55 protein-coding genes, 1 other RNA gene, 1 riboswitch and 2 other annotated features (1 of these 59 running past the window's edge) are annotated in these 57,671 nt (G+C 42.8%); of the genes, 43 read left to right on the plus strand and 13 right to left on the minus strand.

What is annotated here, in order from left to right; all coding sequences use genetic code 11:
- Positions 1-469: 469 nt before the first annotated feature.
- The 13 genes from mobA (at position 470) to EKM80_RS05180 (ending at position 16,553) form a co-directional block, all read left to right on the plus strand.
- The gene (gene mobA / locus EKM80_RS05120; protein ID WP_164509507.1) at positions 470-1,060 is read left to right on the plus strand and encodes a molybdenum cofactor guanylyltransferase; all 591 of its coding nucleotides are present in this window, start codon (positions 470-472) and stop codon (positions 1,058-1,060) included.
- 5 nt (positions 1,061-1,065) lie between these two features.
- A complete protein-coding gene (locus EKM80_RS05125) occupies positions 1,066-1,896 on the plus strand; it encodes a formate/nitrite transporter family protein (protein WP_125552039.1) in 831 nt (276 codons plus the stop codon).
- Positions 1,893-2,471, plus strand: coding sequence for a hypothetical protein (locus EKM80_RS05130; protein ID WP_125552040.1), 579 nt, complete (start codon positions 1,893-1,895; stop codon positions 2,469-2,471). Before EKM80_RS05125 ends, EKM80_RS05130 begins: the two co-directional genes overlap by 4 nt.
- A 22-nt stretch (positions 2,472-2,493) precedes the next feature.
- Complete coding sequence (locus tag EKM80_RS05135; RefSeq protein WP_125552041.1) at positions 2,494-2,982, plus strand: NADH-quinone oxidoreductase subunit NuoE family protein; 489 nt, start codon at positions 2,494-2,496, stop codon at positions 2,980-2,982.
- Positions 2,983-2,994: 12 nt separating this feature from the next.
- Positions 2,995-4,293 carry a complex I 51 kDa subunit family protein gene (locus tag EKM80_RS05140; RefSeq protein ID WP_125552042.1) on the plus strand — a complete coding sequence of 433 codons (1,299 nt, stop codon included), beginning with the start codon at positions 2,995-2,997 and terminating at the stop codon, positions 4,291-4,293.
- A 2-nt stretch (positions 4,294-4,295) separates the two neighbouring features.
- Positions 4,296-7,010 (plus strand): formate dehydrogenase subunit alpha, encoded by a 2,715-nt coding sequence (fdhF, locus tag EKM80_RS05145; protein WP_125552102.1) that lies wholly within the window; start codon positions 4,296-4,298, stop codon positions 7,008-7,010.
- Positions 7,011-7,034: 24 nt separating this feature from the next.
- Positions 7,035-8,237 (plus strand): molybdopterin molybdotransferase MoeA, encoded by a 1,203-nt coding sequence (locus tag EKM80_RS05150; protein ID WP_125552043.1) that lies wholly within the window; start codon positions 7,035-7,037, stop codon positions 8,235-8,237.
- A gap of 773 nt (positions 8,238-9,010) precedes the next feature.
- Positions 9,011-11,044, plus strand: coding sequence for a transketolase (gene tkt, locus EKM80_RS05155; protein WP_125552044.1), 2,034 nt, complete (start codon positions 9,011-9,013; stop codon positions 11,042-11,044).
- Positions 11,044-11,910: a shikimate dehydrogenase gene (gene aroE, locus EKM80_RS05160; protein WP_125552045.1), complete on the plus strand. Its 867-nt coding sequence runs from the start codon at positions 11,044-11,046 to the stop codon at positions 11,908-11,910. Before tkt ends, aroE begins: the two co-directional genes overlap by 1 nt.
- 27 nt (positions 11,911-11,937) lie before the next feature.
- On the plus strand, positions 11,938-12,939 hold the full coding sequence (gene aroF / locus EKM80_RS05165; RefSeq protein WP_125552046.1) for a 3-deoxy-7-phosphoheptulonate synthase: 1,002 nt from the start codon (positions 11,938-11,940) through the stop codon (positions 12,937-12,939).
- Between the two features lie 193 nt (positions 12,940-13,132).
- A complete protein-coding gene (aroB, locus tag EKM80_RS05170; RefSeq protein WP_125552047.1) occupies positions 13,133-14,221 on the plus strand; it encodes a 3-dehydroquinate synthase in 1,089 nt (362 codons plus the stop codon).
- Positions 14,221-15,060 carry a prephenate dehydratase gene (locus EKM80_RS05175; RefSeq protein WP_125552048.1) on the plus strand — a complete coding sequence of 280 codons (840 nt, stop codon included), beginning with the start codon at positions 14,221-14,223 and terminating at the stop codon, positions 15,058-15,060. Before aroB ends, EKM80_RS05175 begins: the two co-directional genes overlap by 1 nt.
- 77 nt (positions 15,061-15,137) lie before the next feature.
- Entirely contained in the window at positions 15,138-16,553 is a 1,416-nt protein-coding gene (locus EKM80_RS05180; protein ID WP_125552049.1) for an MATE family efflux transporter, read from the plus strand.
- A gap of 46 nt (positions 16,554-16,599) precedes the next feature.
- Here EKM80_RS05180 and EKM80_RS05185 read toward each other — a convergent pair whose 3' ends face one another.
- Positions 16,600-17,106, minus strand: a complete 507-nt coding sequence (locus EKM80_RS05185) for a YbhB/YbcL family Raf kinase inhibitor-like protein (protein WP_125552050.1) — start codon at positions 17,104-17,106, stop codon at positions 16,600-16,602.
- Between the two features lie 154 nt (positions 17,107-17,260).
- On the opposite strand from EKM80_RS05185, the gene proB reads away from it, so the two are divergent.
- Together proB and EKM80_RS05195 are read left to right on the plus strand one after the other, a co-directional pair.
- Positions 17,261-18,109, plus strand: coding sequence for a glutamate 5-kinase (gene proB / locus EKM80_RS05190; protein WP_125552051.1), 849 nt, complete (start codon positions 17,261-17,263; stop codon positions 18,107-18,109).
- An 11-nt stretch (positions 18,110-18,120) separates the two neighbouring features.
- On the plus strand, positions 18,121-19,383 hold the full coding sequence (locus tag EKM80_RS05195; protein ID WP_225418817.1) for a glutamate-5-semialdehyde dehydrogenase: 1,263 nt from the start codon (positions 18,121-18,123) through the stop codon (positions 19,381-19,383).
- 51 nt (positions 19,384-19,434) lie between these two features.
- On the opposite strand, the gene EKM80_RS05200 is transcribed toward EKM80_RS05195, so the two are convergent.
- On the minus strand, positions 19,435-19,947 hold the full coding sequence (locus EKM80_RS05200) for an aminoacyl-tRNA deacylase (protein WP_125552053.1): 513 nt from the start codon (positions 19,945-19,947) through the stop codon (positions 19,435-19,437).
- Between the two features lie 130 nt (positions 19,948-20,077).
- Here EKM80_RS05200 and EKM80_RS05205 point away from each other — a divergent pair, with 130 nt between their 5' ends.
- The 3 genes from EKM80_RS05205 (at position 20,078) to EKM80_RS05215 (ending at position 23,128) form a co-directional block, all read left to right on the plus strand.
- Complete coding sequence (locus EKM80_RS05205) at positions 20,078-21,049, plus strand: DUF2785 domain-containing protein (RefSeq protein WP_125552054.1); 972 nt, start codon at positions 20,078-20,080, stop codon at positions 21,047-21,049.
- 21 nt (positions 21,050-21,070) lie between these two features.
- Positions 21,071-22,444, plus strand: a complete 1,374-nt coding sequence (locus EKM80_RS05210) for a glycerophosphodiester phosphodiesterase family protein (RefSeq protein WP_125552055.1) — start codon at positions 21,071-21,073, stop codon at positions 22,442-22,444.
- Positions 22,445-22,531: 87 nt separating this feature from the next.
- On the plus strand, positions 22,532-23,128 hold the full coding sequence (locus EKM80_RS05215) for a DNA-3-methyladenine glycosylase I (protein WP_125552056.1): 597 nt from the start codon (positions 22,532-22,534) through the stop codon (positions 23,126-23,128).
- On the opposite strand, the gene EKM80_RS05220 is transcribed toward EKM80_RS05215, so the two are convergent.
- The 5 genes from EKM80_RS05220 to EKM80_RS05240 all read right to left on the minus strand — a co-directional run bounded on the left by EKM80_RS05220 (position 23,105) and on the right by EKM80_RS05240 (position 26,484).
- On the minus strand, positions 23,105-23,989 hold the full coding sequence (locus tag EKM80_RS05220) for a PPK2 family polyphosphate kinase (RefSeq protein WP_125552057.1): 885 nt from the start codon (positions 23,987-23,989) through the stop codon (positions 23,105-23,107). The genes EKM80_RS05215 and EKM80_RS05220 overlap by 24 nt on opposite strands.
- An 83-nt stretch (positions 23,990-24,072) precedes the next feature.
- Positions 24,073-24,573, minus strand: coding sequence for a universal stress protein (locus EKM80_RS05225; protein ID WP_125552058.1), 501 nt, complete (start codon positions 24,571-24,573; stop codon positions 24,073-24,075).
- Positions 24,574-24,650: 77 nt separating this feature from the next.
- Entirely contained in the window at positions 24,651-24,923 is a 273-nt protein-coding gene (locus tag EKM80_RS05230; protein WP_125552059.1) for a hypothetical protein, read from the minus strand.
- A gap of 55 nt (positions 24,924-24,978) precedes the next feature.
- Positions 24,979-25,168, minus strand: a non-coding RNA gene (gene ssrS / locus EKM80_RS05235) — 6S RNA.
- Positions 25,169-25,215: 47 nt separating this feature from the next.
- Positions 25,216-26,484 carry a replication-associated recombination protein A gene (locus EKM80_RS05240; protein ID WP_125552060.1) on the minus strand — a complete coding sequence of 423 codons (1,269 nt, stop codon included), beginning with the start codon at positions 26,482-26,484 and terminating at the stop codon, positions 25,216-25,218.
- 160 nt (positions 26,485-26,644) lie between these two features.
- On the opposite strand from EKM80_RS05240, the gene gshAB reads away from it, so the two are divergent.
- On the plus strand, positions 26,645-28,894 hold the full coding sequence (gene gshAB / locus EKM80_RS05245) for a bifunctional glutamate--cysteine ligase GshA/glutathione synthetase GshB (RefSeq protein WP_125552061.1): 2,250 nt from the start codon (positions 26,645-26,647) through the stop codon (positions 28,892-28,894).
- Between the two features lie 56 nt (positions 28,895-28,950).
- Here the strand turns inward: gshAB and EKM80_RS05250 are convergent, their stop codons facing one another.
- On the minus strand, positions 28,951-29,403 hold the full coding sequence (locus EKM80_RS05250) for a YueI family protein (RefSeq protein ID WP_225418818.1): 453 nt from the start codon (positions 29,401-29,403) through the stop codon (positions 28,951-28,953).
- An 81-nt stretch (positions 29,404-29,484) separates the two neighbouring features.
- Here EKM80_RS05250 and EKM80_RS05255 point away from each other — a divergent pair, with 81 nt between their 5' ends.
- Positions 29,485-30,105, plus strand: coding sequence for a DUF1054 family protein (locus EKM80_RS05255; protein WP_125552063.1), 621 nt, complete (start codon positions 29,485-29,487; stop codon positions 30,103-30,105).
- 47 nt (positions 30,106-30,152) lie between these two features.
- Here EKM80_RS05255 and rpsD read toward each other — a convergent pair whose 3' ends face one another.
- Together rpsD and EKM80_RS05265 are read right to left on the minus strand one after the other, a co-directional pair.
- On the minus strand, positions 30,153-30,764 hold the full coding sequence (gene rpsD, locus EKM80_RS05260; protein ID WP_125552064.1) for a 30S ribosomal protein S4: 612 nt from the start codon (positions 30,762-30,764) through the stop codon (positions 30,153-30,155).
- Between the two features lie 213 nt (positions 30,765-30,977).
- Positions 30,978-31,430: a GAF domain-containing protein gene (locus EKM80_RS05265; protein WP_125552065.1), complete on the minus strand. Its 453-nt coding sequence runs from the start codon at positions 31,428-31,430 to the stop codon at positions 30,978-30,980.
- Positions 31,431-31,578: 148 nt separating this feature from the next.
- Between EKM80_RS05265 and ezrA the strand changes: the two genes are divergently transcribed.
- The 16 genes from ezrA to EKM80_RS05345 all read left to right on the plus strand — a co-directional run bounded on the left by ezrA (position 31,579) and on the right by EKM80_RS05345 (position 49,053).
- Entirely contained in the window at positions 31,579-33,294 is a 1,716-nt protein-coding gene (gene ezrA / locus EKM80_RS05270; RefSeq protein ID WP_125552066.1) for a septation ring formation regulator EzrA, read from the plus strand.
- Positions 33,295-33,489: 195 nt separating this feature from the next.
- Positions 33,490-34,644 (plus strand): cysteine desulfurase family protein, encoded by a 1,155-nt coding sequence (locus EKM80_RS05275; RefSeq protein ID WP_125552067.1) that lies wholly within the window; start codon positions 33,490-33,492, stop codon positions 34,642-34,644.
- Positions 34,645-34,656: 12 nt separating this feature from the next.
- Positions 34,657-35,874, plus strand: coding sequence for a tRNA uracil 4-sulfurtransferase ThiI (thiI, locus tag EKM80_RS05280; RefSeq protein WP_125552068.1), 1,218 nt, complete (start codon positions 34,657-34,659; stop codon positions 35,872-35,874).
- A 39-nt stretch (positions 35,875-35,913) separates the two neighbouring features.
- Positions 35,914-36,128: a binding site (T-box leader), on the plus strand.
- Positions 36,129-36,191: 63 nt separating this feature from the next.
- Positions 36,192-38,855, plus strand: a complete 2,664-nt coding sequence (locus EKM80_RS05285) for a valine--tRNA ligase (RefSeq protein ID WP_125552069.1) — start codon at positions 36,192-36,194, stop codon at positions 38,853-38,855.
- 91 nt (positions 38,856-38,946) lie between these two features.
- On the plus strand, positions 38,947-40,251 hold the full coding sequence (locus EKM80_RS05290; RefSeq protein ID WP_125552070.1) for a bifunctional folylpolyglutamate synthase/dihydrofolate synthase: 1,305 nt from the start codon (positions 38,947-38,949) through the stop codon (positions 40,249-40,251).
- Positions 40,252-40,260: 9 nt separating this feature from the next.
- On the plus strand, positions 40,261-40,917 hold the full coding sequence (locus EKM80_RS05295; protein WP_125552071.1) for an HAD family hydrolase: 657 nt from the start codon (positions 40,261-40,263) through the stop codon (positions 40,915-40,917).
- A gap of 69 nt (positions 40,918-40,986) precedes the next feature.
- Positions 40,987-41,664: a RadC family protein gene (gene radC, locus EKM80_RS05300; RefSeq protein ID WP_125552072.1), complete on the plus strand. Its 678-nt coding sequence runs from the start codon at positions 40,987-40,989 to the stop codon at positions 41,662-41,664.
- Positions 41,665-41,819: 155 nt separating this feature from the next.
- Positions 41,820-42,020, plus strand: a complete 201-nt coding sequence (locus tag EKM80_RS05305) for a cold-shock protein (protein WP_125552073.1) — start codon at positions 41,820-41,822, stop codon at positions 42,018-42,020.
- A 307-nt stretch (positions 42,021-42,327) separates the two neighbouring features.
- On the plus strand, positions 42,328-43,332 hold the full coding sequence (locus EKM80_RS05310) for a rod shape-determining protein (protein ID WP_125552074.1): 1,005 nt from the start codon (positions 42,328-42,330) through the stop codon (positions 43,330-43,332).
- Positions 43,333-43,455: 123 nt separating this feature from the next.
- A complete protein-coding gene (gene mreC, locus EKM80_RS05315) occupies positions 43,456-44,313 on the plus strand; it encodes a rod shape-determining protein MreC (RefSeq protein WP_125552075.1) in 858 nt (285 codons plus the stop codon).
- On the plus strand, positions 44,314-44,835 hold the full coding sequence (mreD, locus tag EKM80_RS05320) for a rod shape-determining protein MreD (protein ID WP_125552076.1): 522 nt from the start codon (positions 44,314-44,316) through the stop codon (positions 44,833-44,835).
- A 102-nt stretch (positions 44,836-44,937) separates the two neighbouring features.
- On the plus strand, positions 44,938-45,612 hold the full coding sequence (locus EKM80_RS05325; RefSeq protein ID WP_125552077.1) for a septum site-determining protein MinC: 675 nt from the start codon (positions 44,938-44,940) through the stop codon (positions 45,610-45,612).
- 3 nt (positions 45,613-45,615) lie between these two features.
- Entirely contained in the window at positions 45,616-46,413 is a 798-nt protein-coding gene (minD, locus tag EKM80_RS05330; protein WP_125552078.1) for a septum site-determining protein MinD, read from the plus strand.
- Positions 46,414-46,472: 59 nt separating this feature from the next.
- Positions 46,473-46,701, plus strand: a binding site (T-box leader).
- A 164-nt stretch (positions 46,702-46,865) separates the two neighbouring features.
- Positions 46,866-47,528 (plus strand): amino acid ABC transporter permease, encoded by a 663-nt coding sequence (locus EKM80_RS05335; RefSeq protein WP_125552079.1) that lies wholly within the window; start codon positions 46,866-46,868, stop codon positions 47,526-47,528.
- Positions 47,529-47,540: 12 nt separating this feature from the next.
- The gene (locus EKM80_RS05340; RefSeq protein WP_125552080.1) at positions 47,541-48,185 is read left to right on the plus strand and encodes an amino acid ABC transporter ATP-binding protein; all 645 of its coding nucleotides are present in this window, start codon (positions 47,541-47,543) and stop codon (positions 48,183-48,185) included.
- Between the two features lie 37 nt (positions 48,186-48,222).
- On the plus strand, positions 48,223-49,053 hold the full coding sequence (locus EKM80_RS05345) for an amino acid ABC transporter substrate-binding protein (protein WP_125552081.1): 831 nt from the start codon (positions 48,223-48,225) through the stop codon (positions 49,051-49,053).
- Positions 49,054-49,109: 56 nt separating this feature from the next.
- Here EKM80_RS05345 and EKM80_RS05350 read toward each other — a convergent pair whose 3' ends face one another.
- The gene (locus EKM80_RS05350; protein ID WP_125552082.1) at positions 49,110-50,486 is read right to left on the minus strand and encodes an aspartate kinase; all 1,377 of its coding nucleotides are present in this window, start codon (positions 50,484-50,486) and stop codon (positions 49,110-49,112) included.
- Between the two features lie 164 nt (positions 50,487-50,650).
- Positions 50,651-50,751: riboswitch (TPP riboswitch) on the plus strand.
- A gap of 51 nt (positions 50,752-50,802) precedes the next feature.
- Between EKM80_RS05350 and thiT the strand changes: the two genes are divergently transcribed.
- Entirely contained in the window at positions 50,803-51,384 is a 582-nt protein-coding gene (gene thiT, locus EKM80_RS05355) for an energy-coupled thiamine transporter ThiT (protein ID WP_125552083.1), read from the plus strand.
- A gap of 51 nt (positions 51,385-51,435) precedes the next feature.
- Here the strand turns inward: thiT and EKM80_RS05360 are convergent, their stop codons facing one another.
- Positions 51,436-51,549, minus strand: coding sequence for a DUF4044 domain-containing protein (locus EKM80_RS05360; protein WP_125552084.1), 114 nt, complete (start codon positions 51,547-51,549; stop codon positions 51,436-51,438).
- Positions 51,550-51,625: 76 nt separating this feature from the next.
- Positions 51,626-52,573 carry a magnesium transporter CorA family protein gene (locus EKM80_RS05365; protein ID WP_125552085.1) on the minus strand — a complete coding sequence of 316 codons (948 nt, stop codon included), beginning with the start codon at positions 52,571-52,573 and terminating at the stop codon, positions 51,626-51,628.
- A 132-nt stretch (positions 52,574-52,705) separates the two neighbouring features.
- Between EKM80_RS05365 and EKM80_RS05370 the strand changes: the two genes are divergently transcribed.
- The 6 genes from EKM80_RS05370 to mraY all read left to right on the plus strand — a co-directional run.
- Positions 52,706-53,038, plus strand: coding sequence for a DUF3397 family protein (locus EKM80_RS05370; protein WP_125552086.1), 333 nt, complete (start codon positions 52,706-52,708; stop codon positions 53,036-53,038).
- Positions 53,039-53,249: 211 nt separating this feature from the next.
- Positions 53,250-53,681 (plus strand): division/cell wall cluster transcriptional repressor MraZ, encoded by a 432-nt coding sequence (gene mraZ / locus EKM80_RS05375; protein WP_125552087.1) that lies wholly within the window; start codon positions 53,250-53,252, stop codon positions 53,679-53,681.
- A 20-nt stretch (positions 53,682-53,701) separates the two neighbouring features.
- Positions 53,702-54,652, plus strand: coding sequence for a 16S rRNA (cytosine(1402)-N(4))-methyltransferase RsmH (gene rsmH, locus EKM80_RS05380; protein WP_191985930.1), 951 nt, complete (start codon positions 53,702-53,704; stop codon positions 54,650-54,652).
- Between the two features lie 14 nt (positions 54,653-54,666).
- Complete coding sequence (locus tag EKM80_RS05385; protein ID WP_125552088.1) at positions 54,667-55,077, plus strand: protein required for the initiation of cell division; 411 nt, start codon at positions 54,667-54,669, stop codon at positions 55,075-55,077.
- The gene (locus tag EKM80_RS05390; protein ID WP_125552089.1) at positions 55,074-57,248 is read left to right on the plus strand and encodes a penicillin-binding protein; all 2,175 of its coding nucleotides are present in this window, start codon (positions 55,074-55,076) and stop codon (positions 57,246-57,248) included. The genes EKM80_RS05385 and EKM80_RS05390 overlap by 4 nt, the downstream gene beginning before the upstream one ends.
- A gap of 29 nt (positions 57,249-57,277) precedes the next feature.
- Positions 57,278-57,671, plus strand: partial view of a phospho-N-acetylmuramoyl-pentapeptide-transferase gene (gene mraY / locus EKM80_RS05395; protein WP_125552090.1) — the 5' portion only. Its footprint extends 572 nt past the window's final position; only the first 394 of its 966 coding nucleotides appear in the window; its start codon is at positions 57,278-57,280; its stop codon lies beyond the right edge, outside the window.

A 57,671-nucleotide genomic window follows, 5' to 3' on the forward strand; every position in this document is an offset into this window, starting at 1 on the left:
CGCTAATAGATTACCACTTTGAGCAATCTATCAACAGGATAAAGTATAGAGCCTATTTTTTTGTCAAAAAATAACTATATTACCGTTTTTGTTACCGTGATTTTAAAAGTTCATATAATTGGCAAACATTTGCCCAGTTGCTTTAGTTGAATCTTGAGTAACATCAGTATAAATATTCAGAGTTGTTTTGCTGTATTTATGATCAAGTCGCCACCAATAATTATCATAACTGGATAAGCAACAGTTGCGCGCAAAAATATAGAACTGAACAGTGAAATAAAAATTAGATAATTATTTTTTATATAACAGATTGCTGTACTAGTACAGCTTTGAGTGGCTGACTTGATTAGCTTTAATAAATTTTAGTTGACTATTTCTGCAAGCGCTTTATAATTAAGGAAAGACAAAAATACAAAAATATTTAGCGATGAAAAAACTTTTTAAGCGTATAAGAAAGAAGGTGCTAAATTTGATTACTAACGACGAAGTGACCGGCGTTATTTTATGTGGCGGTCACAGTTCACGAATGGGTTTTAACAAGGCGTTATTACAGCTAAATGGTGAGTATGTCCTGCTAAAAACAGCAGCTAGACTAAGGCAATTATTACCTAAAGTTGTTTTAATGACCGATGACCGTCAAAATTTCAATGTTAGTCGCAAATTTAGCGCTTGGCCAATCTGGGAAGACGAGTACCATGATGTCGGTCCATTAGGCGGCCTAACGACGGCATTAAAGCGGGTTGAGACACCCTATATTTTTATAATGGCTTGTGATATTCCTAATCTTTCTTTAGTAGCGGTCACACAATTACTAAATGCAGGTACAACTGAACAAATCATTTTATACCGGCAACAGGGTCGCATTGAATCCTTATTTGGACTTTATCAGCGCTCTTGTTTATCCCTTTTTGAAGCTCAATTAGCCTTGGGCATCGGACAAATTCGCTATAACTTCTCATCCATGAACGTTAAGTTATTGGATGATTCACCAACCGAGTTGTGTAACATTAATACACCGGCGGAATTACCTGGCTGGCGTACCAAAAAAATAATGAGGTGAAGATCATGAATAAAGCGGACCAAGTTATTGACGATTTTAGCGTAAAGGCGAAGACAAAAACACAACTTAGTTTCGGCAGATTGATGTTACTTGGTATATTGGCTGGTGCTTTTATTGCAATGGGCTACTTAGCATTTGTCCGCGTTGCAGGCACAACACCAAAAGCATGGGGCAGTTTTTCTACATTCCTTGGTGCCTGTCTCTTTCCAATCGGGTTGCTAGCAATCGTTTTTCTCGGTGGCGAATTGGTTACGGGAAATATGATGGTACTAACATTTGGTTATTTAAAAAAGACAGTGACCTTGTTCGATATGGCAAAAAATTGGATTTTAGTTTTAATTGCGAACTGTCTCGGCGGGGCACTGATTGCATTCTTGTTTGGGCATGTCGTTGGCTTGACGGAAGGCGATTTTGCCGCTAAAACAATTGCTATTGCAACGGCTAAGTTAGCGGACAGTCCAACGGCAATGGTTGTTTCGGGAATTGGCTGTAATATTTTAGTAGGTATGGCGATTTTTCTTGGCGCTATGAGTAAAGATTTCTTCGGCAAAGTAGTCGGCGTTTGGTTCCCAATTATGATTTTCGTTATTTCTGGCTTTCAGCACGTGGTCGCCAATGCCTTTATCCTAACGGCAGCAGTTCTTGCAGGAGCACCTTTCACTGCGGGGGCGTTGTTAACCAATATTGTATTGGTCTTTGTGGGTAATGCCATTGGCGCATCAATTGGGTTAGCCGTACCTGTTTATTTTGCCAACCATACTGCTGCACCAGTTGCGGCAACGACTGTAGTGACTGAACCAGTATCTAAATCAGTGAATCAGGTGATCAACAGATGAATAAGCTTGTTTATTTACCCCAGATGATCCAAATTGGCTCAACGGGACGTAACAGTGGTAAAACCGTTGTTGCAAAAAAATTAATTCAGCGTTTTAAGCAACAACATACCCTAGTGGCGCTGAAGATTATCACAATTACGGGTGCTCGTGGTAAGTGTCAACGCGGTGGTGTTGGTTGTGGCATTTGCACTAGTATTGATGCCGGGTTTGAACTAATTGAGGAGACCAATCATTTAGGCAAAAAAGACACGATGGAGTTATTGAAGGCAGGTTGTCAACAAGTATTCTTATTGAAGGCTTTCAAAGATAGCCTACTAGATGGCTTTAAGTCTTTCTTAGCGGCGATTCCGGATAGCGCGTGTATTATCTGTGAATCAAATTCGATTAGAGATTGTGTTCGGCCGGGAATTTTTTTAATGCTGAACAATCAGAAAAAGCAAATTAAACCGACTGCGGCCAGTGTTTACGATTTAGCTGATCTTGTTTTGACCGCACCGACTGATCAAGAATTAATGCAGATCAATATCCAAGAAACGATGGCACAACAGTTAGTTTGGGCCACGCGGACAGCCTAGGCGACGCAGAGGAGGGCCAGTTATGGCTAACATTACTATTAAAGAAAAAAATGAAATTATCGATCGTTACCATGCTAATCCAGAGCAAACTTTAAATATTTTAGTTGATTTACAATATGCTTCTACAGATGGCTATATCGATCAAGCAACAGCACAATTTATTGCCAAACGATTAGGGGTTACCGAAACGCGCATCTATGAAATGATTAGCTTTTACGCAATTTTAAAAGAAGAAAGTCAAGCACGATACGTTTTGAAAATTTGTAATAGCGCACCTTGTCATTTTTCTGGTGAGCCATTAGTTAGTCGGAGTTTAAAAGAGATTCTTGGTGTTAATGAGAACGAAATAACCGATGATGGTATGTTCCTGTACCATGGTATTCCTTGCGCTGGTGCCTGCTTCCAATCGCCATTTATCAAAGTTAAGGACCGCGTTTTTCCAAATTTAACAGCAGAACAAATTAGTCAGTTGATCAGCGACCTCCGTGCGGGGCGTTATCCAGCATTATAGGTGGTGAAAACAATGGTAGTGAGAAATCAAGCCGTTTTAACGGCACGTTTTAATAAATTACAAGATCCAACTGACGTTGAAACCTTCTGTCAGTTAGGTGGTTATGCTGGATTAAGAAAAGTCGTCGAAATGAACAAGGTGGATGTCCTCGATGAATTAGATCAATCTGTTTTGCTTGGACGTGGTGGTGCTGCTTATCCAGTTGGCAAAAAATGGCGGAATTTATTTTATGCTGAGAGTGACACTAAATATATCGTCTGCAATGCTGACGAAGGGGAGCCAGGTACTTTTAAAGACATGGCCTTGATTGCCAATGATCCGTTAGCGATTATTGAAGGGATGACGATTGCGGGTTATGTGTTTAATTCGCAACAAGGTTATATTTATATTCGTGGTGAGTATCGGAATATGCATCGGCGCTTGCGCCAAGCTTTAACTAATGCACGAAAAGCTAATTTTTTAGGTGAAAATATTTTAGGCATTCCTGGTTTCAATTACGATATTAAAATTATTTCTGGTGCGGGCGCGTATGTTTGTGGCGAAAGTTCGGCCTTGTTAAACTCGATTGAAGGTAAAACTGGCCGGCCACGAGTCAAGCCACCACATTTGGCAGAAGTTGGCTTATATCTAAAACCGACTTTAGTTAATAACGTCGAATCCTACGCTAATATTCCCGTGATTATTCGCGAAGGTGGTGCAGCCTTTAGAGCCTTGGGCACGGATAAAGGTGGTGGGACTAAATTAGTTTGTTTAACCGGCCACGTTAAAAATCGGGGCCTGTACGAAGTCAATTTAGGGACACCGCTACACGATATTTTATATTCTGAAAAGTATGGTGGCGGTAGCAGTACTGGTCGGCCACTTAAGTTTATCCATTTTGGTGGGCAATCAGGTCCAATTGGTGCAGTTGAGCAATTAGATGATGTTGCTTATTCATATGATGATTTGCGGGCCAATGAGTTAACGGTTGGCTCTGGTGCCATTGTGGTCATGGACGATAGTGTCAGTATTATCGATTATTTGACGGTTGTGGCTGAATTCTTTGCGCACGAATCTTGTGGTAAATGTACACCGTGTCGGATTGGAACAATGCGGATCCTAGAGTTAATGGAGAAATTCCAACGAAAAGAAGCAATTCCTGGTGACTTAGAAATATTTGAAACGATGCTGACACATGTAACTGAATTATCAGCTTGTGGGCTTGGCCAATCAGTATCAGTGTCAATGTTTAGTGGGCTGCGGTTATTTCCTGAAGAATTTGAAGTGGCAATCAATCGGCAAACGGCGGATCAAAAGGAGGTTATCTGGTAATGATGGAAACTAAAACAGCGACCGTAACGTTGACGATTGATGATCAAGAGGTAACGGTCCCCGAAGGTATGACGATATTAGACGCCGCAGCTCAAAATGGCATTGAGATTCCTACATTGTGCTATTTGAAAGAGTTGGCGCCCGATGGTTCATGCCGTATGTGTATGGTAGAAGTTGAAGGTGGTCGTAAAGGTGGCTTAGTAACAGCTTGTTCGGCCCATGCGCATGATGGTATGGTTATTCATACACAAAATAAAAAGGTCCGCAACTCGCGGCGTTTTGTCTTGGATTTATTGTTGAGTAACCATAAATTAGATTGTTTTAAATGTGCGAGCAATGGCGATTGTAAATTGCAGGATTACTCATTGGAATATGGCATGCTGGAAACTAGTTTCCATGGTCAACGGCAACCAGGCAAGCAACAAGATACAACCAATCCATTTTTTGATTATGATCCGGAAAAATGCGTAATGTGTCGGCGTTGTTCCTTAGTTTGTCAGTTACGACAGGGTCGCGATGTGATCAGTATCGCTAAGCGCGGATTCGGGACTAAAATGATGCCAGCCTATGGTGAAGATTGGGATCAATCGATTTGTGAATCCTGTGGTAATTGTGTTTCAGTTTGTCCAACTGGTGCGTTAACTTCAAAAGATCAACGCAAATTCCGTATTTGGGAAACGACTAAGGTACGGACAACTTGCCCACATTGCGGCACCGGTTGCCAAGTGGATCTCTTAGTTAAAAATAATGTGATCGTTGGGGCAGAACCAGCTAACGGCCCAGCCAATCGCAATTTATTATGTGTTAAAGGTAAATTTGCCTCGTATAAATTCGTTGCTTCAGGTGATCGGTTAACGACACCTTTGATCAAACGTCAAGGTCAATTTGTACCCGCTAGCTGGGATGAAGCATTAACCCTCATTGCAGATAAATTTACTGGGTTAAAGCAGAAATATGGTGCGGATAGTTTAGCTGGTTTTTCGTGTTCACGTTCAACCAATGAAGATAACTTTGTTTTTCAGAAAATGATGCGGACAGCTTTTGGTACGAATAATATCGATAACTGTGCTCGTGTTTGTCATTCGGCTTCCGTTCATGGTTTGGCTAACACCCTAGGCAGTGGCGCTATGACCAATACAATTGCGGACATTACGACGGATGTTGATGCCATATTATTAATTGGCTCAAATCCAACTGATGCACATCCTGTAATTGGCTCCCAAATTCGGCAAGCTATTCAACATGGAACTAAGCTGATCGTTGTTGATCCGCGGAAGATTGATTTGGTCAAGGATAGCGCCATGCACTTGCAGGCTAAAGCGGGGACCAACGTGGCTTTGATCAATGGGATGATGCATGTGATCATCGCTGAAGGTTTAGCTGACCAAGACTTTATTGCTAAGCGAACCGAAGGCTATGCAGCAATGCGTGATTTAGTAGCTGAATATACACCAGAGAAAGTTGCTAAGCTTTGTGAAATTGAACCACAACAAATTATTGACGCAGCACGGCTATACGCTAATGCTGGTAAAGCACCAATTATCTATTGCTTAGGTGTTACTGAACATTCTACTGGTACTGAAGGCGTTATGAGTATGTCCAATTTGGCCATGTTAGTTGGCAAAATTGGCCGGCCTGGCTGCGGTGTTAATCCATTGCGTGGTCAAAATAACGTTCAAGGCGCTTGTGACATGGGCTGCTCACCGTTTGATTTTCCTGGTTATCAAAAAGTAGCTAATCCTGCTGTGATTGCTAAGTTTGAAAAGGCTTGGGGCACTGATTTAAATCCTAAAATTGGTATGACTTCGACGCAAGTTTTACCAGCCGCATCACGTGATGAGGTTAAGGGTCTATATATTTTTGGTGAAGATCCAATTGTGACTGATCCAGATACGTCACATGTCCGCCACGCTTTAGATTCATTGGATTTCTTAGTCGTACAAGAATTATTTATGACCGAAACGGCCGCTTATGCTGATGTTATTTTGCCAGGTATTAGTTTTGCTGAAAAAGATGGGACCTTTACTAATACTGAACGGCGAATTCAACGTATTCGTCAAGCAGTGACGCCACGTGGTGATGCTCGCGAAGACTATAAAGTGTTCTGCGAAGTTGCAACGCGAATGGGCTATCCGATGGCCTACGATTCTGCAAGTCAAGTTATGGATGAAATTGCACAACTCGTACCCACTTTTGGTGGCGTCAATTTTAAACGTTTAGAAAATGAGAATGGGTTACAATGGCCTTGTCGGACCTTGGACGATCCGGGTACGCCAATTATGCACGTTGGTAAATTTGCGCGTGGTCTGGGATTGTTTATGGCAATTCCATATAAGCCAGCCAAAGAATTGCCAGATGATGATTATCCTTATCTAATGACAACCGGCCGGATGTTGTATCAATATAATACCCGGGCCATGACTGGGCGCACCGAAGGCATCAATAAGTTGGCTAATCATTCCTATATTGAAATTAACTATCAAGATGCTAATCGTTTAGGCATTCAAGATGGTGATAGAGTGCAAGTCAGTTCACGGCGGGGTAAGATTCAAACCTACGCTGCAGTCGGGGATAAAATTATGCAGGATTCTGTTTTCATGACTTTCCATTTCACTGATGGTAACGTCAATGAGTTAACTAATCCAGTATTTGATGATATTGCGATTATTCCAGAATACAAGGTTTGTGCTGTTGCAATTGAGCCAATTAATAGTTAGGTCACTTGGAAAGGGGCGGGTAAGATGATTGCATTGGAACAGGCCGTTGCGCTATTGACCAAACAATTACCGCCGCAAACACAAAGTGAATTAGTGCCGCTATCAGATGCGGTTGGGCGGATAACGGCCTGCACACTGAAGGCACCATTAGCAGTTCCTAACTTTGCGCGTTCAGCAATGGATGGGTACGCCGTTTATGCAGTTGATACAGCGACTGCTAGTCGTGAACAGCCAGTTACTTTGACTGTGCTAGGAACAATTTTTGCTGGGGATGCACTAAATTTTGAAGCGCAGGTGGGGACTGCTGTAAGAATAATGACTGGTGCAGCTGTCCCAGTAGGTTACGATGCAGTGGTTAAGCAGGAAACAACGGATTACGGTCAGGATCAGGTCAAACTTTATCGGCCAGTTAAGCCAGGCAAAAACTATGTCCCGGTTGGCGAAGATGTTACCCATGGTCAAACGATTATGGCACAGGACACTTATTTGAACAGCGACAGCATTGGTATATTGGCTAGTTTAGGTTTTACTACGGTGCCAGTATGGCGGCGGTTACGCGTTGGGCTGATTGCAACGGGTAATGAATTAGTACGACCAGGACAACCTTTGGCGGCAAATCAAATCTATAACAGTACAACGTATTCACTAGCTGCGTACATTGAGCGGACTGGTGGTCAAATCGTGGTACAAACGATTTGTCGTGATGATTCGGCTGCTTTAACTGCGTTATTGACCAAATATAGTGAGCAAGTTGATTTGTTTATTACCACTGGTGGTGTTTCTGTTGGCGAAAAGGATTTTATTCCGGCTACATTAGCGGCGGCCGGGGGTCAAGAATTGTTCCATTTTGTTAATTTAAAGCCAGGAACGCCGTTGTATGCAGCTGTTTGGCAGCAGCGACCACTGTTAGCTTTATCCGGGAATCCGTTTGCAGCGATGGTTAATTTTCATTTGTTTTATTGGGCATTATTGACACGATTTCAACGGAATGATCATTTTCAATTAAAGCAACAGCGAGTGCGGCTTGTTGCGGGTGAAATGCCAGCGTCAACAATGCGACGGTTCGTGCGCGCTGAACGGACTGATAACGGGGTAATCATCGCACCAATAGGCCATTTTTCCGCAGTATTGCATAATATGGTGACAAATAATTGTTTAGTTGAGCAGGCGCCGGGCCAAAAGTTAGTTGCAGGTGATCAGGTGACAATTTACGTATGGCCAAATTAAAAATGTAAAAAAGTGCATAAAAAGAACGTTTAACTTGTATCACTAGCAAGTCAAGCGTCCGCGCACTTTCGTCATGGAATTTTTCCTAACCTTCGTCACCAAGATGATGCTTATCGTGAAATAACATAAGCACTAAACCTATTACGATTATGACACCCTCGATTAGAGCAGCCAAGTCATCAGCCTCCTGTAATTGTCTACAACTACAGGTCTATTGTAAATCGTAAACTAGTAAATGTTAAGCGCTAAATATCTTTTATTGAAATCTTGGCATAAAGACTGTTTATTTCTAACGATTGATAATCAATCTAATTAGGAGTTTAACGGTCTTTTTGTCTATTTTTAACGGTTGCCATTTATTGTTTATGCTGTAATTTAAATTTTATTCGCAATCTTTTTTGAAAAGGGGGTTGACGCTTTCTTAGACAATTGTTATACTAATGCCATTCAATTCTAAGGAGTTTTTAATCATGACGCAAGCAAACCGAATGTGTACATTAATATCACAATCGAATACGTATTATTACTATTGGTTCTTTAAGTAGTGTTTGCACCGGCAAGCTAGGTGCAGACACGAAGTCTGCATCTATGCGGAGCCAATAGTCTTTAAGCGTGTATTAAAAACTTGGCCACATAGATGATTTCAAAAAATCAGCTGTGTGGCTTTTCTTTTTGGGGAACCTTTTTTAGGCTATTTCTCTATAAAAGAAGTCTAGGGTCGCACAGCAAACTATGTTGTGCGACCTTTTACTTTGACCTATGGAGGGATTTATATGTTTGATGAAACAGATCAGTTAAGTGTTAACGCGTTGCGAGCTTTAAGTATTGATATGATTGAACGGGCTGGTTCCGGCCATCCAGGATTGCCGTTAGATGCGGCACCGATGGCTTACGTTTTATACAGCCGGCATTTACGAGTTGATCCAAAGAATCCAGAATGGGTCAATCGCGATCGTTTTGTTTTATCCGCGGGGCATGGTTCAGCACTACTTTACAGTATGTTACACCTAAGTGGTTTTCCAACCAGTATGGCTGATTTAAAACAGTTTCGTCAATTGCACAGCATGACACCAGGCCATCCCGAACATGGCGTCGTCGCGGGAGTTGATGCCACCACTGGACCGTTGGGACAAGGCCTAGGTATGGCAGTCGGCATGGCGATGGCAGAAACACATTTAGCAGCACAATACAACACACCGCAACAACAGGTTATCGATCACTTCACTTATGTCATTTGTGGTGATGGCGACTTGATGGAAGGCATCTCCCATGAAGCAGCTAGTTTAGCCGGTAATTTAAAGTTAAGTAAATTGATTGTGCTATATGATTCAAATGATGTCTCGTTGGACGGTGATACTGATCGTACTTTTTCCGATGATGCGCAGCAGCGTTTCGCAGGCTACGGTTGGGATTACCAAAAAGTTAGCGCTGGCAATGATTTAGCCGCGATTGATGCTGCAATTACCGCAGCTAAAAAAACTGCGACACCAAGTATGATCGAAATCAAAACGACGATCGGTTATGGCGCACCTAAGCAGGGCACACATTTAGTTCATGGTGCACCATTAGGCCAAGCTGATCTCGCCGCCACTAAGCAAAGTTTAGGTTGGCAGGCAGCACCATTCACGGTACCAGCGGCCGTAACGCAACGTTTTGCGGTTCGAGTACAACAACGTGGACAAGCGGCACACCAACAATGGCAAGCGTTAATGGCGACTTACGCTCAAGCTCAACCGGCATTAGCGGCACAATTACAGCAAGCTTTGGCACAGGATCTGCCTAAGAATTGGTTGACTGATCTACCACGTTACAAAATGGGCGATGGTGAAGCCGGCCGCATCACCAGTCAAAAAATGATCCAAGCGCTGGCCGCTAAAATTCCAAGTTTTTGGGGTGGTGCAGCGGATCTGGCTTCATCAAATAAAACTGATATTGCGGCTAGTGGTTCATTTAGCGCTGAATCACGGCAGGAACGTAATTTAAACTTTGGCGTACGTGAATTTGCTGAAGCGGCAGCAATGAACGGAATTGCGTTGCATGGTGGTAGTCACGTTTTCGGTGGGACTTTCTTCGTTTTCTCGGATTATATGCGCGGTGCCATTCGTTTAGCGGCCTTGCAGCATTTACCAGTGACTTATATTTTCACCCATGACTCAATCGCGGTTGGCGAAGATGGACCGACCCATGAACCAATTGAGCAGCTGATGAGTTTACGCTCAATGCCTGGTATCAGCGTAATTCGGCCAGCTGATCCCAATGAGGCGGTGGCTGCTTGGCGTTTAGCGATGACCACCAGTGATCGACCAACTGTGTTAGTATTGACAAGGCAGGAATTAGCCGTGTTACAAGGTAGTTTAAACCAACCAGATGGGGTTAGCCGCGGCGGTTACGTCATTGCGCCGCAGCAACGTAAACAAGCCGAAGGAATTTTAATTGCGTCAGGTTCAGAAGTGGCTTTAGCCATTGATGCACAACGGAAATTACGCAAGTTTGGTCATGATGTGGCGGTGGTTTCGCTGCCATGCTTTGACCGTTTCATGCAACAACCCGCGGCTTACCGCGAACAAGTTTTACCACGAAATGTGCGGCGGCGCGTTTCCATGGAATTAGGCGCTACGCTTGGTTGGGAACGGTTTGTCGGTTTAGACGGTATCAGTATTGGTATTGATACTTTTGGTGCCAGTGGCCCAGCCGCGGAGGTATTAGCTGAGTTTGGGTTTACCGCCGATGCAATCGTTGCGGCTTACCAAAAACTATGGCGCGCTGATAATATGATACAAACACCGATTCAACGGAGTGTGATTTAATGATTGATGGTAAAACACAGTTATACGGCTTTTTCGCGCATCCCGCGCAGCATAGCTTATCACCACTGATGTACAATACAACCTTTGCTCAACAGCAAATGAACGCCGTTTACTTAGCCTTTGATTTTACCGCTGATTTAGCAACAGCAGTGGCCAGTATGCGTGCACTAAACTTTGGTGGAGCCAACTTATCGATGCCATTTAAGGCACAGGTGTTACCTTTGTTAGACGACATTGCACCGGAAGCAAAAGTGATCGGCGCAGTTAATACGATTGTTAATCGCAACGGTCGTTTAATTGGTCATAGCACGGACGGACCTGGCTTTTTCGCTGGATTAGCGCAACAAGGACAACAATTTATCGGTGCGCATTTAACGATTCTTGGTGCTGGTGGCGCTGGCCTAGCCATTATTGCGGCAGCTGGGCAGGCGGGTATAACCAGTATTGATGTGTTCAAGCGCCGCAATGGTACCTATGCCAGTGTTGCCGCTAAACTAGATGAGATCATGGCGGCAACCAACGTTACCATTCACTTACATGATTATGCCGCGGTGACTGAATTAACTAGTGCTATCAGGCATAGTGATTTACTAGTTAATGCAACTAACATCGGGATGGGCGCTAGTGTCGCACTACCTTTGCCGCTGGCAGTCCTCAACCAGATCACGCCAACAACCGTGGTCAGCGACGTGATTTATTTTCCCAAAGAAACGGCATTTTTAAAGGCAGCGCGACAATTAGGTTGTCCCACTTACAACGGTTTACCGATGCTGATCCAGCAAGGCGTGTTAGCGTTCAAACTGTGGACCGGCGCTGAAATGCCGCTACAAGAAGTAACCCAAGCACTAGAACAACAGCTTTACTAAAAAATAAGATGAGAATGAGGTTATCCTATGATTATTCAATTAAAAGCAAATGCAGACGAACAGATTGTTACCGGCTTAATTGCCCGCTTAAAAGCAACACCAGCCACGGTGATCCGAATCAAGAACCATTTGGCCATTCCTGAAGTTAAAACAGTTGAGTTATCAGCTGCTGAAGCCAGCGCAGTTGCTGAAGTGATTGAAAAAACACCAGCTGCAGTTTTAGGCAGCCGTTTATTCCAGCCAGAAGATACCATCATTAAATTACCACATTCTATTGTTGGTGGTAAAGGTAACTTCACAATGATGGCCGGCCCATGCTCAGTTGAATCAGAAGCACATGTTCGTAAAATGGCTAAAGTTGCTAAAGCAGGTGGCGCAACTATCCTACGCGGTGGTGCGTACAAGCCACGGACCTCGCCATACAGTTTCCAAGGTTTAGGCGAAGCCGGCTTGAAATACTTGCGTGAAGCAGCAGATGAATTCGGCATGGATGTGATCACCGAAGTTATGGATGAAGATCATGTTGATTTAATTGCGCGCTACACCGATGTTTTCCAAATTGGCGCACGTAACATGCAGAATTTCTCCTTATTAAAAGCAGTTGGTAAAACTAACGTGCCTGTCGCTTTGAAACGGGGCATGGCTGGTTCGATCGATGATTTACTAAACGCATCAGAATACATTGCGGCTGGTGGAAATCATCAAATCATGTTGTTAGAACGTGGGATTCGGACGTTCGATAATAAGTACACGCGTAATACCTTCGATTTAGCTGCTGTTCCTGTTTTGCAGAAGTTGAGTCATTACCCCGTTATTGTTGATCCTAGTCATGCGGTCGGCGAATGGGATCTGGTCACACCAATGGCCCATGCTGGCGTTGCTTCTGGTGCTTCAGGGATGATCGTTGAAATTCATGATGATCCAGAACATGCTTTCTCCGATGGCCCACAAGCATTAAAACCTGACACTTACATGAAAATGACGGAACAAGTTTTTGCCATTCGCAAATTAATGGATAGCTGGGAATAATTAGTGGGTATCTGAAAAAAGGACCGTGCGATTATTCTTTGTAGTAAGGCCGCTTCAGTAAGCGCGCTAAGCAGGTTGACGTTATAAGTACTGAGTCTTACTTGCTAGGAAGATTAAATTAAGCGCTGGTGTTTATTCGGATTTGCTTGCACTAAAACAGTGCAGTTCAATAATTATTGAGAAAGAAGGCAATATGTTGCAAGAAATTGAAGTTAAGTTACCCCAAAAGAATTATCCGATTTATATTGAAAATGGTCTATTTACGCAGATTGGCACGTTAGTCCGAAAACACTGGGCTAAGGTTCAGCAGGTGGCATTGATCAGTGATAGTAACGTGACACCACTTTATGCGGAAAAAGTACGCATCCAACTAGCCAACGCTGGCTTTCAGGTTTACCTTTATACTGTCACTGCGGGTGAAGCGGCCAAATCATTAGGTGTCGCCTCTTTATTATATGATGAACTACTCGGTGATGGTTTCACCCGGGGAGCTGGTGTGATTGCGTTAGGCGGCGGCGTTGTCGGTGACTTAGCGGGGTTTGTCGCTTCAACTTTCATGCGCGGGTTAGCCTTTATCCAAATTCCGACATCATTGCTCGCTCAAGTTGATAGTAGCGTGGGTGGTAAAACAGCGGTCGATTTGCCAGCCGGTAAAAATTTGGTGGGTACTTTTTATCAGCCTGATGCTGTTTTAATTGATCCCGCAACCTTAACCACGTTATCACAGCGTTATTTAGTTGAAGGCTACGCTGAAGTGGTTAAAATGGCGGCCATTGCGAGTACTAATTTTTGGCAGTTAATTGAGCAGGTGCAGTCTGTACCGGCAATCATTGAACATGCAGAAGCTTTAATTAAAGCTAGTGTGACTTTTAAAGCTAAAATTGTTATGGCTGATGAAAAAGAAAGTGGCTTACGCCAGATTTTGAATTTTGGGCATACTTTTGGGCACGCAATTGAAGCTGGTGCTAATGGTGCGTTGGCGCACGGTGAAGCGGTCAGCATCGGCATGGTCAGTTTGACGCAGTGTTTTGAACATGCAGGCTTAACACCAGCTGGGCTGACAGCTAAGCTACGTCATCAGCTAACAGCAGTTGGTTTGCCATTAACCAGTGATTTGATTGGGCAAGCTGATTTTTATAACCGTATTGCTAAGGACAAGAAAAATCATAACGGGCGGGTCAACATGATTTATTTGAAGGCAATTGGGCAACCCGCAATTTATCCATTAGCTTTAACTGACTTACCTGATTTTGTGAGCCAACATTTATTGGAGGAAAAGTAATGGTACCCCATTTGGCGGTGTTGGGACCAGCAGGGACATTTAGTGATGATGCGGCGCAACAATACTTACGCCAACATCAACTGGATTGGCAACTAACTTATTACAATTCAATTGATCAAGTCGCGGCTAGCATTCAAACTGGTACTGAATATGCCTTGTTGCCACTGGAAAATACGTTGGATGGCTATGTACAAAATACACTGGCAATTTTAAGTTATGCCGATTTACAAGTTGTTGGCGAGACTTTGGTACCAGTCCGTTTTTCGTTGGCAGCGAAGGCGACTAGTTTAGCTGAAATTAAACGGGTTTACGTGCAGTTTAAAACCAAGGGGCAGTGTGAGCATATTTTAGCGCAATTACCGCAGGCAGAACGATTGACTACAGAAAGTAATATGTTGTCCTTTAACAAGTTAAAACAAGCCACAGTAGGTGATGCAGCCATTATTCCGCAAGCACGGTTAGCCCAATTACCGGCGACCTTCTTAAAGCTAGCTGACGTCACCGATACTGATGAGAACTACACCCGCTTTATTGTGGTTAAAAAGCAAACGGCACCTTTGGTACAAGTGCAACCGTGGACACAAGATTTTCGCGCCTTGTGCTACGTGACGCCGCAAACGGATCATGCCGGTTTGTTAAGTATGATTTTGCAAGAATTTGCGCAACGACAGTTAAATTTGATTGCAATTATGTCACGGCCAACGCGGCGCGAGCTTGGCCAGTACCGTTTCTTTATTGAAATTGGTGGTCGAGCGGGGCAATCAGCAACATTGGCGGCTGCTTTTAGTCAGTTAGCCCAGCAGCATCAGGTTAAATATTTAGGCAGTTTTGCCCAATAAAATTTATTTTCAATTCCCTTGCATTTTCATGAAAGTCCTTGTAGACTATCCACTATTGTCTAAAACGAGGTTTGAAAATGGAAGGGGATTTTGTTGTGCGCACTTTAACTGAAGGTCGGCCATTGAAATTGATTCTCTGGTTTACACTACCATTATTGATCGGTAATTTTTTCCAACAATTTTATAATATTGCTGACACGCTGATTGTTGGTCAAACACTGGGGGTTAAGGCCTTGGCTGCAGTGGGTGCGACTGGCGGGATTGCATTTTTGATCATTGGTTTTGCTCAGGGAATGACGACTGGTTTATCCTTGTTAACAGCGCAGCGTTTTGGTGCGCAAGACTATCGTGGTGTGCGCCGCAGCTTTGGCGTTAGTATTGTGATCAGTGTCGTCGTCGCCCTGATTTTGACGTTGATAAGTTTACGCTTTACCCGGACATTTTTAGTGCTGATGGCAACTCCAGTATCAATTTTGCCGCAAGCAATTGCCTTTATTCAAATTATTTTTGCTGGAATCATAGCTTCGATGTTATTTAATTTACTATCAAACATGTTACGCGCATTAGGTGATAGTAAGACGCCATTGATTTTTCTGGTGATTGCCAGTGTGATCAATGTCGCATTAGATTTTATTTTGATCATGGGTTTCCATCTGGGGGTAGCTGGGGCTGGTTATGCCACGGTCACGGCACAAGTGATCGCTAGTTTATTGTGTCTAGCTTATATTTGGCGCCATATACCATACCTTAAAGTTACTTGGCGGGATTTTAAATGGGACAAGGCGCTGTATTGGGAACATTTACGCATGGGCTTGCCACTTGGTTTTCAATCATCAGTGATTGCGATTGGTGCGATTATTTTACAAGTGGCGCTAAATGATTTGGGCACGAATTCAGTAGCGGCATCGACGGCGGCCAGTAAAATTGATCAGATTGCAACCTTACCCATGATGTCATTAGGCATTACGCTGGGCACCTATGCTGCTCAGAACTTTGGCGCAAAAAAATATGGGCGGATTATTCAAGGTGTGCGCCAAAGTTTGATTGTGTCCGTTATTTTAAGTGTTGTACTTAGTGGGGTGGTTATTTTTAGTGGTCGTACCTTAGTTACATTCTTCATTGGTCAGGACGCGGCGGTGTTAGATTTAGCGCAAACCTATTTCTTAGTTGTTGCCAGCGGCTATGTGTTCTTGGATATTTTGTTTGTGATGCGCTACACGCTGCAAGGATTAGGTTACAGCATGATTTCGATTGTTGCGGGTATTGCTGAGTTAGCAATGCGTGCGTTAGCAGTCTTTACCTTGGTTAAACCGCTGGGTTACGCTGGTGCAGCAGCGGCTGAACCGTTAGCGTGGATCGGCTCCTGTGTGGTCTTGGTGATTACTTATATTCAGGCGCTACGACGATTGCGTAAGGCAGAACAATTACAACAGAAAATCAATGGTACAGTTGAACCAGAAGTTGTGCCTGAATTGGACCTAGTTGAAGAGTAGTAAAAAAACGTCACTTCGCGCAATAAAGCGAAAGTGGCGTCTTTTATTAGGCACGGCTAGGCAAGTCGATTTGGGCTTGGGCTAAAATATGACCGCGACTGGCATGATAAAATTCATTGAGCCAATAGCCGTTTTCTAGTGGTAACTTTTGATCTAACGCATAAACGGTTAATTGATAATCATGGGTTTTATCTGGTGGTGTTGGGCCAATATAAAGTTGTGCCGCTTGGGCGTCGTTAATTTGTACAAAGGGTGAGGCTAAGCTATTTTTGCCTTGAACAAGCGTTGCTGCAGTACGACTGGCATTGGCAGCGAGTTTAGGTTGTTCTGGCGCTAAATTAGTGACCAACCAGTGAATCCAAGGAAAACCAGCCACCGGTACGGCATCAAAGTCAAGTAAAGTTAGTGCCCAGGACTGCGTTTGTGCAGGTAAGTCTTGTACTTGTACAGGAAAGGATTGAGTTGGGCCGTTAGCGTCGCGCCATAATTCAGGAGCGTATTTTCCGTATTGATCAGCTAAAAAACCATTTTCTAAAGGAACAATTACTTGCATAAGCTCACCACTTTCTTTGATTTTAACTTTAACTTACGCGCGTGCGGCCAACAATGCAAGTTTTGCGCCAGTTAATTTTGCCCTCGCACATTGATGTGGTAGAATGAGAGTAATTTTAATGTGACACTAATAATTGATAAAGGATGAGTGTGTTATGGCAGAGATGCGGCAAATTGAAGCGCAACGAATCGTGGTCAAGGTGGGGACTAGTAGCCTCATTTACCCTAATAACCAACTGAATTTGCATGCAATCACGCGCTTGGCTTTGGTGCTTAGTGATTTAAAGAATCAAGGCAAAGAAGTCGTGCTAGTATCGTCAGGTGCAGTGGGTGTCGGTATGAACAAGTTAGGTTTGACTCAACGACCCAACACGATTCCAGAACGCCAAGCTTTAGCTGCAGTCGGTCAAAGTGAGTTGATGGCAATTTATGGTCGCGCATTTGGCACATACAATCAAACCGTTGGCCAAATGTTATTGACCCGCGATGTGGTCGACTATCCGCAAAGTCATAAAAACGCGCTAAACACATTTAAAAACTTGATGAAAATGAATGTGATCCCAATCGTCAATGAAAATGATAGTGTGGCAGTAGAAGAGTTTAACCATCTCACCACATTTGGTGAAAATGATGTCTTAGCGGCAATTATCACTGATTTGATCAAGGCTGATTTATTGATTATTTTATCGGATATTGATGGTTTTTATTCCGCTAATCCGACCAAAGACAAGCATGCACAATTACTGCATGAGGTTTGTCGAATCGATCAGCCAGTTTTGGCGGCAGCCGGTGGCAATGGAACTAAGTTTGGTACTGGTGGGATGATCACCAAGTTAAAAGCCGCTAAACGCATCATTGAACATAAGCAACAAATGGTGTTAGCTAATGGTAGCGATCCGCAAATTATTTATCAAATTTTAGCAGGTGAGCAGGTAGGAACACTATTTAAAGCGCAGTCAAACAATCAGGTCAAACAATTGGTGGGTAAGCAACAGCATGGCTAGTTAGTGGCCATATGAGGAGGAGCATTATGCAATCAATTCAGGAAATGGGTCAGGCGGCGCAGGCTGCGGCCTTTACGTTAGGTCAATTAGCTACAACTAAGAAAAATGATGTTTTACTGGCGATGGCAGAAGCGCTAATTACTGCGACACCAACAATCTTAGCGGCCAATCAAAAAGACATGACCAATGCGACTGCCAATCAAGTGCGGCAAGTGATGCGTGATCGGCTTAAGTTAGACGCAGCGCGAATCGCTGCCATGGCCACTGGGTTACGGCAAGTTGCTAGCTTAGCTGATCCGATTGGCGTGATCGAAAAAGGCTGGCAAACTGATGCTGGTTTGCAAGTCGCCCAGCAACGGGTACCTTTAGGCGTGATTGCGATGATCTACGAAGCACGGCCAAATGTGACTGTTGATGCAGCAGCATTAACTTTTAAATCTGGTAACGCGGTGATTTTACGCGGTGGTAAGGAAGCGCTGCAGTCGAATATGGCACTAGCGACGGTGCTACAGCAGGTGCTGACTAATTTTAATTTACCAGTGGCAGCGATTCAATTGGTGACGGATACAAGTCATGCAACGGCGCAAGCCTTGATGCAACTCAATGACTACGTTGATGTCTTGATTCCACGCGGCAGTGGTAAATTCATTAAAACTGTGGTGCAAACAGCAACGGTACCAGTGATTGAGACTGGTGCTGGCAACTGCCATATTTATGTTGATGATGCAGCTGATTTGGCGATGGCGCGGGACATTATTGTTAATGCAAAAACGCAACGGCCTGCCGTCTGCAATGCGATGGAAAAATTAGTAGTTAATCAGCAGGTTGCTGCGGAATTTTTACCACAAATTGCGGCTGCTTTAGCACCGTATAACGTCGAACTACGCGGCGATGTGCAAGCACAAGCTATTTTGCCTGATATCACACCGGCTACAGAAGCGGATTGGTCGACTGAATATAATGATTATATTTTGGCCATCAAGGTAGTGCCGGATATTGATGCGGCGATCAAGCATATCAATCGCTACAATACCAAGCATTCTGAAGCAATCATCACTAATGATTATGCGCACAGTCAACAATTTACTAAACAGATTGATGCGGCGGTCGTTTACGTCAATGCGTCGACTCGTTTTACCGATGGCTTTGAGTTTGGTTTTGGTGCAGAAATTGGCATCAGTACACAAAAGTTACACGCGCGCGGACCAATGGGCTTAACCGCCTTGACCTCAACTAAGTATGTAGTACGCGGGGCGGGACAAATTCGCCAATAGATCAATAAAAAAGTCGTGAACTCCGTGTTCACGACTTTTTGTGTGGTTACGTTACTCTTCTTCAGTGATATCAGCGAATTTAGCATTAAGAAATTTAACTAGCTGCCGTGGATCCAAGCGGACTGAACGACCAATTTTACCTGAAGAAACCAAAATTTCTGGTTGAATTTTAGCAGTATTACTGAAATAAATCGGGTAATTGTACTTCTGATGAATGCCAACCGGCGTATTAGCACCGTGCTCATAGCCAGTTGTGGCAACTAATTCTTTTAGTGGGACTAAACCAACCTTGCGATTGCCTGTGACTTTAGCAAATTTCTTGTAACTAATTCGTTCGTCAACAGGGACTACACCAACGATCGGCCCTGTTTTTTGGCCAGTCATTACCAATGTTTTATAGATCATATGATCATCAATATTTAGTGCACTTAATTTTAATTGGCGCACATCACCATCTTGTTCAGTGGGGAACTCATATTGACTGTAAGCAATTTTGGCCTGATCCAAAATTTTTTCGACCAATGTTTTACTTAATTTGTCGTTTTTATCATGTTTCTTACTCACGTTTAAGACCCTCTCGTGCTAAATTATAATCTCAATATAGCATTTTTGCGACTTAGATGCGAGTCGTCTGTGTTGTTTAATGGTAAACTAGAGGAAACAATAAAGTGAAAATAAATGATGGAGGCAGCACATGACGGATGCAGTAGCAGAAACGCTTCGCCAGCTGGACCAGTTACGAACAAAATTGAGTCGCGGCGAGCTTTATCAACGTTTACCCGAAAAAGTAGGCGCATTGATCGATAATTTACCGCACGAAAAAAGAACACCGGTACCAGTTCTGAAGGATAATACAGCGGCATTAGCGCAAGTTAAGTCGTTGCGGACCCAGATCAAGCAGAAAAAGTTAACGGCGCTCAGTGATGCAGAGATTGAGTTTCTCTTAGCTCACTTAGCAGCAACTGATCCGCTAGTGCGCGATAAAGGGGTTTATTTTTTATTTAACGATATTCTACAAGCACGTATTTTAACGCCCACGCAGATTAAGCAAATTTTTCAACGCTTATTGACGCCGGAAATGTTGTATGGTCATATTTTGGAAACTAAAAGTAACGCTATTTTTCTACGCTCATTTACAGTGATGATTTTATCCGGCATCCTGTACGTTGATCGCATGCATTATCATATCTTGAAAACTGCCGATTTAGAAACAGCTAGTTTACAAATTTCTGCCTATATGGCCATGGAAACTGATGGTCGTGGCTATATTGGCACCCGTGGTTGGGCGCATGCTTACAGCCATGTGGGCAATGTGCTTGATGAATTGACCGCGAGTCCTGCACTGAATCGCGCAAATAAGTTATTTTATTTAACAGTATTGATTGCACGCTATCAACGTTTGGAAACACCGTTGATTTTTGGTGAAGATCATCGCTTAGCACTGACTATTGCTAACTTAGTTAATAAAAATAAATTATATGCTGACTACTTTCTAATGTTATTGCAGCATTGGCAACGCGAATTAATGGCGCTGCAGCCACAAGAAAACGAAGGCTTTTGGAATTGTTGGTACAATCGTAATCGCTTACTACAAGCCTTGATCATTCGTGGTGACATGCCACAGAAAATTCAGGACTTTCTAATGCAAATTGTGGATGTATTCTAGCTTAACAGTGGAGTGGTTAGGATGTTAGTTTTATTATTATTAATGAATTTAAGTAGTTACTGGCTCTACCATAAAAGCGGGGGTAACACTAGCTTACTGTTTATTTGGCTGTTGCTTTGTTTGGTGGCTAGCTATGCATGGGTGGAGCGTAGCCAAGCGCTAACTTGGTGGCAGCTGTTGGGGCATAGTTTACGCGGTGGATTGTGGTTACCTTTTTCTGGGTTATTGGCGTTTCATTTTTGGCGTTATAGTTGGCAGCCGCCAAGCCACTTACTAGATCAATTTCTAAATCAGCGCTGGCAAATATTGCCAGTGTTATTTGTCGTCTACCTAGGATTGGTCGGGTTAACCGCGTATTCCAATTTCAGCTGGCGTTTTGTAGTGGTCGCTAAATGGCTACTAGCGCTGTTATTATTAGCTGGCAGTCTACTTGTATTGCAATGGGGTAGTGACCACTTAGGCGGCCAATTTAGTCGTTTCAGTGCACGCTTGTTGTGGTTATTGTGGCTGAATGGTAAATACGTGCTCTGGCTTGGTTTATTGTTACAGCTACGCGGACAACGACTATCGCTAGATTATCGGTGGGCTAGCGCTGGTTTGTTGGTCGCATTGCTTTACGCATGGCCATTAAGCGGTGAATTTTTTGCGCTTAAGACAGCACAACCGCAAATTATTGCTCATCGTGGCGTCAATCAAAGTGGGGTACAGAATACGATCAGCGCACTGCAACACACCGCGTCAGCACACCCTAATTTTGTGGAGATCGACTTGCGCTTAACCGCGGATCAACAATTTATCGTTAGTCATGATGCTAATACGCGCCAGTTAACCGGTAAAAGTGAATTAATTGCCCAAACCAAATTAACGCAACTGCAACGATTGCAATTAACGGAAAAGGGCCAGCAAGCGCATTATGCTAGTTTTACTGATTATTTACACGCCGCTAAGCAGGTGCACCAGCCATTATTGATCGAATTGAAAGTACCAACCCACGTAGCTGAAGTTACCACCGATTTTGCACGCCAATTTCGGACTAAATTACCAGCCATCACCCAGTTTCATAGTACTAGTTTGCCAACCGTTGAACGCTTGCGGCAGCGAGGACTAACACCCGTTGGCTACATTTTGCCATTTACAGTCGTTGGTTTACCGGCAACACCAGCCAACTTTTATAGTGTTGATTGGCGAACGCTGAACCCGCTAATTGTGGCTCAAGCGCGGCAGCAACATAAGCCGTTATACGTTTGGACGGTGGATCATGCTTGGGCGTTACAAGCTGTGCGTCATTTAGGGGCAACACAAGTGATCACTGATCAAACTACTCGGGTGCGGCAACGGTTACAGCAACCAGCAGGCTATACAGCAAATTTAGCTTTATTGTTAGCCAATTTTTAAAATGATTTAGATCAATCTGCGTATATTAACCTTAGTGGGTTCCCACAGTACTTAATTTAGTGGTGAACAACAAGGAGGTTAATGGATATGTTAGAGCACCAACGCTGTCCATGGGCACAGCAGCAATTACGTGACTTTCACGATTATGAGTGGGCGGTCCCAGTGACTGATGAAAATGAACTGTTCAAATTATTGGCGTTACAGGTCTGGCAATCTGGCTTGAGTCAGCAGATTTTGTTGCGTAAACGACCAGTTATTTGTGCAACTTTTCATGATTTAGCGCCGGAATGGTTACGCCAAACTGATGTAACAGTATTACTAGCACTGCTAGACAATCCAGCCTTGATTCGCAATCGGCGTAAACTAATTGCGCTTCAGCACAATGCTTTTGCCTTACAGCAATTACAGCAACAAGGTGAAACGTTGCAGCATTTATTGTGGCAGCAATCACGGCCAACACATTTTACGACAGCAATGGCGATTCCGCGGTATGATGAGACGGCGGTGACACTGGCAGCACAATTAAAAAAAGCCGGCTTCCAATTTATGGGGCCGACTAATTGTTATGCCTTATTAGCGCGTACAGGTGTGTTGAATTTACATTTGACTAGTTGCTGGCGTTACAGCATGATCAATCAGGCGCAACAGGTGGCTAAGCAGTCACTTGGTTTCCAATTGGCGTAAAATTTGTTGTAGCTCTTCACGCCGTTGTGGACTAGTCGTTGGGTAAGCTAATGGTAATTGTTGCAGTTGCTGATTGATGATCTGTGAAACTAGTAGCCGCGAATGCCATTTATCATCTGCCGGAATAATGTACCAGGGGTTAGTGTCAGTAGCGGTATGTTGTAGAACATCAGCATAAACTTGTTGATATTTCGGCCAAAAAGCTGCTTCGCGAATATCGGCTTCGGAGAATTTCCAGTTTTTATCGGGTAATTCGATGCGCCGCGCAAAGCGGTTTTTTTGTTCGGCTTGCGATAAATGCAAGAAGAATTTAAGGACTAAATAGCCACAATGATTAGCGTAGGTTTCAAAATGGCGTAAATCTTGATAGCGAGTCGTAAAAAAATCAGTTGGAATATCGTTTAATTGGTTAATGCCCGGTAGATCCTCATTTAAAAGAATTTCGGGATGAACTTGGGTCACTAAGACGTCTTCATAATAAGAACGATTAAAAACGCCAATCTGGCCGCGCCGGGGGAAGACTTGATGAACGCGCCATAAAAAATCGTGCGCAAGATCTTGTTTGGAGGGTGTTTTAAAATTATTGACAACAATACCTTCCGGATTAACGCCACTGAGAATATGGCAGATCATACTGTCCTTGCCAGCTGCATCTAAAGCCTGAAAAATAATCAAAACACCATAACGACTTTGCGCATATAATTTATCTTGGTAACTGGCTAAGTGCTTGATATTTTTAGTAATGGTTGTTTTGATTTCTGCATTAGTTGGTTTGTTAGTAGCTTGCGTGGACCAATGAGTTAAATTTAATGGCTTTTTTCCGTTGTAACGATATTGTTTCAAATCAGGTGATTGTTCCATGTAAGAACGCCTCTTTTACTAGTCTAATTATCGCTAAGTAAATAAAAAGCCAAGCGCAATGAGCTGCGTTTGGCTTTTTAGCCTTAATCGTCAGCTTGAATGCTGGCTTTTTTACCGGCTTGGTTCAATGCTGGCTTGTTGTCAAGATCAGTCCGTACAACGAGAACATCACAAATGGCGGTCCGAGTAACGTATTCGGTTACGGAACCGATCAACAGGCGTTCAACAGCGTTTAGGCCAGTTGCACCGATCATGATCAAATCAATGTTGTGTTCCTTAGGGACTTCTTTAGCGATGATAATTTTTGGTGCACCATATTCAATGGCATAGTTAACGTTATCTAAGCCATTTTCCTTAGCAGTAGCAACGTATTGTTCCATGGTTTTCTTTGCAGTGTCCGTAACTTGTTCAACCATTGCAGAATCAAAGCTAGAAACATTTTGGAAGGCACGGGTATCGACAACATGAATTAAGAATAATTCACCGTTGTTCCGTTTAGCAACTTCAACAGCTTTGCGGAAAGCAAGTTCAGCTTCATAAGAACCATCAATCGCGACTAGGATATGTTTGTATTGTTGTAACATAATGATCACCCCAATTATTTTTATCTCACCCTTATTGTACGTTATTTTAGGGTAATGTGTAAATGAAAGCGGCTAAATTATATTTGATTTGCAAAACTAACGGCAAAAACGGCGGCTAGAACGCAGCCCATTAGCAGGCAAACAAGCCAAAAAGTAATATTATTGGTTAGCGCACTAATTACGGTCAAACCGCCAATAATGGTAAAATAATTGCGGTAACGAGTTAGAAAACTTTTTAATTGTGGTTCTTTTTGCGGTTGATGATTTAAAAATTGGCCATGAAGTTGGTGATGTAAATAATAGCTGATCCCGAATAGGACTAGTGCAAAAGCGAGTATCCCGATGCGCATGTTGTTAGTCTCCTTGATAAATGTATTAAAAAAGACGACTCTTGCGAATCGTCCTAGATCATCTAATTGGTGCCGTTGCAATTCCGTTTGTATTGAACCCGCGAAATAGCAGGTGGGCTCGACTATTCACTCATACTAGCGTCCTCGTGAAAAGGCATGCTTGATGAGCCAAAGAAGTCAATCCCGTATTTTAATTACTTGATCGGTCAACACATTGTGGAAAAAGACGTACACCTTAGAAAATCTATTCTTATATTAGCATACAGCTACCGATTGTGCAATTGATACGCGGCTAATGGCGTTGTGCATCCAGTAAACGTTGATACTGATCAGCTAATGCCTTTTCGTATTTTCCGTTGGTTTTTGGCGCATAATAAGTGGCTTGCTTTAAGCGGTCAGGTAAATATTGTTGTTTGACCCAATCATTAGGGTAGTCGTGAGGAAATTTATAACCGACTCCTCGTTGTAATTTTGCTGCCCCTTTGTAATGGGCGTCACGTAACCGGTCAGGAACTTCACCAGCCTTACCGGCGCGAATGTCTGCCAAAGCGGCATCAATTGCCACAATTCCAGAATTTGATTTCGGTGATAACGCCAAATCGATCACGGCATCCGCCAGCGGAATCCGGGCCTCAGGAAAGCCGAGTTTTTCGGCTGCTTGGACGGCAGTGACTGTGCGTGCACACGCTTGGGGGTTGCCGAGACCGACATCTTCATAAGCAATCACCATTAACCGACGTGCGATACTAGGCAAGTCACCGGCCTCAATTAAGCGACCCATGTAATGCAACGCCGCATTTACATCACTGCCACGAATTGATTTTTGAAAAGCGGAGATCACATCGTAGTGTGCATCACCGTTTTTATCATTACTGACGGCTTTACGTTGAATACATTCTTCAATGATCGGTAACGTGATCACGATTTTATTGTCAGTGGGCGGCGTTGATTTGACCGCCAATTCTAGGCCATTTAGCGCACTCCGCAGATCGCCATTAGTTGCTTGGGTCAAAAAAGTTTCGGCAGTTTGATCTAATTCAACTGGTGACTTACCAAGACCGCGTTCTTTGTCGTGTAATGCCCGGTCAATGGCAGTTTTAATATCATTTTCTGCTAATGGTTTGACTTCAAAAATTTGCGTTCGACTACGAATTGCTGGATTAATTGAAATATACGGATTTTCCGTAGTGGCGCCAATCAGAATAATTCGACCGTTTTCTAAATGAGGCAACAAAAAATCCTGTTTAGTTTTATCTAAACGATGAATTTCATCAAGTAGTAAAATAACCGTGCCGCTCATTTTAGCTTCCTCAGCAACAATTTGTAAATCTTTTTTACTATCGGTGGCAGCGTTGAGCATTCGAAAAGCATAATGCGTTGAGCCAGCAATTGCACTAGCAATACTGGTTTTGCCGGTGCCTGGTGGTCCATAAAGAATCATCGACGATAACATTTTAGCGTCGACCATTCGCCGAATAATTTTACCAGGGCCAACTAAGTGTTGCTGGCCAACAATTTCAGCAATATTAGTTGGCCGCATCCGGTAAGCAAGTGGTTGCATGGATTAAACGCCTCCTTAAAAATACTAATAGAATATTATAGCACGGCGGCTGAAGTTGGCCCAAATCTTTGGCTGTCAGTTGCGGTGTTTTCTTGTATAATAAAAAATGAAGCCGGTGCGTGTTGAAAATGCACCCACCAACAGAAAGTGAGCTGAAGTCATGCTAAATCAAATCGGCAAACAAGTGAAAAAATATCAGCATGAGGCCTTTTTATTTGCAGGCCATTATGGTGTGGAAAAAGAAAGTCAGCGTGTAGATGGATACGGAACATTAAGTCAAACACCATTGCCTTTTGCTCAACCGCATCGTTATTTAAAAAATGACTTTGCTCAAGCGCAAGCTGAAGTTGTGACCGATTATTTTGGCACCTGTCAGCAAACTTTCCGCCAGTTACAGGGCTTAGATGCGGTGCTACTACGTCATTTACCAGCGAACGAACTATTGTGGCCCTTATCGATGCCGCCAGTTTTACCAGCTACAGCGGCAATTAAAATGGCGGCGCCTACGCCTGAAGCGCTGCAGTATCGCCAGGGAATCGCCGAAAAATATGGGTACACGATGCAAATGATGTCCGCGGTTCACATTAATTTTTCATTATCAGAGCGCTTGCTGCGTTTTTTATTTGAGCAGCATTACCATGACCAATTTGCTGATAACTATATTGATTTTCATAATGCGCTGTATATGAAGCTGGCACAGAACTTTTTCCGTTATCGGTATGTGCTGACCTATTTATTTGGTGCTAGTCCGTTGGCGGAAGCTAATTTTTCAACTGATTTACCGGCGCATTTAGTGCGTAGTCTACATAGTAGCAATCGCTATGGCTACGTTAATCATGGTCGCCAGTCCGTTTCGTTTCAGTCGTTAAAGGCCTATGTCCATGATCTCAAGCAATTAGTCACCAGTGGCGAACTGCAAGAAGCGCGGGAATTTTATTCACCAGTGCGGTTGCACGGTGCGTCATTAGATGAGTTAGCGCCAAAAGGCATTCATTATTTGGAATTACGGACCTTTGATTTAGATCCATACGCTGCTGACGGCTTAAGCAAAACTGATTTAAATTTTTTGCATCTGTTTTTAGCCTATTTGTTAGTGGCACCAAGTATTGATCCAGCGCAGGTAACAACCATTTTAGCGCAAGCAGCAACGACTAATGAAACAGTCGCGCTGGAATCACCTTTAGTTGCTTCAGAATTACAACCAGAATTAAATGACTTTATGCAAAATTTGCAACAATTTGCCCAGACCTTTGCTGCTCCAGCTGACTTGCAGCAGGCTTTAAACGTTATGCAGGGACGAGTAGCCGATCACCGCTTAACGCCTAGTTACCAGTTGAGCCAAGTTATTAAAGCAGGCTCGTTACAACAATTTGCGCTACAACAAGCGCAGACCTTTAAGCAACAAGCATTGGCGCAACCTTACCAATTACCAGGCTACCAGTATTTAGATACGACTAGTCAATTGATCATGGCAACGGCTTATCAACGTGGCTTAGCGGTACAGATTTTAGATCCAGCGGCCAGCTTGTTGCAATTAGCTGGACACACGTTAATTAGTCAGGGCAGCGGCACACATTTAAATTCACAAGCTGCCGTGGCGGTGAGCCAAAATAAATTGGCCAGCAAAAAGCTGTTAGGTCAAGCTGGCATTGGCGTACCAGCTGGTGCTGAATACCAAACGACTGCTGCGGCCTTGGCTGATCTTAATGATCTAGCTAAGCAAGGTGGCTTAGTGATCAAGCCTAAAGTGAGTACGCAAGGTCGTGGTGTTACTGTATTTCAAACATTGCCAACCGCGGCACAATTTACTGCAGCAATTAAGCACGCGTTAGCCACCGGTACTAGTGCGTTAGTGGAGAATTATGTACCGGGAACAGTCTATCGCTTTGTCGTTATTGCTGGCCGAGTACAGGCCATTGCTGAATGTACGCCGGCCAATGTGGTGGGGGACGGTCGCCAAACGGTTGCCGCGCTGGTGGCGCAAAAAAATCAGCAGGCCAATCGCGGTGTTAATTTACCGTTACACGCTATTTCAATGAATGCGCAAACGGATGCTGATCTACAACAAGGTTTAAGTCGAACCACGATTCCAGCCCGTGGGAATCAAGTTTATTTACGGTTGGCGGCTAATTTTGCGACCGGCGGTGATTCGATCGATGTGACGAATGAAATGGATGCAAGTTATCAGCAACTTGCTTTGACCGCAGCACAGGCGCTAGATTTACAGGTTGCTGGTGTTGATATAATTATTGACAATCTTTATCAGCCGCTGGATGCAGAACATCCAGAACTAGCCGTTGTGTTAGGGGTCACGGCCCAGCCAGATCTAGCGGTTCATGCAGCGCCATATTTTGGTCAGGCCCAACCAGTTATATCACGTTTGATCGATCAATTAGTTCCCGAAAAATAAAAAATCGTGCGCTGACTTGTTAGGTCGGCACACGATTTTTTATTTACCTAGCAGAGCTAATCACGCTGAAATAAATCAGCCAAAAAGGAGTGTTTAGGTTGTTCTTTGGTTACGGGGGAATAATATTGGCTAATGGTGACGTCTGCTTGATCAACAGCGGTGCTAGCTACGAGCAACAAGGCCACTGCGTCACTAGCTGTATTGGCAGACTCATCGTTGACCATTGTAAAGGCGAGGTTGTTTTGGGTTGCATATTGTAAATAAGGTTTCAACGTAGCCGCTAATTTACCATTTAACAATAGTTTGGCACCGGTAAATTTTGGCACAGCTTGTTTAAATGCCGGCAAGGTCCGCGCGTCACCTAACTGTGCGACCGTAATTTGTAATAAAACACGTTCACGTAACGAACCGAGATAGTGGCGTCGTTCGTCCGGTTTAGTCTGGGGCGTGCCCGTCATGCGACTTTTTAATTGACTTTCGAGATCAGTATTTTCCGACACAATGGTCATCCCTTTCAACGATATTTGGTATAATGATTCGAGTATAGCATATTCAGATAATAAGCCAAATAATGTGCAGGAGGTAAGTGAATGGTTTTTACGGTAAATGATTTCAAGGTATTTAACGAACAGACGGTAGCTGGGCGGATGGCCTTGATTCGAGAGCGATTGGATCCTAAATTCGCGGAATTAGGAGCACAAATTATTGCCCAACTAGCAGCGGAAAAGATTCCGACTTACATCAATGTCGCTAAACATTTACGCCGCCACATAAATCCAGCTCCGAATACCTGGTTTGCCATCGGCCCGTACAAGCGCGGCTATAAAATGGTTCCGCACTTTGAGGTCGGCTTTTGGGATGACCGCTTGTTTGTTTGGCTGTGCTTATTAGAAAACATTCAGCAGCCGGCACCATACGCGGCCATCTTACAGCAGCAACAAGCACGAATCAAGCAACTACCAGCCGCAGCGTGGCAGTTATCCGGTAATCATATGGCTAAACCAGTTCAGCCATTAAATGCCGCTGATCTAGCCGCCCAAACGCAACGTTTTGTTGACGTGAAAAAAGGGGAGTGGTTGCTGGGACAGGTCTGGCTTAAAACGGATCCCATTTTTCAAACTAGCGGTGCAGTTGAAATGGCCATTAAACAAGCTATCGACGCACTAACACCGCTATATCGGTATTTATTAGCAGCCATTAGCCAAGACTAAAAAAAACGCCTGACACATGATGTGTCGGGCGTTTTTCGTCATGAAGATTACAATAATTGGTTGTAGTATTCAACGACAAGTGTTTCATCAATATCTGGTTCTAATTCGTCACGTTCTGGTAAACGAGTTAAGGAACCTTCTAATTTGTCAGCGTCAAAGCTTACGAAAGCAGGACGACCAACAACAGCTTCAAGTGCAGCTTGGATGATCACTAAGTTTTTCGACTTTTCACGAACTGAGATCACTTGACCAATTTCAACTTGGTATGAAGGGATATCAACGCGTTTGCCGTCAACTAAGATATGGCCATGGTTAACTAATTGGCGTGCTTGTGGGCGAGTTGTTGCTAAGCCTAAGCGGAAAACCAAATTGTCTAAACGTTGTTCAAGCAAGATCATGAAGTTAACACCTTGTTTACCTTCTTTGATCTTACCAGATTTTTGGAACAAGTTAGAGAATTGGCGTTCGTTTAAACCGTACATGAAACGTAGCTTCTGCTTTTCACGTAATTGAACACCATATTCTGATAATTTGCGACGACTGTTGGGACCATGATCGCCAGGAGCATAAGGGCGCCGAGCTAATTCTTTACCTGTACCAGATAGAGAAATACCTAAGCGGCGAGATTTTTTCCACTGTGGGCCTGTATAACGAGACATAAAAAAATTCCTCCAATAGATTTATTTGGAGTAAAATAACGAATTGTAAGTTCAGTATACGTGCAGTTTGTTCTGCAATTTTCGCCTTATGCAGCCGCAGGTTACTAATTGAACTCTGGTTGCAACAAACTGTTGACGTGCTTACCACTCACTGCTGCATTATTTTACACAACGACCAGTTTAGCAAAGCTAATTGCTAAAGTCAATTATTGTTTAGATGTGTTTGCCTAGTGCTGCGACAAATTCTTCTAATTCAGCTTGATCCGTCGTGTTGAAACGATCGAATTTTAATGAATCAATATCAAGTACGCCGATTTTGTGACCGTTAACGGTTAATGGCACCACAATTTCTGCATTGGTGGCGGCATCACAGGCAATATGGCCAGCAAATTGATGCACGTCAGCGACGATTTGTGTTTTTTGTTCAGCAAAGGCGGTACCAACGACGCCCTTGCCATTAGCAATGTGCATGCAGGCAACCTTGCCTTGGAACGGGCCGAGGTATAATTCATCCTTGGCTTCATCATAAAGATAGAAGCCAACCCAGTTGACGTCAGCCAAGCTATCATTTAATAAAGCAGCGGCGTTGGCCAAATTGGACATTAAATGTGGTTCTTCATATAGTAAAGCATCAACTTGTTGTGCTAAAAGTGAGCGTTTGGGCATAATATTGGACCTCCAAAATAAATTAGGTGCAGTTTTTACGATTCATTAGTGATGCACTCCGGTCACTATGATATAATTTAGAGTAGATTTTAACGACCTTTACAAATAAATGCAAGGTAAACTGTGAAACGTGACGGGGGTTTTATTGATGGAGCTAATTTTGATCGGTATTATTATTTTAGCATTAGTGCTATATGTCGGGGTGATTTTTTATCAGCGACATAATTCTAAGCAGATCGATGCACTGCAAGACCAGGAGCAGCAACTGACCAAATTACCGTTCAAAAAGACAATGAGCGCTGCACGACAACAGGGCTTAGCTGGACAAAGTCAAGAAGCGTACGCCAAGTGGCAGGAGCGCCTGCAAGAGATTCAGAAAAATGGCTTTGCTGAGCTTGAACGAAAATTATTATTAGCGGAAACGACCAATAATCGTTACCGTTTCTTTGCAGCTGCTAAATCGATCAAGGAATTGACGCAACAATTAACGACAACCAAACAAGCCTTGGATGAAATTATGGCTGGTTTTGAACAAATTCAAGCTGATGCTGCGGCTAACCAAGCTAAGGCCAAGGACCTACGCGAACTTTACCAAAAATTACGGAAACAGTTATTAACCAAGAGCTTTTCTTACGGGGCGGCTGCTGATGGTCTCGAAGAAAAATTAAGTTACCTAGAAACATCACTGGATAAGTATAGCCGTTTTACTAAATCCGGGGATCATGGTGAAGCTAAATCGATCCTCACCCAATTAGATAAAGATATTACCGAACTAAATGATTTGATGAAGCGGATCCCGCCCCGGTTCAAAGAATTAAATAATGAATTTCCTGAACAACTGGAAGAATTACGCCAAGGCTATCGTCGTTTAGAGGATGCTGCCTATCAATTTTACGATATTGATATTCCTACTGAATTGAAGGATTTAGATGAACATATCAACGCAACGCGTAAATCGTTAAAAAAATTGGATTTAACGGCGATCGAAGCTGCCGATCAAGATATTGCGCGACGCATTGATCATTTGTATGATGTCATGGAAGCTGAAATCAAGGCTCATCAGGAAGTTGAAAGTCGGCATGATGAATTACAGGCGTTCATTAATCACGCGCAAAAGCAAAATCGTGAGTTGCAAGACGAATTGAACCGTTTGAATCAAAGTTATAGCTTAAATAATAATGAAATTAGTCAAGCACAAGAACTTAAGCAACAACTAGATGAGATTCGGAGCACTTTTGAAAATGATATGCAGGAAGTTGCGGCTCAAACCGCGGTTTACTCGATGGTGGCTGAGAATTATAGTACCGCCTTTGCAGCCTTGACGGAAATTGAAAAGAAGCAAAAGACGATCAATGATAGCGTTCAAGGCTTGCGGCATGGTGAGGAAGAAGCACAGCGTTCGCTACAATCGTTTGAATTTGAAATTCGCAATATCAAACGTCAAGTGGAAAAATTGAATCTACCTGGGTTATCGCAGCACTATTTGGATTATTTCTTCTTGGTTGCCGATGAAATCACAAAGCTAGATCAAGACTTGAATCAAGTTAAGATTGATTTGGACGTGATCACAAAAGAGCTGATCACGACCCAAGAAGATTTAAATAAGTTAAAAGAAGAGTCTAATGATATGATCGATAGTGCGCTTTTGACTGAACAGTTGTTGCAATTCGCTAATCGCTATCGCCATAGTCATGCCGATGTGGCACAGGCTAGCGATGAGGCATTACGTTTGTTTAACAGTAGCTATGATTACAAACAAGCTGCCGAAACGATCGCCACAGTTTTAGAGCAAATCGAACCTGGCAGTTATAAAAAGGTCGAAGAAAGCTACTATAAGACTAAGGATCAAGACTTAAAGGTCTAGCAGTAGTGATGTAAAGGACGTTACCCGTTTTATTTGGAACGGTGGCGTCTTTTTGATTGTTCTCTTACTTATTATTTGTTAGTATTGTCTTTTGGTATAAGTTTGTTATAATAATTGGGATTTTAGTAATTTAGACATAAATACGCTGCAGTTATTTATTTGCAGCACAGCATAACGAAAAGGAAGAATGGTTGGATGATTTATTTTGATAACAGTGCCACAACAGCGGCGGCACCAGAAGTTTTACAGACTTATCAAGCAGTTAGCCAAGATTTTTTTGGTAACCCATCTAGTTTGCATGCCTTAGGCGATAAGGCCGATAATTTGCTACAACAGTCACGGCAACAAATTGCCCAGTTGATTCAGGCGCAACCAGAAGAAATTTATTTCACTAGCGGTGGGACTGAAGGCGATAATTGGGTGGTTAAGGGCACCGCTATTGCTAAACGCCAATTTGGTAAGCATTTGATCACTACTGAGATTGAACATCCGGCAGTTAAAAATTCGTTGGCCCAACTGGAGCAATTAGGTTATGAGGTTACTTATTTGCCAGTAGATAAGCGGGGCTTCATTGATCCAGCTGATTTAAAGGCTGCGTTGCGTTCGGATACGATTTTGGTATCGATCATGGCAGTTAACAATGAAATTGGTAGTATTCAGCCGCTTAAGGAAGTTGCTGACATTCTCACTGATTATCCGCGGGTTCATTTTCATGTTGATGCAGTGCAATCGATTGGTAAAGGCTTGTTACCTTTATTGCGGTTACCCCGAATTGATTTTTTGACTTTTTCTGCGCATAAGTTTCATGGCCCCCGAGGAACTGGCTTTATTTATGCTAAGAAAGGCCGCCAATTAGCACCATTGATGACTGGCGGTGGCCAAGAAGATAATTGGCGTAGCGGGACAGAAAACGTTCCGGCAATTGCTGGTATGGCCAAGGCGTTGCGCTTATTATTAGCTGACGAACCAGCTAAGGTGCAGCAACAACACGCCATTAAAACTAAAATCTATCAGCATGTCGCGCAGCAACCGAAAGTAACTATTTTTTCGGAGAATACGTCAGATTTTGCGCCGCATATTTTATGCTTTGGTATTCGTGGTGTACGTGGTGAAACCATCGTTCATGCTTTTGAAGAGCACGATATTTATATTTCTACCACCAGCGCTTGCTCATCGAAAAAAGGAACAATTTCAGGCACATTAGCTGCTATGCGTGTGCCAGAAGAAGTTGCTACCAGTGCAGTGCGCGTTTCGTTAGACGAAAATAATACAATGGCAGAAGCAGATACGTTTATTAAGGCGTTTGACCAAATCTACGCGCGTTTTGAACTCATTAACGCACATAAGTAAAGGAAGAATTTAATGGAATACACAGAAATTATGGTACGTTACGGTGAATTGTCAACTAAAGGCAAAAACCGGCGTAGCTTTATCGATCGTTTAGCTAGTAACACGCGCAAGGCGTTACACCGTTTTACAGCATTAGAAATCCATGCACGACGTGATCGGTTGCACATCGTATTACATGGGGAAGATAGCGCGGCCGTTATGCAGCGGTTAGGCCAAGTATTTGGTATCCAGAATTTTTCACCATCCATTCGTGTTGAACGAGATATGGATCAAGTTCGCGCAACGGCTATCGCTATGATCAAGGAACAATATCAACCTGGTGACACTTTTAAAGTTAATACGCGCCGCTCTGATCACAATTTTGAATTGGACACGAACCAAATGAATGATGAACTTGGTGGTGTGATTTTAGATAACGTGCCAGGTCTAACCGTGCGCGTGCATAAACCTGAGATCACGTTGCGTGTTGAAGTACGCTTGGATGGTATTTATTTATCTAGTCGGACGATCCAAGGCGCTGGCGGCTTACCAGTTGGAACGGCTGGCCGCGGGATGCTGATGCTATCTGGTGGGATCGATTCACCAGTAGCGGGTTATCTTGCTATGAAGCGTGGCGTGGCCATTCAAATGGTTCACTTTTTCAGTCCGCCATATACCAGTGCTAAAGCGTTAGCCAAAGCCAAGCAATTAACCTCTAAATTAGCGCCCTATGCCGGTAGCATTGAATTTATCGAAGTGCCATTTACCCGTATTCAAGAAGAAATCAAGAATAAGGTGCCAGAAGGTTACTTAATGACGGTTCAACGGCGTTTAATGTTGCGGTTAACTGATCAGATTCGTGAAATGCACCATGGTTTAGCGATTTTTAATGGCGAAGCCTTAGGGCAAGTGGCCTCGCAAACGATGGAAAGTATGGTAGCCATCAACGATGTCACAACAACGCCAATTTTACGGCCGGTGGTGTCAATGGACAAAAACGAGATCATCAAAATTGCCGAACAGATCGACACCTTTGATTTATCGATCATGCCTTTTGAAGATTGCTGCACGATTTTTGCGCCACCAGCACCTAAGACAAAACCGCGGTTGGATAAAACTCGAGTTTATGAACAATTGATCGATGTTGAAGGCTTAATGGCTGAAGCAATCGCTGGTGTTAAGATTACTGAAATTAAAGCTGACGAAGAATTTTTGACCCAAGATCAAAGTGAAATCGCTAGTTTGCTGTAATTTAACGTTGCGTTAGTGTCGTTTTTTTGCTACAGTAGTTTCAAAGCAATGAACAAGCCAGTAATCATGCGACTGCGGTATAGAGAAAAAGTGAGCCGCTGGAAGCTTTACGTGGGGCATGATGAAAGTAACTTGGGAGCTGTTGTCCTGAATTCTAGTAAGGACAGCCGGATAAAATCGTCCGTTACGACTAATTAAGTGGCGCAAATTGCGCAATTTAGGTGGTACCGCGAATGAACGCATTCGTCCTATTGATTTAGGATGAGTGCTTTTTTATTTGCCTGGACAATTGCTACAACAAGAAAGGGTGACCGCAAATGGCTGACGAAAAACAAATGTCAACAAAGTACGATCCGCACCAGGTCGAACCAGGCCGGTACGAAGAATGGCTCAAAAAAGATTTATTTAAACCAAGTGGTGATCCTAAAGCTAAACCATATTCAATCGTAATTCCACCGCCTAATGTCACTGGTAAATTGCATTTAGGTCATGCTTGGGATACAACACTACAGGACATGTTGATCCGGCAAAAACGGATGCAAGGCTATGATGTTTTATGGTTGCCGGGTATGGATCATGCAGGAATTGCAACCCAGGCTAAGGTTGAAGGCCATTTACGTGAAAAAGGGATTACGCGTTACGACCTTGGCCGCGATAAATTTGTCGACGAAGTTTGGGATTGGGTCCATGAATATGGCGATATTATTCATAAACAATGGGCTAAGTTAGGTATTTCCGTTGACTATTCTCGCGAGCGTTTTACCTTGGACGACGGCTTATCCCAAGCCGTTCGCAAAGTCTTTGTTGAATTATACAAAAAAGGGTTGATCTACCGGGGCGAATACATTATCAACTGGGATCCGCAAGCACGGACTGCCTTGTCTGATATTGAGGTTATTCATCAAGATGATAAAGGGGCTTTTTATCACGTTAAATACCCATTTATCGATCCTGATTATACCTTCGCTGGTAAACATTATATTGAAATTGCGACAACACGGCCGGAAACGATGTTTGGGGACGTTGCTGTTGCGGTGAACCCCGATGACGAACGATACAAGGATTTAGTTGGTCGGGAAGTTTTACTGCCACTACAAGGGCGCCATTTGCCAATTATTGCTGATGCTTATGTGGACAAAGAGTTCGGTACTGGGATGGTTAAAATCACGCCAGCTCACGACCCTAATGATTTCCAAGTCGGTAATCGGCATAATCTAAAACGAATCAACACGATGAATGAAGATGCCAGCATGAATGAAAATGCTGGTAAGTATGAAGGTTTGGATCGTTTCGCTGCACGTAAAGCGATGGTGGCTGATTTAGATGAGCAAGGATACTTGCTAAGCACAGATCCAATTGTCCATAGTGTAGGCCATTCTGAACGGACTGGCGTTCAAGTTGAAGCTCGCCTATCAACGCAATGGTTCGTTAAAATGAAACCATTAGCGGAAACAGCGCTGAAAAACCAAAAAGGTGCCGATCGGGTTAGCTTCGTGCCAGAAAGGTTTGAAAATACCTTCACACAATGGATGGATAACGTCCATGATTGGGTTATTTCTCGTCAATTATGGTGGGGTCATCGGATTCCCGCTTGGTATAACAAGCAAACTGGCGAAACTTATGTTGGGATGGAAGCACCAGCTGATCCTGAAAACTGGGAACAAGACTCTGATGTATTAGATACTTGGTTTAGTAGTGCATTATGGCCATTTTCAACGATGGGTTGGCCGGATACGGATGCACCTGATTTCAAGCGCTATTTCCCAACCAGCACATTAGTGACTGGTTACGATATTATTTTCTTCTGGGTCTCACGGATGATTTTCCAAAGTTTGGAATTCACCGGCAAGCGTCCATTTAAACATGTGTTGATTCATGGGCTGATCCGTGACGAACAGGGTCGCAAAATGAGTAAATCATTAGGCAACGGCATTGACCCAATGGAAGTAATTGAAAAGTACGGCGCTGATGCTCTACGCTGGTTCTTGAGTACTGGTTCAACGCCAGGTCAAGATGTGCGGTTCTCTTATGATAAAATGGATGCCGCTTGGAATTTTATCAATAAAATTTGGAACGCTAGTCGTTTTGTTATCATGAATTTAGGTGAAAAGACGACCGCAACGATGCCAGCTGTTGACCAACGTGATTTAGCCGATCGCTGGATTCTTAGTCGCTTAAACGAAACGGTTAAAGACGTCACGCGCTTATTTGAAGATTTCGAATTTGGTGAAGCCGGCCGCTTACTTTACAATTTCATTTGGAACGATCTATGTGATTGGTACATTGAAATGAGTAAGGAAGTTTTGTATGGCGACGATAAAACGGCAATTGCTAACAAACAACAGGCTTTGGCCTATGTCTTCGAACAAACGTTGAAATTAATGCACCCAATCATGCCATTTGTGACTGAAGAACTGTGGCTACAATTGCCTCACGTTGGTGATTCAATCGTGACGGCGGCCTATCCCGTTGAGCATGCTGAATTAGCCGATGCTGATGCGGTTGCACAAATGTCACGTTTAATCGATTTAATTCGTTCGGTTCGTAATATTCGTTCTGAGGTCAACGCGCCATTATCCAGTCCTATCGATGTGTTGATCAAAACCACTGACGAACAGACTCGCGCTATTTTTGAAAATAATCGGGAGTACATTGAGCGCTTTGTTCATCCAAAGGACTTAACAATTGCGACTAGCGTTGACGCACCAGCTTTGGCGATGTCAGCGATTATTACAGGTGCTGAAATCTACGTGCCATTAGCAGAATTGATTGATTTAAATGATGAAATCAAGCGAATGGAAAGTGAAGCACAGAAGTTACAAAGTGAAGTTGATCGTGCCGACAAGAAGTTAGGCAACGAACGCTTCGTCCAAAATGCACCAGAAAAAGTAGTTGCGGAACAAAAAGCTAAGCGTGCTGATTACATGCAAAAGCTAGCTGCTGCTAACGATCGTATTGCGGAATTAAAAGCTAATTTATAGTTCTAAGTAAGAGAAACCTGAAATTTAGGTTTCTTTTTTGCTATACTGAATTTAGCATTTATTAAACGGAAAAAGTGAAAGTGGCGAAGTTATGTACGCAGAAAATTATGAAATTGCTTTAGCAAAAATACACAGTCGGCCCAAAATGCATAAGGAAGGCAGCTTAAGCCGGATGCGGCGAGCAGTGGCAGCGTTTGGGCACCCCGAAGAAAAATTAACTGCCATTCATGTTGCTGGCACTAATGGTAAAGGCTCAGTGGTCAATGATTTACGTTATTTGGCTAACGCGCAGGGACTAACGGTCGGCACGTTTACGTCACCATTTTTGATGCGTTTTAACGAGCGCATTAGTATAGATGGTACACCGATCAGTGATGAGGCTTTATTGGCGTTGGTCAATGAGGTGGGGCCACAAGTGGCTGAATTAGACGCTGTGGCGCCAGATAACCAAATCACTGAATTTGAGTTTGTGACGTTACTGATGTTGGTTTATTTTGCCCAGCAATCATTAGATTTAGCCATTATTGAAGTCGGTATTGGTGGCTTGACCGACGCCACCAATGTGATCACACCGCTTGTTTCAGTGATCACCACAATTGGTTATGACCATATGGCCTTGTTAGGCGACACGCTGGCTGAGATTGCAACGCACAAAGCTGGCATTATCAAGCCTGGCCGGCCAGTGGTGGTGGGGCGTTTGCCGGAAGAAGCCCAGCAAGTGGTTGTGGCGACTGCCCAGCAAAATAAAAGCCAGTTATACGTGTTGGGAGCTGATTTTAAAACGACCCGCCAGCAAGCACTGGCAACTTGGGGCGAAACTTTTGATTTTACTGGCTTGGATCAGCAGGTCAAAGGTGTTGAATTACCGATGTTAGGTGATTATCAAGTCGATAATGCAGCTGTTGCCTTGGCAGCGTTTGTTTTGGTATCACAGCAGTTGCACCAAACGATTACTGCCAAAACAATTAAACAAGGTCTGGCGCAGGCAAGATGGTTGGGCCGTTTGGAAAAAATTAATGACCAGCCGTTGATCGTATTAGATGGTGCGCACAATGAACCAGCAATGCAGGCTTTAGCAGCAACCCTCAAAGCTAATTTTAGCCAAATGGACGTTTATATTATTTTTGCGGCTTTAAAGGATAAGGCAACAACGAAAATGTTGGCCATTTTAGAACGGCTGCCGAATGTGCACATTGTTTTGACCCAATTTAACGGTAACAGCCGGGTTGCATCAGCGGATGAGCTGGAGCGAGCCAGTGCTCAAGAACTGCCACTATACGCTAATTGGCCTGAGGCACTACAAGCAGTCTTGCAGGAAGCGTCAGCAGACGATATGCTGTTATTAACGGGGTCACTTTATTTTGTTTCTGAGGTACGGCAATATTTTGAAAGTTGAGGATCAAGGATGAAAGTACAAGGTGTTATTTTTGATATGGATGGCTTGATGTTTGATTCAGAGAAACTTTACTATCAGGCTAATTTAGCAGCGGCACGCCAAATGAAACTGGATTATAGCGATGACTATTATGAGCGTTTTATTGGCGCTTCTGATGAGGATCTAATGGCTTTTTTCCGCGAAGCTTTTGGTAGTGAAGCCCAGGTGCAGCAATTCATGCAGGTAACTTATCAAGCAATCGATGATGCGATCCACCATGGTCAATTACAAAAAAAGCCTGGCTTAGATGAATTACTGACTTATTTAGCACAACAGCATATTGATAAAGCAATCGCTTCTAGTAACTATAAAACTAAAATCAGTGATTTTTTAACGGCAACCCAAATGGCGAGCCAATTTCCAACGATTATTTCAATGGATGATGTGGCTAAAGGCAAGCCGGCACCTGATTTATTTAAAGCGGCCTTGACGGCATTAGGAACACCTGCTCAGCAGACCCTTGTTTTAGAGGATTCATTAAATGGTTTATTAGCCGCACAGGCCGCGGGAATTCCTTGTATTATTGTACCTGATTTGATCAAGCCAACCGCACAAATGCAGGCACAAGCGTTGGCAATTATGCCAGATTTATTTGCGGTGCGTGATTTTATTAAGAGTAATGCTTGATACTTTGCGTAGTTTAAGAATAGGTGCTTAAGATCAAGCACTTAATTCAAACGAGCAAGGGGTAATCAAATGTTAGCACTTAAAACTCAGCAAGAGCCGCTACAGCCACGGGAACAGTTATTGTATGCTGGCGCCACTAGCCTGACGGATCAGCAATTATTAGCAGTTTTATTACGCACAGGCACTAAGCAATTGCCAGTGATGGCGGTGGCGCAGCAAGTATTGCAAGCTTATCCGCAAATGGCCACACTGACGCAGGCAAAGACCAGTGAGCTGCAAAAAATCAACGGTATTGGCCAAACTAAGGCAATTGAATTGCAGGCAGCGTTAGAATTAGGTCGGCGCTGTCAGTTAGCTGCACAGATCCGTTTTGGCACAATTGCTTCTAGTCAACAAATCGGTGAGCTAATGATCAAGCGGTTTGCCGGTTGTCGACAAGAACATTTGATTGCGGTTTATTTAGATACTAAAAATCAAATTATCAAGGAACAAGAATTATTTCGCGGGACGTTAAATGCCTCAGTTGCTCATCCGCGTGAAATTTTTGCTTATGGATTACAAGTGACTGCGGCACGCTTTATTTTGGTGCATAATCATCCCAGTGGGCAAACGGAGCCATCTAATTATGATTTGAAGTTTACACAACGAGTTGCTAATTGTGGTGAGCTAATGGGAATCGAATGTTTAGACCATTTAATTGTGGGCAATCAACAGTATAGCAGCCTGAAAGAACGCGGCGATTTCTAGCGTTTTGTTGCTTGTTATTAAACCGGTATCATGGTAAAATTAACTTGTATTTTTGTAAGGTAATGGATCAAAGTTTCATAAATAAACTTTCCCCATCGTACCCAATCAGAATTACAAAAAAAGTGTGTCTAGAGGCACGAGGAGGATTTTTATTCATGGAACAAGGTACAGTTAAATGGTTCAACCCAGAAAAGGGCTTCGGTTTTATTTCACGCGAAAATGGTAGCGATGTATTCGTTCATTTTTCAGCTATCCAAGGCGACGGTTTTAAAACCCTCGAAGAAGGCCAAGCTGTTACATTTGATATTGAAGAAAGCGACCGCGGCCCACAAGCTGTTAACGTTGTTAAAGCATAATCGATATTTCACGAAACAACATCGTTTTTAGCGGTGTTGTTTTTTAATTAGGCAATCGATTACTTTACTTAGTTCATGTAAGCGCAATACTTCCTAAAAAAGGGTTAAGTTTGCAAAAGCCCTTATCATTTCACTGATTATTCGGTATGATAGATTAGTAGATGTTAAAGCATTTTGTAACGGAAATAAGTATGTTATAATTCCTTTAACTGCAAACGGAGATGCTAAAGCATTTAATAACGAGTGGTCATTAATATTGGCACACTATCGTTAGTGAATATCGCTGAATTTGAAGGAGAGAGACGCTTTGTTCGGATTAGGCACAAAGAATATTGGAATTGACCTCGGCACAGCCAACACATTGGTCTATATTGACGGTAAGGGGATCGTGCTACGTGAGCCCTCCGTTGTTGCTAAAAATACCAAGACAGGTGAAGTGGTAGCTGTCGGTACCGAAGCACGCAATATGATCGGCCGTACACCAGGTAGCATTGTGGCCATTCGTCCGATGAAGGATGGCGTTATTGCCGATTATGATACAACCGCGGCTATGATGAAATATTTTATGGAGAAGTCACAAGGTCGTGGGGCAGGGAAACCGTACGTTATGGTTTGTGTGCCTAGCGGTGTCACTGAAGTTGAAAAGCGGGCGGTGATCGATGCGACTCGGGTTGCTGGTGCTCGTGACGCTTATGTTATCGAAGAACCATTTGCTGCAGCCATCGGTGCTGGTTTGCCTGTAATGGACCCAACTGGTAGTATGGTTGTTGATATCGGTGGTGGTACCACTGATGTAGCAACAATTTCATTAGGTGGTATTGTTTCTAGTCGTTCAATCAGAATGGCTGGCGACAAGTTTGATGAGGCCGTTATTTACTATATTCGGCAACACTTTAATTTATTGATTGGCGAACGGACTGCCGAAGATGTGAAGATGCAAATTGGATCAGCTTCTTTGGAAAAAGCAGCTGAAATCGAAGGCATGACCGTGCGTGGCCGTGATTTAATTTCAGGCTTACCAAAGACAGTTGATATTGAAGCCACCGATATTGCAACAGCGTTACAAGAGGTTGTTAGTGAAATTATCGTTGCTATCAAAGAAACGCTAGAAGAAACATCACCAGAGATTGCCGCCGATGTAATTGACCACGGGATTGTTTTGACCGGTGGTGGTGCTTTATTGAAGAACCTGCCAGAAGTGATCGCTGATGCGACTAAAGTGCCTGTGTTTGTCGCACAAGCACCATTGGATTGCGTGGCTATCGGTACCGGTGAATCATTAAAGAATATTGATATCATGAAAAAACGTTAAGATAAAAGGTCAGTAAAAGCCTAATTAGTCGCTGAAGATCGGTTGAATACTCGCCATTTTCAGCGATTAATATTGTCAGCTCAAGACTTATTGCTTGCTAGGCAAATTGTTGGAGGTCGCCCTATGCAGAAATTTTTCTCAAATCGAAAACTAATCATTGTTATGATCGCAATTATCATCAGCATGGGTTTGATGGCATTTTCGGTCAGTGTGCGTAATAGTGAGAAAACGCCGCCGCTGGTTCAGCGTTTTGGTAATGATGTGGTTGGTGTCGTCGATCGGGTGGTGGCGTTACCAGCAAATGGTGTCAAAAGTAGTTTTGGTGCCGTTTCTAATTTAATTAATACGTATGAAGAAAATACGAAATTAAAGGCGCAGTTAGATGATTTAGCCCAGACCAAAACGCGAGCACAAACACTGCAAAGCGAAAATAAAGAACTAAAGAAGCAATTGAAACTGGATAAAACCTTAACCGATTATTCACAGTTGAATGCGGCTGTTTTGACGCGGTCACCAGCTAATTGGCAAAATAATTTGGTGATCAACAAAGGTAGCTTAGCCGGCATTAAAAAGAATATGCCGGTTATGGCGGGTTCTGGTTTGATTGGACGAATAGTTGAAGTTAACGGCACTAATTCTAAAGTTGAATTGATCACAACGGATAATCAGTCAGCTAATCGGTTTGCTGCTGAGGTGATCACCAGTGACGGGACAGCTAATGGAATCATCACCGGTTATGATCAGGCGACTAGTGAGCTGAAAATGGGGCAACTCAATTCAGATGCTAAAATTAAAGTCGGTGATACCGTGCAAACTTCTGGTTTAGGTGGCTTAACACCACGGGGTTTGTATATCGGTAAAGTAACAAAGATTAAGCATGATGATTACGGTTTAGCATTGTCCCTAGAAATCAAACCTGCAGTTGATCTGGATGACTTTACTGTCGTAACCGTTATTGAACGACAGATAGCAGGTGATTAGATGCGTTTACGGGAAAAAATTTGGCTCAATGTTTTACTGGTTTTTTTAATGCTGCTTGATGGCTCACTAAGCTATATTTTTGGCGGCACGTTGCATCGTTATCCGGATACAATGATTATTCGGCTTTTAGTGCTAGGCTTAGTACTAGTGTATTTCTTTGCGCCTGATTTTCCGCATTTGCTCTGGATAGCCTTGATCCTAGGTTTGTTCTACGATAGCTTCTATACGGGTATTTTAGGTGTCTATACGTTCTTATTTCCATTAATTTTGTTATTGACGCGGTGGATCGCCCAATTCTTTACGCCAGCGCCGTTAGTGATCGGGGCAATTTATCTGATTGATTTAACGGCTTTAGAAAGTTGTGTGTACGGAATGAATACGTTTATGGGTCTGACAACGATGTCGTTAAGTGATTTTATTCCTGATATTTTAGGGCCAACTTTAGCATTGAACCTAGTTTTGTTTATCTTTTTATACTTGCCTTTACGCCAGTTGATCTTAAAGCTAGATTCAACTTACTAAGTATTCAACACGACTAAGCGCAACAATAAAAATAGAGTCAAGACATAACCCTAAGAAGTATGCTAAAATTTAGATAATCGTGTCAACTAGGGAGTGGCAATCATGCATTATGTGGTTTTGAAGGGTCATCGCGGTGGCTATCAATTAACTTTAAAGCAAAGCGGTGCGTTTACGGCGATCATTGCGGAGTTAAGTGAATTATTCGTTAAATTAAGTCGTGAGCAGGCTGGTCAAGATGAAGAACAAATCGTTGGTTTTAAAATTGATACCGAAAATCGCTTATTTACTGAGCGTGAAAAACGGCAAATTCAAGAGTTGATCGAACAGTACCCTCAATTTCGCGTGGAACAAATTGAATCTGGGGTTATGACGAAAACGGCGGCTAGAGCTTGGAAAGAGCAAGATAGTATACATCTTAGCCGCTTAGTTATTCGTAGCGGTCAAGAAGTTCAAATTGATGGCGATGTGCTATTTATTGGTGCAGTCCATCGTGGTGGTATTTTGCGGGCCACAGGCAGTATTTTTGTGGTCGGTAAGATTGAAGGCGTTGTTCATGCAGGATTTCCTGATCAGGAAGAGGCCATTGTGGTGGGTGATCTTAGTCAAGCCATTCAGGTACGAATTGCGGATAATGTTGATATTTTAGCGGATAGTGATCAAGCTTTTACACCGCGTTCAGTTACATATATTAATGATTTACATTTACTTGATTACGGTAATCTGGATGAGCTTAAGGTGATTCGGCCGAAGTTATATAACAAGATTGGGGAGGCATAACTCATGGGAACGGCAATCGTGGTGACATCCGGTAAAGGTGGCGTTGGTAAAACGACCACCAGCGCCAATTTAGGAACAGCATTGGCGCTACAAAATAAAAAAGTTTGTTTGATGGATTTAGATATTGGTCTGCGTAATTTAGATGTCGTTTTAGGTCTTGAAAACCGAATTATTTATGACATTGTTGACGTGGCGCAGGGTCGTGCTAAGTTACATCAAGCTTTGGTTAAAGACAAGCGCTTTGAGGATAATTTATATTTATTACCAGCAGCGCAGAATACGGATAAGGATGCCTTAATGCCTGCTGAAGTTAAAGCCATTGTTGATGAATTAAAGGACGATTATGATTTTGTCATTCTTGATTGTCCTGCCGGTATCGAGCAAGGTTTCCAAAATGCCATTGCCGGTGCTGACTGTGCAATCGTAGTAACGACACCAGAGATTTCTGCAGTTCGCGATGCTGACCGTGTGGTTGGTTTATTGGAACAGGCTGAAATGGCACAAGAACCACGACTGATCATCAATCGGATTCGGCAACATATGATGAATGAAGGCGACGTGATGGATATTGATGAAATTACACGTCATTTATCGATTTCGTTGTTGGGTATCGTGTTAGATGATGACGGTGTTATTAAGTCGTCTAACCATGGTGATCCAGTTGTACTTGATCCTAAAAATCTAGCCAGTCAAGGGTACCGGAATATTGCTCGGCGTTTATTAGGTGAGACAGTTCCGTTAATGTCGATTAAGGAAGAGAAAGTTGGCTTTTGGCAACGTCTTTTTGGTGGACGCAAGTAGGTTAAGTGCTGTGGCCAATTTGACAGTCAGATTAAAATGTGCTAATCTTACTCTCATAATAAATAACGTTGAACAGAAGAGTAGTCGTATTTAGATTAACAGAGAGTTTCTGGTAGCTGTGAGGAAACAATCAAGTACGACGAAACACATCTGCGAGTATTGCGCACTGAATAGAGTAAGTGCACACGGGAAAGCCCGTTACTGCTGTAGTTCATTGAACTACCTGAGGTGCTAGTTGTGAAAGTAGCACAAATTAGGGGTGGAATCACGAAATCAATCGTCCTCTTGAAGTTATTTGACTTCAAGAGGATTTTTTATTTGGTACAGTGGACTATTGGAGGTGCTGATCGTGAGGTCAACACGAATTGAGGTGGAACCACGCATTGCGTCCTCGAAAACAACTTGTTTTCGAGGACTTTTTTTTATTCAACGATTTAAGGGGAGATGTTGAAATGGATGTTTTAGCTTCACAATGGCATTATGCCTGGCAAATTATGCCTTCTTTGTTTGATGGGATCAAAATGACCCTATCACTGTTCTTCTTCACATTAATTGGCTCGATTCCATTGGGAATCATTGTTGGTTTGGGTCGAGCTTCCAAATTTAAACCGATTCGGAATATTCTTGGAATCTACGTTTGGATCATGCGAGGAACGCCCTTATTGCTCCAATTAATTTTTGTCTTTTATGGTTTACCAATTGTTGGTATTGTATTCCAGCGATATGATGCAGCATTATTTGCCTTTATTATCAATTATGCCGCTTATTTTGCGGAAATCTTTCGTGGTGGTTTACAATCAATCGATCGTGGACAATATGAAAGTGCTAAGGTCTTACGCTTAACTTATTGGCAAACAATTAAAAAAATCGTTTTACCGCAAGTTATGAAGATTGTTTTACCGTCGATCGGTAATGAAGTTATTAACTTGGTTAAGGATTCTTCCTTAGTCTACGTAATTGGTCTAGGTGATCTATTACGGGCAGGTAACGTTGCTACGGCACGCGATGTGACGTTGTTGCCATTAGTCCTTGTGGGGATTGGATACTTACTGTTAACCGCAATTTTGACCTTGATTCAACACAAGGTTGAGCAACACTATAGTTATTACAAATAGGAGGGCATAACAATGTTAGAATTAAAAGCAATTAGTAAACGATATGGCCGCCGCTTAATTTTAGATCAGCTTGATTTAACCGTTAAAGATGGTGAAGTTTTAGCAATTGTTGGTCCTTCTGGTGCCGGTAAAACGACACTATTGCGGTGTATCAGTGGTTTAGAACGCATCGATGGCGGTCAGATTTCATTGGATGGCCAAGTTTTTGATCCCTATGACAATCAAGATAAAGATAGTGTAATTGGGGTTGTTTTTCAGGATTTCCAATTGTTCCCTAACCTTAGCGTATTAGATAATATTACGTTGGCACCGATGCTGGCGTTGAAGCTAGGCAAAGCTGAAGCTGAAAAACAAGCGCGGGCATTACTAAAGCGGCTAGCCTTAACTGGTAAAGAGGCGCTATATCCGTATCAGTTATCTGGTGGTCAGAAGCAGCGGGTTGCCTTGGCACGCGCATTGGCGATGAAACCAAAGATACTCTGCTATGATGAGCCAACCAGTGCGTTGGATCCAGATTTACGCCAAGAAGTTGAAAAGTTGATTTTGGGACTGAAAGCTGATGGGATGACGCAAATTGTTGTGACCCATGATTTAGAATTTGCTGAGAATATTGCGGATGCGGTCAAACACGTTGATGCACTTCCAGAAGCACAATAAGCTGTGGGCAAAATAAGAATGATAGGGGGGCCGAAGAATGCGTAAAAAAATAGTAAGCGCACTGCTCGCAATTTTGATTATTTTTAGTGCAGTTAGTTTGACGGGCTGCTCGCGACAAAGTGAAAATACTGATTCTTGGTCAACAATTCAACGTCGCAAAAAGGTTATCATCGGGTTAGATGATAGTTTTGTGCCCATGGGCTTCCGGGCTAAAAGTGGGCAGTTAAAGGGTTTTGATATTGATTTGGCCCGAGCTGTTTTCAAAAAATATAATATTAAAGTTGATTTTCAAACGATTGACTGGTCGATGAATGCCACTGAGTTACGTAATCATACCATCGATTTAATTTGGAATGGTTATACGATCACGCCACAGCGGAAGAAAGTTGTTCGCTTTAGTTCACCATATTTGTTGAATAAACAAATATTAGTTACGATGAAAAAGGATAAAATCACTAGCTTTGCGGGAATGCAAGGTAAGGTTTTAGGTGTTCAAACAGGATCATCTGGTTATTCCAGCTTAGAATCAGATCCTAGTTTGTTAAAAAACTATATCAAAAATAAAACACCAGTTTTGTACAGTACATTTAACGATGCGTTTATTGATTTAAACGCTAACCGGATCCAAGGCTTACTGATCGATCGTGTATACGCAAATTATTACATTGATCACCAAGCTAATCGAAATGATTACCAGGTCACAGAAGGTAACTTTGCTTCTGAAGATTTTGCCGTAGGGATGCGTAAGTCAGATAAAACATTACAACGCAAAATTGATTCTGCCATGAAGGAATTATATCGTGATGGGACAATGAAGAAAATTAGCATGAAATGGTTTGGCGAGGACGATACGATCCCACAAAAATAAGGTACATAAATACCCTGCAAACGAAAAATTGCTTTCGTTTGCAGGGTATTTATTGTTTAAATCAGGTTCTTCTCTTTTTCATTACTGAAGAAGGCCTTATATAAGCCGCGGACAGCGTTATACTCATCCTTTTCCCGAACGCCAAACATGATTGATACTGGTGAAGCACCGTGATCTAAGGTAACGATTGAGACGCCAGCTTGGGCGATACTATTAGTTGCTTTCGCCATCATACCGATATGATCTTGGATACCTTCACCAACGATCATAACTAAGGCATAATGATGGATGACACGAATATCATCTGGCTGAATTGCCTTTTTGATTGCCGCCAATACTTTAGGCTCTAATTCTGGTGTTAGTTCACGTTCACGGATGACGATTGTGATATCGTCGATCCCAGATGGAATGTGTTCAAAACTAATGCCAAACTCAGCTAATATTTGCAGTACTTTGAATACAAAACCGACTTGTTTATTCATTAAATATTTACGAATATAGATGCCTAAGAAGCCGGTATCACTGGCAATGCCGGAAATTGGGCGTTGTGGATCGTATATCTTTCGCGCTGAGATCAAGGTACCTGGTTTTAGCGGATGATTAGTGTTTTTGACGCGAACAGAGACGCCACCTTCAATTGCTGGAATCAAGGCTTCATCATGAAAAACTGAGAAACCAGCGTAAGAAAGTTCGCGCATTTCACGGAAAGTTAAGTGTTCAATGGCCGCAGGATGGGGCACAATCTTTGGATTAGCGGCATAAATTGCATCAACATCAGTAAAGTTTTCGTAAAGTTCCGCTTTAAACGCGCGGGCAAAAATAGCGCCAGTAATATCAGAACCACCACGTGAGAAGGTACAGATTTGACCGTCCTTAGTGTAACCAAAGAATCCAGGAATGATCAACAAGGTTTTGCTTTTTCTGAAGGCCGCTAATTGCGTATAACTTTCAGATAATACTTGTGCATCACCAGGAGTCGCACTGACTAGTAAACCCGCTTCTTGGGGGCTAAGGTAATGACTAGGTATGCCGATGTGATTTAGGATAGCAGCGATTAGCTTTGCATTATTATCCTCACCAGCGGCCTTAAATGCGTCCAGCAAATAGTCAGCAGACGGATAGTCATGTTCAGGTAGCTGCATAATATGGTCATGAACCACTTGGAATTCACTAGCTGGTAAATCAAAGCCAGCCGCAATTTCTTGATAACGGGCTAAAATCGCATGTTGAATTGCAACGGGATTTTCTTTGTTCAGAATAACGTTTGCGTAATCAATCAAAAGGTCGGTGACTTTACGATCATCAGCAAAACGTTTACCTGGTGCGGAAACGACGACTGCGCGCCGTTTACTGTCCCCTCGGATGATCTCGATTACTTTCTTGAGTTGGTTGCTGGAAGCTAATGAACTTCCGCCAAACTTCGCCACTTTCAAACTCAGCCACTTCTTTCTCGATTATTAAAATAAAATTAATATTAGCATAGCAAATTCACATCTAAAAGGCAATTTTTGTTGGTAATTTTAATTTAACCGGCGCAAATAAAATTTTATTGACAACGTATCCAAACTGGCCTATATTAAAACCAACAATTAAACAATTAACTGCAAAGGGGAGCCAATTTTTGGCTGAGAGTGATTAATTTCAGACCCTTGAACCTGTTGTGTTAACACACGCGTAGGAATTGTAGCTGGCGTAAGCCATTTTTGCAACCTTTTTGTAGTCGATTGAACTATGGGGAGGTTGTTTTTTATGTCTAATCGGCATTTATTAGTCTGGATCGAAGGAACAGTCATCGCAGCATTAGCGATGGCGTTGGAATATTTACCACATGCGGTGGGACCGTTGAATATTTCTTACGGGATCATCCCCTTAGCCGTTTATAGTTTACGGCGTGGTTGGAAGGCTGGCTTAAGCAGTGGGTTAGTATGGGGACTATTGGATCTGTTCTTACGCGGTTTTGGTAGTGGGGGTTTCTTAAATCCGTTACAGGGGTTGATTGAGTATCCATTAGCCTTCGCGGCCGTTGGTTTGATTGGTTTGGGTGCTGGCCCAATGCAACGGGCATTGGTGCGACAACAGCGCGGGTGGATGTTCGGCTATGCAATTAGCGCCACTTTCTTAGGTGTTTTATGCAAATACTTTTTACACTTTGTGGCTGGCGTCTTTTATTGGGGTTCCTACGCGCCAAAGGGAATGAGCCCAGTGCTTTATTCACTGGTTGCCAATGGTGGTAGTGCTATTTTGAATTTGATCTTGGCCAGTTTAGTGGTGGGTCTACTATTAGTTAGTGCACCACATTTATTTATGCCAAAAAATATACAACCAGCTTAATTCTATGTATAGTAAAAGGACTCGGTCATGACCGAATCCTTTTTTTGTTGTTTATTGAAAAGCTGCAATTGCGGTCATGACCATGCCACCAAGAACTGCAATTAACATAACCCAAACGACGATTTTTGTTAACTTTGTAAAGCCACTAGTTTTTTCTTTTTTCATTGCGATCTATTGCCACCTCAATTGAATTAATTTAGGAACAGTTTAACCTGTTTTCCCCTAGATTGCAATTATTGTTTCAGAAAAAGTGCCGATGACGTAACCACCAAGCAGCTAGCCAAGACACAATCAGTGTTCCAAAGATAATTACCGCAAATGCGTGGGCACTAGCAGCACCGGGTAAATGAACGTTCATTCCATAGATACCGCCGATAATAGTCGGTATCGTAAGGATGATTGTGATTGAGGTCAGTACTTTCATAATAATATTCAAATTATTGGAAACAATTGAACTGACAGTCGTATTATATTCGTCAATAATCTGTTTTTGTTGGATTGTTGTGGTTGCTGCTTGCTCACTTTCAATTAAAATATCACGTAGCAACTTAATAAATGGTGCTGTCTCAAAATAAAATTTACTGGCTTGCAAATTAGCTAATAATTGGCGGTTTTTATGTAATGCAGTTTGAAAGCGAATCAAACTTTTCTGCATCGCTGTTAATTGAAATAAATCATTGTTTTCATTGGCTAATGAAAGGGTCTTTTCTAGTTCGTCCATGGCCCGACTATTTTCGTCTAGGCAATCAAGGTAATACTTATTAATGAACCAAATCAACTGTAAAGCAAAGCGTTCATGGTTACTGGTGTTAAGTTGCGTTTGCTGCAATAAAAAATCTTGAATAAACGGTGCTGAGTGGTTGCTGATAGTGATCAGTGCTTCTGCAGTCAGAATAATCGCAAACGGAAACGTCGTGTATTCATTATATCCTAGTGGACTAACTGTTTCGTGAGGAAAACGTAATAAAATCAGCGCCGGTTGTTCGATGATCGAATGGTGGATACCCTCGGCGCGCGGGTTTTCTTTATCATCTAGTACTGCGGTCAAATAATCGCTGGGTAAAGTGAAGCGAGTTTGTAATTGATTGAGCTCATTAACAGTTGGTTGTTCAACGTGAACCCAACAGTTGCGCTGGTAGTCAGCAATTGGTAGTAGCTGACCAGCTTGGGTATGAAAATAATTAAGCACAAAAATCGCTTCCTTTTCCGTAATAGTAAGTTCAATCAACCTCTTGTCATTTTACCACTTTTCCCGTAGGCTAAATATAGCAAGAACGATAACATAAAGCGATGTTTAGTTAGAAAAGGTAGGTCAAAGTGAATGCTTATATTGGGGATATCAATACCGCTACTCGGTTTGCTCATCGGGGTAATCCTGCAGCACACTCATTTTAAGTGGCGGGCAACACCAATTGATTGGTTCACATTAAGTTGTTTGCTAGCCAGTGACGTTTTGATTTGGGTACGTTACCGCTATCAAGCAACGAGTTTACTAATTATGCTGATGGTGATTGTGGCAATTTTTGTGGTCATTGGGTTAGCGTGGCATCGGGGTGAAATTTTATACCGTGTCTTTTTTAAACTTTGGTGGCGATTGCTATTTTTGCCAAGTTTAATCGCTTATTTCGTATTGGTCGCATTACAGTGGGTTTGAATACTAGTTATTAACGGTGAAATAGGTGGGGAAATCAGTGATGTGGGGCAGGGCTTACATCGTGATTTTTAGCCTGATTTTGCCGTTTTTTTTGTTCAGTATCAACTTTAGAAAAGTTTAAGCAGTTATTTTACACGTTTTCGAGGGAAAGTATGGTAGAAAGTGGGGCGATGTGGTAGACTAAAAATGTGCATTTACGGGGGTGTTGTCCATGTTCATGGGTGAATTTCATCATTCAATCGATCAAAAAGGTCGCCTAATCATTCCAGCTAAATTTCGGGAAGCATTAGGGGCGGAATTTGTTGTTACCCGCGGCATGGACGGTTGCCTGTTTGGCTATCCGAAATCCGAATGGCAAGCATTGGAAGAAAAGCTACGCCAATTGCCGCTGACTAAGAAGGATGCACGAGCTTTTGTTCGTTTCTTCTACTCAGCAGCGACGGAATGTACACTTGATAAGCAAGGACGAATCAATTTACCGCAATCCTTGATCACACACGCTGAGCTAACCAAGGCCTGTGTACTGATCGGCGTCTCATCACGTATTGAAATTTGGGATGCAGATCGCTGGGCGGCAGCTAGTGCAGAAACTGCGGAAAATTTTGATTCGATTGCTGAAAACATGTTGGATTTAGATTTTTAATTAATGAATGGATGGGTGTCATGACGGTGTTTAAGCATCAAACGGTATTACTAAACGAAACCATTGATGGTTTGCAGGTCAAACCAGATGGCATTTATGTTGATGCAACACTAGGTGGTGGTGGACATAGCGCCTTGCTACTAAGTCGTTTGTCAACAGCAGGGCATCTCTATGCCTTTGACCAGGACCAGGCGGCAATCGATAATGGTAAACAACGACTTCAAGCTGACTATGCAGCTGGTAAGGTGACGTTTATTAAAGCTAATTTTCGTGACTTAGCTGCTGAACTGGCTAAACAAGGTGTCGATAAAATTGATGGCATTCTTTATGACCTAGGTGTTTCATCACCACAATTTGACGAGGCAGCGCGGGGTTTTAGTTATAAGTTGGATGCACCGCTAGATATGCGGATGGATCGGACTAAAACTCTGACCGCACAGATCATTGTTAACGAGTGGCCTTATGCTGACTTGGAACGAATCTTGTACCGCTATGGGGAAGATAAGTTTGCTAAACGAGTTGCACGGGCAATTGAACGAGATCGTGCGCAAGCACCAATCGAAACAACGCTACAATTGGCTGAAACCATTAAGTCAGCGATTCCAGCGGCGGCACGGCGTAAAGGCGGCCATCCAGCAAAGCGTTCATTTCAGGCGCTAAGGATTGCCGTTAATGATGAGTTAGGTGCTGAAGAAACATCGCTAGAAGCGGCCATTAGCTTGTTAGACTTAGGTGGTCGTATTAGCGTGATCAGTTTTCATTCATTAGAAGATCGCATCGTAAAAACGATTTATCGTGAACACGCACGTGTGGCTGAAATACCACGAGGCTTGCCAATTCAGGGAAGTGGTGAATTGCCAGAATTGAAAATAATCACTAAAAAACCAATAGAACCAACAGCAGCAGAGGTTGCTGATAATCGACGGTCACGTAGTGCGCAATTACGTGTTGCTGAAAAACAAAAGCTTTAAGGATGTGGTGAAATATGGCAGATGAAAGTGCAGCAAGAGATTATTCATTATTGGCTGAGCCAGTTGCGCCCAGCATGCCCCAACCAGAAATACATATTAAGGCACCGGCAAAAGCGCCAGCAGTTCAACCCCAAGCAATACCAGCTGGTCGAGTAGCAGTATCAGCTTTTGAGAAGGTTTTACTTATGGTTGCTGGCGTCGTAACTGTTGTTTTAGCGACAGTAATCGTGGCGACACAGGTTTCTGTTGCAACTGCGCAACGCAATCTTCAAGATGTTGAGCAATCAATTGCAACGGTAGAGGCTAAAAATAGTGATGCTAAGCAAACAATTAATGAAATCATGCAGTCCAGTCACTTGAACACCGTTGCAGCTAAGGACGGACTTACTTTTAATGAAGCAAATATAAGGAATGTCGGTAAATGAAGGCACCACGCAATAAACGATTGATGGGCAAGAGAAATCCACGACGAAACCGCCAACGCTTTGGCGGATTCTTTCTTTTTATTTTAGTGGGCATTTTTCTTCTGTTTGTCTTTCGTTTTTCTTATATCGTGGTTAGTGGCCACGCAAACGATGAGAATTTAACTAAAAAAGCCAGCGCATTATACCAAAGTAGTTCCGTACTCCGTGCTAAGCGCGGCACCATCTATGATGCTAGTGGTACGCCAATTGCTGAAGACACAACAACGTACTCAATTTATGCTGTTCTAGATAAAAATTATACTGGCATCAATGATAAGAAATTGTACGTGACTGACAAAGCTAAAGTGGCAAAAGTTTTAAGCCAGTACTTACCTTTAGATCGGGCGACAATTCTGCGACGGTTAAATCCGGCTAACAGTAAAACGTTCCAAGTTGAATTTGGCACTGCAGGCAGTGGCTTATCTTTGACGATTAAACAAGCAATTGAAAAAGCTGACCTCAAAGGGGTTTATTTCACTGAAACGCCAGCACGTTTGTACCCTAATGGTATTTTTGCTTCGCACCAGATTGGTTTGGCTAATGCCAAAACAACGACAACCGCTAATACGACAACTTCAAATTTGAAGGGTATCATGGGTCTAGAAAAGACACTTAATAGTACTTTAACCGGCACTAATGGGGTCAAAAAAGTTGAAAAAGATTCTTATGGTTACCAATTACCTAACACCAAGGCCAAGGAAAAAGCGGCTAAAAACGGTAAGGATGTTTATTTAACCTTAGATTCAAGATTACAGACGTATTTAGAAACCTTGATGTCTAGTGTACAAACCAAATATCAACCAGAGCAACTTAATGCAGTTTTAATGAATCCGAAGACTGGGCAAATTTTGGCGGCGTCACAGCGGCCAACTTTTAATCCAGAAACAGGTTCAGGCTTAGGTAATTTTTGGCGGGATACTTTAGTGGGCGATGCGTACGAACCAGGTTCAGTGATGAAGGCCTTCACTTTGGCTGCAGCCATCGATTCAGGAAAGTATCAGCCGAATTCAACTTATCAGTCAGGTCAAGTTACTGTGGGCGGCACAACAGTCCATGATTGGAACAATACTGGCTGGGGCACGATTCCGTTGAGCAAAGCTTTCCCATTATCGAGTAACGTTGGTTTTGTCCATATTGAAGAAACGATGGGTAAAGATAAATGGTTGTCTTACCTTAATAAATTCCAATTTATGAGCAAAACCAAGTCATTGTTATCAGGTGAAGTCAGTGGCAGTATTCAATATGAACACACCTCTGATCAAGCGGTGACCTCGTTTGGCCAAGGGATCAATGTTACTATGATGCAGATGATGCAGGGCTTTTCAGCCATTGCCAATGATGGTAAAGAAATGCAGCCGCAGATCGTCTCAAAAGTGACTGACCCAGCAACTGGTAAAACGACTAAATACAAACCCAAACAGGTGGCAACACCGATTAAGAAATCGACCGCTAAACAAGTGTTAGCGGCGATGGAAGATGTGACATATAAGGACTATGGTACCGGTGGTGCTTACAAAATTCCTGGCTATAAAATTGCTACAAAAACGGGAACAGCACAAATTAGCAATGCTAATGGTGGTGGCTATATGACCGGAGATAGTAATTATATTTTCTCGGTTGTCGGTATGGCACCAGCAAGTAATCCTAAGTACGTTTTGTATATTACAATGAAACAACCACAAAAGATGACTGATCCAGCAACTGAAATCCTAGCACAGATTTTTAATCCGTTGATGAAGCGCGCCTTGGACTACGATGCTGGAACCACAGCAACTGAGTCCAAAGCGACAATGCCAAATGTGACGGGTCAATCGGTTAGTGCAGCAACTGCAGCACTGAAGAAGCAGAACCTGACGACGGTACAGATTGGGACTGGTAACACGGTGGTTCAACAAATGCCATTAGCTAATGAAGTTATTTTAGATGATCAGCGGGCATTAATTTTAACTAACGGTGCGATGACGATGCCGGATGTTACTGGTTGGTCGAAAAGTGATGTTTTGAAATTAGCTGAATTAACTGGCAAAAAGATTACGATCAAGGGTACTGGGTACGCGACGAAGCAGAGTTTAGCGGCAAAAGGGCTACTGAATTCAGCGCAGTCGATCACGGTGACTTTAAGCAAGCCATAATGACGAAGAATAGGGAGCGTTAGAGAGTTATGCAATTTACGCAGATGTTGATTCCGGTTGTCAGTAGCTTTGCCATCACATTTATTGTGTTGCCATTGTTTATTGGTTATTTCCGGATGAAAAAAGAAGGCCAAATGATCCGTGAAGAAGGACCAAAATGGCACGAAAAAAAATCAGGTACACCAACTATGGGTGGTTTAGTCTTCCTGATTGCTACCGTTATTTCAACGATTTGGGTCGGCTACTGGCAACACCAAATGACCGCACAAGTATGGATCATCTTATTCATACTTGCACTATATGGTGCGCTGGGTTTTATGGACGATTCAATCAAATTGTTTGAAAAACGTAATTTAGGCTTACGTGCTTGGCAAAAGTTACTTGGCCAAATTGTTGGTGGTTTGATCTTCACTGCGGTGTACA

The organism is Loigolactobacillus jiayinensis (genome assembly GCF_003946445.1).
In the GTDB taxonomy this organism is placed as follows: domain Bacteria; phylum Bacillota; class Bacilli; order Lactobacillales; family Lactobacillaceae; genus Loigolactobacillus; species Loigolactobacillus jiayinensis.

Bases quoted from the DNA above. Each gene is read 5' to 3' on its own strand.
- EKM80_RS05125 (WP_125552039.1), top strand. From the start codon at position 1,066: ATGAATAAAGCGGACCAAGTTATTGACGATTTTAGCGTAAAGGCGAAG.
- EKM80_RS05130 (WP_125552040.1), top strand. From the start codon at position 1,893: ATGAATAAGCTTGTTTATTTACCCCAGATGATCCAAATTGGCTCAACG.
- EKM80_RS05135 (WP_125552041.1), top strand. From the start codon at position 2,494: ATGGCTAACATTACTATTAAAGAAAAAAATGAAATTATCGATCGTTAC.
- EKM80_RS05140 (WP_125552042.1), top strand. From the start codon at position 2,995: ATGGTAGTGAGAAATCAAGCCGTTTTAACGGCACGTTTTAATAAATTA.
- fdhF (WP_125552102.1), top strand. From the start codon at position 4,296: ATGGAAACTAAAACAGCGACCGTAACGTTGACGATTGATGATCAAGAG.
- EKM80_RS05150 (WP_125552043.1), top strand. From the start codon at position 7,035: ATGATTGCATTGGAACAGGCCGTTGCGCTATTGACCAAACAATTACCG.
- tkt (WP_125552044.1), top strand. From the start codon at position 9,011: ATGTTTGATGAAACAGATCAGTTAAGTGTTAACGCGTTGCGAGCTTTA.
- aroE (WP_125552045.1), top strand. From the start codon at position 11,044: ATGATTGATGGTAAAACACAGTTATACGGCTTTTTCGCGCATCCCGCG.
- aroF (WP_125552046.1), top strand. From the start codon at position 11,938: ATGATTATTCAATTAAAAGCAAATGCAGACGAACAGATTGTTACCGGC.
- aroB (WP_125552047.1), top strand. From the start codon at position 13,133: ATGTTGCAAGAAATTGAAGTTAAGTTACCCCAAAAGAATTATCCGATT.
- EKM80_RS05175 (WP_125552048.1), top strand. From the start codon at position 14,221: ATGGTACCCCATTTGGCGGTGTTGGGACCAGCAGGGACATTTAGTGAT.
- EKM80_RS05180 (WP_125552049.1), top strand. From the start codon at position 15,138: ATGGAAGGGGATTTTGTTGTGCGCACTTTAACTGAAGGTCGGCCATTG.
- EKM80_RS05185 (WP_125552050.1), bottom strand. From the start codon at position 17,106: ATGCAAGTAATTGTTCCTTTAGAAAATGGTTTTTTAGCTGATCAATAC.
- proB (WP_125552051.1), top strand. From the start codon at position 17,261: ATGGCAGAGATGCGGCAAATTGAAGCGCAACGAATCGTGGTCAAGGTG.
- EKM80_RS05195 (WP_225418817.1), top strand. From the start codon at position 18,121: ATGAGGAGGAGCATTATGCAATCAATTCAGGAAATGGGTCAGGCGGCG.
- EKM80_RS05205 (WP_125552054.1), top strand. From the start codon at position 20,078: ATGACGGATGCAGTAGCAGAAACGCTTCGCCAGCTGGACCAGTTACGA.
- EKM80_RS05210 (WP_125552055.1), top strand. From the start codon at position 21,071: ATGTTAGTTTTATTATTATTAATGAATTTAAGTAGTTACTGGCTCTAC.
- EKM80_RS05215 (WP_125552056.1), top strand. From the start codon at position 22,532: ATGTTAGAGCACCAACGCTGTCCATGGGCACAGCAGCAATTACGTGAC.
- EKM80_RS05220 (WP_125552057.1), bottom strand. From the start codon at position 23,989: ATGGAACAATCACCTGATTTGAAACAATATCGTTACAACGGAAAAAAG.
- EKM80_RS05225 (WP_125552058.1), bottom strand. From the start codon at position 24,573: ATGTTACAACAATACAAACATATCCTAGTCGCGATTGATGGTTCTTAT.
- EKM80_RS05230 (WP_125552059.1), bottom strand. From the start codon at position 24,923: ATGCGCATCGGGATACTCGCTTTTGCACTAGTCCTATTCGGGATCAGC.
- EKM80_RS05240 (WP_125552060.1), bottom strand. From the start codon at position 26,484: ATGCAACCACTTGCTTACCGGATGCGGCCAACTAATATTGCTGAAATT.
- gshAB (WP_125552061.1), top strand. From the start codon at position 26,645: ATGCTAAATCAAATCGGCAAACAAGTGAAAAAATATCAGCATGAGGCC.
- EKM80_RS05250 (WP_225418818.1), bottom strand. From the start codon at position 29,403: ATGACCATTGTGTCGGAAAATACTGATCTCGAAAGTCAATTAAAAAGT.
- EKM80_RS05255 (WP_125552063.1), top strand. From the start codon at position 29,485: ATGGTTTTTACGGTAAATGATTTCAAGGTATTTAACGAACAGACGGTA.
- rpsD (WP_125552064.1), bottom strand. From the start codon at position 30,764: ATGTCTCGTTATACAGGCCCACAGTGGAAAAAATCTCGCCGCTTAGGT.
- EKM80_RS05265 (WP_125552065.1), bottom strand. From the start codon at position 31,430: ATGCCCAAACGCTCACTTTTAGCACAACAAGTTGATGCTTTACTATAT.
- ezrA (WP_125552066.1), top strand. From the start codon at position 31,579: ATGGAGCTAATTTTGATCGGTATTATTATTTTAGCATTAGTGCTATAT.
- EKM80_RS05275 (WP_125552067.1), top strand. From the start codon at position 33,490: ATGATTTATTTTGATAACAGTGCCACAACAGCGGCGGCACCAGAAGTT.
- thiI (WP_125552068.1), top strand. From the start codon at position 34,657: ATGGAATACACAGAAATTATGGTACGTTACGGTGAATTGTCAACTAAA.
- EKM80_RS05285 (WP_125552069.1), top strand. From the start codon at position 36,192: ATGGCTGACGAAAAACAAATGTCAACAAAGTACGATCCGCACCAGGTC.
- EKM80_RS05290 (WP_125552070.1), top strand. From the start codon at position 38,947: ATGTACGCAGAAAATTATGAAATTGCTTTAGCAAAAATACACAGTCGG.
- EKM80_RS05295 (WP_125552071.1), top strand. From the start codon at position 40,261: ATGAAAGTACAAGGTGTTATTTTTGATATGGATGGCTTGATGTTTGAT.
- radC (WP_125552072.1), top strand. From the start codon at position 40,987: ATGTTAGCACTTAAAACTCAGCAAGAGCCGCTACAGCCACGGGAACAG.
- EKM80_RS05305 (WP_125552073.1), top strand. From the start codon at position 41,820: ATGGAACAAGGTACAGTTAAATGGTTCAACCCAGAAAAGGGCTTCGGT.
- mreC (WP_125552075.1), top strand. From the start codon at position 43,456: ATGCAGAAATTTTTCTCAAATCGAAAACTAATCATTGTTATGATCGCA.
- mreD (WP_125552076.1), top strand. From the start codon at position 44,314: ATGCGTTTACGGGAAAAAATTTGGCTCAATGTTTTACTGGTTTTTTTA.
- EKM80_RS05325 (WP_125552077.1), top strand. From the start codon at position 44,938: ATGCATTATGTGGTTTTGAAGGGTCATCGCGGTGGCTATCAATTAACT.
- minD (WP_125552078.1), top strand. From the start codon at position 45,616: ATGGGAACGGCAATCGTGGTGACATCCGGTAAAGGTGGCGTTGGTAAA.
- EKM80_RS05335 (WP_125552079.1), top strand. From the start codon at position 46,866: ATGGATGTTTTAGCTTCACAATGGCATTATGCCTGGCAAATTATGCCT.
- EKM80_RS05340 (WP_125552080.1), top strand. From the start codon at position 47,541: ATGTTAGAATTAAAAGCAATTAGTAAACGATATGGCCGCCGCTTAATT.
- EKM80_RS05345 (WP_125552081.1), top strand. From the start codon at position 48,223: ATGCGTAAAAAAATAGTAAGCGCACTGCTCGCAATTTTGATTATTTTT.
- thiT (WP_125552083.1), top strand. From the start codon at position 50,803: ATGTCTAATCGGCATTTATTAGTCTGGATCGAAGGAACAGTCATCGCA.
- EKM80_RS05360 (WP_125552084.1), bottom strand. From the start codon at position 51,549: ATGAAAAAAGAAAAAACTAGTGGCTTTACAAAGTTAACAAAAATCGTC.
- EKM80_RS05370 (WP_125552086.1), top strand. From the start codon at position 52,706: ATGCTTATATTGGGGATATCAATACCGCTACTCGGTTTGCTCATCGGG.
- mraZ (WP_125552087.1), top strand. From the start codon at position 53,250: ATGTTCATGGGTGAATTTCATCATTCAATCGATCAAAAAGGTCGCCTA.
- rsmH (WP_191985930.1), top strand. From the start codon at position 53,702: ATGACGGTGTTTAAGCATCAAACGGTATTACTAAACGAAACCATTGAT.
- EKM80_RS05385 (WP_125552088.1), top strand. From the start codon at position 54,667: ATGGCAGATGAAAGTGCAGCAAGAGATTATTCATTATTGGCTGAGCCA.
- EKM80_RS05390 (WP_125552089.1), top strand. From the start codon at position 55,074: ATGAAGGCACCACGCAATAAACGATTGATGGGCAAGAGAAATCCACGA.